This window comes from Bifidobacterium parmae (genome assembly GCF_002860365.1).
GTDB classification, from domain to species: domain Bacteria; phylum Actinomycetota; class Actinomycetes; order Actinomycetales; family Bifidobacteriaceae; genus Bifidobacterium; species Bifidobacterium parmae.
Map to the genome: position 1 here is coordinate 57,672 of NZ_NMWT01000003.1, position 57,457 is coordinate 115,128.

At 67.0% G+C, this 57,457-nt stretch carries 49 protein-coding genes and 1 tRNA gene (1 of these 50 running past the window's edge); 14 read left to right on the forward strand and 36 right to left on the reverse strand.

From position 1 onward, the window contains the following. Positions 1-514 precede the first annotated feature (514 nt). Positions 515-1,000: a 2-C-methyl-D-erythritol 2,4-cyclodiphosphate synthase gene (gene ispF, locus Uis4E_RS01700; RefSeq protein ID WP_101621547.1), complete on the reverse strand. Its 486-nt coding sequence runs from the start codon at positions 998-1,000 to the stop codon at positions 515-517. A gap of 201 nt (positions 1,001-1,201) precedes the next feature. Next, positions 1,202-1,798, reverse strand: coding sequence for a CarD family transcriptional regulator (locus tag Uis4E_RS01705; protein ID WP_034526438.1), 597 nt, complete (start codon positions 1,796-1,798; stop codon positions 1,202-1,204). A gap of 140 nt (positions 1,799-1,938) precedes the next feature. Between Uis4E_RS01705 and glgB the strand changes: the two genes are divergently transcribed. The 3 genes from glgB to Uis4E_RS01720 are packed head-to-tail and all read left to right on the forward strand — an operon-like array spanning position 1,939 to position 6,039. Beyond that, a complete protein-coding gene (gene glgB / locus Uis4E_RS01710; protein WP_101621548.1) occupies positions 1,939-4,170 on the forward strand; it encodes a 1,4-alpha-glucan branching protein GlgB in 2,232 nt (743 codons plus the stop codon). A gap of 50 nt (positions 4,171-4,220) precedes the next feature. Next, positions 4,221-4,946, forward strand: a complete 726-nt coding sequence (locus Uis4E_RS01715; protein WP_101621550.1) for a response regulator transcription factor — start codon at positions 4,221-4,223, stop codon at positions 4,944-4,946. A 25-nt stretch (positions 4,947-4,971) separates the two neighbouring features. Next, complete coding sequence (locus Uis4E_RS01720) at positions 4,972-6,039, forward strand: sensor histidine kinase (protein ID WP_101621674.1); 1,068 nt, start codon at positions 4,972-4,974, stop codon at positions 6,037-6,039. Here the strand turns inward: Uis4E_RS01720 and Uis4E_RS01725 are convergent. Next, entirely contained in the window at positions 6,008-6,739 is a 732-nt protein-coding gene (locus Uis4E_RS01725; RefSeq protein ID WP_243394268.1) for a ComF family protein, read from the reverse strand. The two genes, Uis4E_RS01720 and Uis4E_RS01725, sit on opposite strands and share 32 nt — an antisense overlap. A 6-nt stretch (positions 6,740-6,745) precedes the next feature. Beyond that, complete coding sequence (locus Uis4E_RS01730) at positions 6,746-7,558, reverse strand: HAD-IIB family hydrolase (RefSeq protein ID WP_101621552.1); 813 nt, start codon at positions 7,556-7,558, stop codon at positions 6,746-6,748. Positions 7,559-7,669: 111 nt separating this feature from the next. Between Uis4E_RS01730 and Uis4E_RS01735 the strand changes: the two genes are divergently transcribed. Next, complete coding sequence (locus tag Uis4E_RS01735; RefSeq protein WP_101621553.1) at positions 7,670-8,098, forward strand: metallopeptidase family protein; 429 nt, start codon at positions 7,670-7,672, stop codon at positions 8,096-8,098. Positions 8,099-8,122: 24 nt separating this feature from the next. Here the strand turns inward: Uis4E_RS01735 and Uis4E_RS01740 are convergent, their stop codons facing one another. The 3 genes from Uis4E_RS01740 to Uis4E_RS01750 are packed head-to-tail and all read right to left on the reverse strand — an operon-like array spanning position 8,123 to position 13,079. Further along, entirely contained in the window at positions 8,123-9,634 is a 1,512-nt protein-coding gene (locus Uis4E_RS01740; protein WP_133125374.1) for a DUF5719 family protein, read from the reverse strand. Further along, positions 9,631-12,753: a glycosyltransferase family 2 protein gene (locus Uis4E_RS01745; protein ID WP_101621557.1), complete on the reverse strand. Its 3,123-nt coding sequence runs from the start codon at positions 12,751-12,753 to the stop codon at positions 9,631-9,633. The genes Uis4E_RS01740 and Uis4E_RS01745 overlap by 4 nt, the downstream gene beginning before the upstream one ends. A gap of 23 nt (positions 12,754-12,776) precedes the next feature. Next, positions 12,777-13,079, reverse strand: coding sequence for a WhiB family transcriptional regulator (locus Uis4E_RS01750; RefSeq protein ID WP_034526568.1), 303 nt, complete (start codon positions 13,077-13,079; stop codon positions 12,777-12,779). Between the two features lie 243 nt (positions 13,080-13,322). Here Uis4E_RS01750 and Uis4E_RS01755 point away from each other — a divergent pair, with 243 nt between their 5' ends. The 4 genes from Uis4E_RS01755 to Uis4E_RS01770 all read left to right on the forward strand — a co-directional run bounded on the left by Uis4E_RS01755 (position 13,323) and on the right by Uis4E_RS01770 (position 18,926). Further along, on the forward strand, positions 13,323-14,768 hold the full coding sequence (locus Uis4E_RS01755; protein ID WP_243394269.1) for an LCP family protein: 1,446 nt from the start codon (positions 13,323-13,325) through the stop codon (positions 14,766-14,768). A 284-nt stretch (positions 14,769-15,052) separates the two neighbouring features. Continuing rightward, the gene (locus Uis4E_RS01760; protein WP_423734902.1) at positions 15,053-16,489 is read left to right on the forward strand and encodes an LCP family protein; all 1,437 of its coding nucleotides are present in this window, start codon (positions 15,053-15,055) and stop codon (positions 16,487-16,489) included. 242 nt (positions 16,490-16,731) lie between these two features. Next, positions 16,732-18,510 carry an FtsK/SpoIIIE domain-containing protein gene (locus tag Uis4E_RS01765; RefSeq protein WP_101621563.1) on the forward strand — a complete coding sequence of 593 codons (1,779 nt, stop codon included), beginning with the start codon at positions 16,732-16,734 and terminating at the stop codon, positions 18,508-18,510. A gap of 137 nt (positions 18,511-18,647) precedes the next feature. Then, complete coding sequence (locus tag Uis4E_RS01770; RefSeq protein ID WP_034526413.1) at positions 18,648-18,926, forward strand: WhiB family transcriptional regulator; 279 nt, start codon at positions 18,648-18,650, stop codon at positions 18,924-18,926. Between the two features lie 182 nt (positions 18,927-19,108). On the opposite strand, the gene Uis4E_RS01775 is transcribed toward Uis4E_RS01770, so the two are convergent. Continuing rightward, positions 19,109-20,599, reverse strand: coding sequence for a sensor histidine kinase (locus tag Uis4E_RS01775; protein WP_101621565.1), 1,491 nt, complete (start codon positions 20,597-20,599; stop codon positions 19,109-19,111). Between the two features lie 37 nt (positions 20,600-20,636). After that, positions 20,637-22,040, reverse strand: a complete 1,404-nt coding sequence (locus Uis4E_RS01780) for a serine hydrolase (RefSeq protein WP_101621567.1) — start codon at positions 22,038-22,040, stop codon at positions 20,637-20,639. 214 nt (positions 22,041-22,254) lie between these two features. Here Uis4E_RS01780 and trhA point away from each other — a divergent pair, with 214 nt between their 5' ends. Beyond that, positions 22,255-23,151: a PAQR family membrane homeostasis protein TrhA gene (gene trhA, locus Uis4E_RS01785; protein ID WP_101621569.1), complete on the forward strand. Its 897-nt coding sequence runs from the start codon at positions 22,255-22,257 to the stop codon at positions 23,149-23,151. Between the two features lie 140 nt (positions 23,152-23,291). Here the strand turns inward: trhA and Uis4E_RS01790 are convergent, their stop codons facing one another. The 11 genes from Uis4E_RS01790 to eno all read right to left on the reverse strand — a co-directional run bounded on the left by Uis4E_RS01790 (position 23,292) and on the right by eno (position 32,019). After that, positions 23,292-23,774, reverse strand: a complete 483-nt coding sequence (locus Uis4E_RS01790; protein ID WP_034526396.1) for a GreA/GreB family elongation factor — start codon at positions 23,772-23,774, stop codon at positions 23,292-23,294. 150 nt (positions 23,775-23,924) lie between these two features. Continuing rightward, positions 23,925-24,329 carry an FKBP-type peptidyl-prolyl cis-trans isomerase gene (locus Uis4E_RS01795; RefSeq protein WP_101621570.1) on the reverse strand — a complete coding sequence of 135 codons (405 nt, stop codon included), beginning with the start codon at positions 24,327-24,329 and terminating at the stop codon, positions 23,925-23,927. Between the two features lie 145 nt (positions 24,330-24,474). Beyond that, positions 24,475-25,935 carry an L-serine ammonia-lyase gene (locus tag Uis4E_RS01800; RefSeq protein ID WP_101621572.1) on the reverse strand — a complete coding sequence of 487 codons (1,461 nt, stop codon included), beginning with the start codon at positions 25,933-25,935 and terminating at the stop codon, positions 24,475-24,477. Positions 25,936-25,981: 46 nt separating this feature from the next. After that, positions 25,982-26,551: a cadmium transporter gene (locus Uis4E_RS01805; protein WP_101621574.1), complete on the reverse strand. Its 570-nt coding sequence runs from the start codon at positions 26,549-26,551 to the stop codon at positions 25,982-25,984. Positions 26,552-26,674: 123 nt separating this feature from the next. After that, positions 26,675-26,754: transfer RNA gene (locus Uis4E_RS01810), tRNA-Leu, on the reverse strand. 120 nt (positions 26,755-26,874) lie between these two features. Then, positions 26,875-27,873, reverse strand: a complete 999-nt coding sequence (locus Uis4E_RS01815; protein ID WP_101621576.1) for a Ppx/GppA phosphatase family protein — start codon at positions 27,871-27,873, stop codon at positions 26,875-26,877. Between the two features lie 17 nt (positions 27,874-27,890). Next, a complete protein-coding gene (locus Uis4E_RS01820) occupies positions 27,891-28,451 on the reverse strand; it encodes a DUF501 domain-containing protein (RefSeq protein WP_243394271.1) in 561 nt (186 codons plus the stop codon). Then, complete coding sequence (locus tag Uis4E_RS01825; RefSeq protein WP_101621578.1) at positions 28,448-29,020, reverse strand: FtsB family cell division protein; 573 nt, start codon at positions 29,018-29,020, stop codon at positions 28,448-28,450. Before Uis4E_RS01825 ends, Uis4E_RS01820 begins: the two co-directional genes overlap by 4 nt. Before the next feature lie 74 nt (positions 29,021-29,094). Then, positions 29,095-29,910, reverse strand: coding sequence for a hypothetical protein (locus Uis4E_RS11625; protein WP_165784805.1), 816 nt, complete (start codon positions 29,908-29,910; stop codon positions 29,095-29,097). Next, entirely contained in the window at positions 29,858-30,346 is a 489-nt protein-coding gene (locus Uis4E_RS12385) for a papain-like cysteine protease family protein (protein ID WP_423734903.1), read from the reverse strand. Before Uis4E_RS12385 ends, Uis4E_RS11625 begins: the two co-directional genes overlap by 53 nt. Before the next feature lie 374 nt (positions 30,347-30,720). After that, positions 30,721-32,019, reverse strand: a complete 1,299-nt coding sequence (gene eno, locus Uis4E_RS01835) for a phosphopyruvate hydratase (protein WP_034526353.1) — start codon at positions 32,017-32,019, stop codon at positions 30,721-30,723. 205 nt (positions 32,020-32,224) lie between these two features. On the opposite strand from eno, the gene Uis4E_RS01840 reads away from it, so the two are divergent. Beyond that, positions 32,225-32,710 (forward strand): GNAT family N-acetyltransferase, encoded by a 486-nt coding sequence (locus Uis4E_RS01840; RefSeq protein ID WP_101621583.1) that lies wholly within the window; start codon positions 32,225-32,227, stop codon positions 32,708-32,710. A gap of 52 nt (positions 32,711-32,762) precedes the next feature. Here the strand turns inward: Uis4E_RS01840 and mfd are convergent, their stop codons facing one another. From mfd to Uis4E_RS01860, 4 genes are all read right to left on the reverse strand, one after another. Continuing rightward, positions 32,763-36,395 carry a transcription-repair coupling factor gene (mfd, locus tag Uis4E_RS01845; protein ID WP_101621585.1) on the reverse strand — a complete coding sequence of 1,211 codons (3,633 nt, stop codon included), beginning with the start codon at positions 36,393-36,395 and terminating at the stop codon, positions 32,763-32,765. Beyond that, positions 36,385-36,984, reverse strand: a complete 600-nt coding sequence (pth, locus tag Uis4E_RS01850) for an aminoacyl-tRNA hydrolase (RefSeq protein ID WP_101621587.1) — start codon at positions 36,982-36,984, stop codon at positions 36,385-36,387. Before pth ends, mfd begins: the two co-directional genes overlap by 11 nt. 101 nt (positions 36,985-37,085) lie before the next feature. After that, the gene (locus tag Uis4E_RS01855; protein WP_101621589.1) at positions 37,086-37,673 is read right to left on the reverse strand and encodes a GNAT family N-acetyltransferase; all 588 of its coding nucleotides are present in this window, start codon (positions 37,671-37,673) and stop codon (positions 37,086-37,088) included. 313 nt (positions 37,674-37,986) lie between these two features. Then, positions 37,987-41,316, reverse strand: coding sequence for a UPF0182 family membrane protein (locus tag Uis4E_RS01860; RefSeq protein ID WP_101621590.1), 3,330 nt, complete (start codon positions 41,314-41,316; stop codon positions 37,987-37,989). 110 nt (positions 41,317-41,426) lie between these two features. On the opposite strand from Uis4E_RS01860, the gene Uis4E_RS01865 reads away from it, so the two are divergent. Then, complete coding sequence (locus Uis4E_RS01865; protein ID WP_423734899.1) at positions 41,427-42,677, forward strand: glycoside hydrolase family 3 N-terminal domain-containing protein; 1,251 nt, start codon at positions 41,427-41,429, stop codon at positions 42,675-42,677. Between the two features lie 13 nt (positions 42,678-42,690). Here the strand turns inward: Uis4E_RS01865 and nadD are convergent, their stop codons facing one another. The 4 genes from nadD to glyA all read right to left on the reverse strand — a co-directional run bounded on the left by nadD (position 42,691) and on the right by glyA (position 46,911). Then, positions 42,691-43,458 (reverse strand): nicotinate-nucleotide adenylyltransferase, encoded by a 768-nt coding sequence (gene nadD, locus Uis4E_RS01870; protein ID WP_101621677.1) that lies wholly within the window; start codon positions 43,456-43,458, stop codon positions 42,691-42,693. Between the two features lie 38 nt (positions 43,459-43,496). Then, complete coding sequence (locus Uis4E_RS01875) at positions 43,497-44,066, reverse strand: phosphoribosylglycinamide synthetase (protein ID WP_101621678.1); 570 nt, start codon at positions 44,064-44,066, stop codon at positions 43,497-43,499. A 44-nt stretch (positions 44,067-44,110) separates the two neighbouring features. Further along, positions 44,111-45,427, reverse strand: a complete 1,317-nt coding sequence (locus Uis4E_RS01880; protein ID WP_101621592.1) for a glutamate-5-semialdehyde dehydrogenase — start codon at positions 45,425-45,427, stop codon at positions 44,111-44,113. Positions 45,428-45,603: 176 nt separating this feature from the next. Then, complete coding sequence (gene glyA / locus Uis4E_RS01885) at positions 45,604-46,911, reverse strand: serine hydroxymethyltransferase (protein WP_101621593.1); 1,308 nt, start codon at positions 46,909-46,911, stop codon at positions 45,604-45,606. Between the two features lie 334 nt (positions 46,912-47,245). Here glyA and thrC point away from each other — a divergent pair, with 334 nt between their 5' ends. Further along, complete coding sequence (thrC, locus tag Uis4E_RS01890) at positions 47,246-48,736, forward strand: threonine synthase (RefSeq protein ID WP_207764528.1); 1,491 nt, start codon at positions 47,246-47,248, stop codon at positions 48,734-48,736. A 60-nt stretch (positions 48,737-48,796) separates the two neighbouring features. Here the strand turns inward: thrC and Uis4E_RS01895 are convergent, their stop codons facing one another. Then, the gene (locus Uis4E_RS01895; RefSeq protein ID WP_101621595.1) at positions 48,797-49,978 is read right to left on the reverse strand and encodes a DUF1648 domain-containing protein; all 1,182 of its coding nucleotides are present in this window, start codon (positions 49,976-49,978) and stop codon (positions 48,797-48,799) included. Positions 49,979-50,089: 111 nt separating this feature from the next. Further along, on the reverse strand, positions 50,090-50,473 hold the full coding sequence (locus Uis4E_RS01900) for a GntR family transcriptional regulator (RefSeq protein WP_101621596.1): 384 nt from the start codon (positions 50,471-50,473) through the stop codon (positions 50,090-50,092). Positions 50,474-50,663: 190 nt separating this feature from the next. Between Uis4E_RS01900 and Uis4E_RS01905 the strand changes: the two genes are divergently transcribed. After that, positions 50,664-52,472, forward strand: a complete 1,809-nt coding sequence (locus Uis4E_RS01905; protein ID WP_101621597.1) for an ATP-binding protein — start codon at positions 50,664-50,666, stop codon at positions 52,470-52,472. 27 nt (positions 52,473-52,499) lie between these two features. On the opposite strand, the gene Uis4E_RS01910 is transcribed toward Uis4E_RS01905, so the two are convergent. The 4 genes from Uis4E_RS01910 to Uis4E_RS01925 are packed head-to-tail and all read right to left on the reverse strand — an operon-like array spanning position 52,500 to position 55,349. Beyond that, entirely contained in the window at positions 52,500-53,261 is a 762-nt protein-coding gene (locus Uis4E_RS01910) for an ABC-2 transporter permease (protein WP_101621598.1), read from the reverse strand. Next, complete coding sequence (locus tag Uis4E_RS01915) at positions 53,261-54,043, reverse strand: ABC-2 transporter permease (RefSeq protein ID WP_101621599.1); 783 nt, start codon at positions 54,041-54,043, stop codon at positions 53,261-53,263. The genes Uis4E_RS01910 and Uis4E_RS01915 overlap by 1 nt, the downstream gene beginning before the upstream one ends. Continuing rightward, the gene (locus tag Uis4E_RS01920; protein WP_101621600.1) at positions 54,040-54,954 is read right to left on the reverse strand and encodes an ABC transporter ATP-binding protein; all 915 of its coding nucleotides are present in this window, start codon (positions 54,952-54,954) and stop codon (positions 54,040-54,042) included. The genes Uis4E_RS01915 and Uis4E_RS01920 overlap by 4 nt, the downstream gene beginning before the upstream one ends. After that, entirely contained in the window at positions 54,951-55,349 is a 399-nt protein-coding gene (locus Uis4E_RS01925; protein WP_101621601.1) for a GntR family transcriptional regulator, read from the reverse strand. Before Uis4E_RS01925 ends, Uis4E_RS01920 begins: the two co-directional genes overlap by 4 nt. 217 nt (positions 55,350-55,566) lie before the next feature. Between Uis4E_RS01925 and Uis4E_RS01930 the strand changes: the two genes are divergently transcribed. Next, positions 55,567-56,190 carry a GNAT family N-acetyltransferase gene (locus Uis4E_RS01930; RefSeq protein WP_101621602.1) on the forward strand — a complete coding sequence of 208 codons (624 nt, stop codon included), beginning with the start codon at positions 55,567-55,569 and terminating at the stop codon, positions 56,188-56,190. Positions 56,191-56,284: 94 nt separating this feature from the next. Here the strand turns inward: Uis4E_RS01930 and Uis4E_RS01935 are convergent, their stop codons facing one another. Beyond that, complete coding sequence (locus Uis4E_RS01935) at positions 56,285-56,938, reverse strand: HAD family hydrolase (protein WP_101621603.1); 654 nt, start codon at positions 56,936-56,938, stop codon at positions 56,285-56,287. 72 nt (positions 56,939-57,010) lie between these two features. Beyond that, on the reverse strand, positions 57,011-57,457 hold the 3' portion of the coding sequence (locus Uis4E_RS01940; protein WP_101621604.1) for a DNA repair protein RecN. Its footprint extends 1,428 nt past the window's final position; 447 of the gene's 1,875 nt are visible here — the last part of the coding sequence; the start codon falls outside the window, past its right edge — the gene reads right to left on this strand; its stop codon occupies positions 57,011-57,013.

Genomic DNA, 57,457 nt, shown 5'->3' on the forward strand with positions numbered 1-57,457 from the left:
AAGGATTCCCACATGCGCAGTCGCCTCCGTGCAAGGACATGCCCCGAAGCACGGTTCGCCCACCGTATTTGGCGGCCTTCCGCGCGCCGCACACGAACACGGCGCGACTTATGATAACGGCCGCATCGTCCGGGATAAGTCGCGCTGAGATTGCGTCAGTGCAAACAGACCCGGGAATGGCCCGCATCGTCCGGGAAACATCGCGCTGAGTCCCGGTCAGCGCAACAAAACCCGGACGAATGGGATGATATCCGGGAAACATCGCGCCGAAGAAGTGCTCCACCACAGGGCAGGGAACATCCGGCCGGCCGACGGACCATTACATGACGTCACGGGGCATTACGGACCATTACACGACGTCACGGGGCATTACGGGGCATCACACGACGTCACGAGACATTACGAGGCATCACACGACATCACGAGACATCACGCGACGTCACGGAGATGCTCGTATGCCGGCACCATCCGCGGCCGTGGACGACACCGCTCCCGGCGGCGCCACTGACGGAAGTCAGCGCCCGGTCTCCTCGACCAGGGCGGTGGCGATGGCGGCGAGGCCTTCGCCGCGGCCGGTGAAGCCCATATGATCGGTGGTGGTGGCGGTGACGGACACCGGGCATCCGACGGCCTCGGTGAGCGCGGCCACGGCCTCGCCGCGACGGCGTCCGATCTTCGGACGGTTGCCGACGATGGCGACCGATGCCGACGTCGGCGTGAAACCGTGCCCCCGGAGATGCGCGACGGTCTCGCGCAGCATGTCCGCGCCGTGCATGCCGGCGCCATGCGCGTCCGAGCCGACGCCGAACAGGGCGCCGATGTCGCCGAGTCCGGCGGCCGCCAGCAGCGCGTCGATCAGCGCGTGCGCGGCCACATCGCCGTCGGAGTCGCCTTCGATGCCGTTGCCCTCGCCATCCCAGCGCAATCCCGCGAGCCACAATTCGCGGGGGGCGTCCTCCGACGCGAAACGATGGGCGTCGAACCCCTGACCGATGCGCATGATGGAACTCCTTGCGGTATGTGGATCGAATATTATGAACAGGCAGGTGAACGGATACGCGAAGACCCCCACGACGGGGGTCTTCATCACGGCATCCGGACCGGCTGCCGAGCCGGGTCCCAAGCCGGGCCAAGTCAGGTAATAGTAATCAAGCGGCCCGGATGGATGCCGACATGGACGCATCCGGGCCGGCGTCCCGGCTCAGCGCTTGCGGCTCTTCTTCTTCTCGGCGTCGAGGCGGGCCATCGTGTCGGAGGCGGCCTCCTCGGGCGCCTCGGTGTGGTGCTTCTCGTCGCCGGGCTTCGGCTCGCTGTAGCCGAGGTTCACGTCGAGCAGGCGCTGCGCCTCCTCCTCGTCGATCTTCTCGGACAGGGCGATCTCCGAGGTGAGGATGGAACGCGCCTTGGTGAGCATGCGCTTCTCGCCGGCGGACAGGCCGTGCTCGTCGACGTCGCGCTGGGCGAGGTCGCGCACGACCTCGGCGATCTTGTTGACGTCGCCGGTCGCGATCTTCTCGACGTTCAGCTTGTAACGCCGCGACCAGTTCATCTCCTTCTCGACGATCGGGGTGCGCAGGATCTCGAACACCTTCGCCACCTCGTTCGCGTCGACGATGTCGCGCACGCCGACCTTCTTCGCGTTGTCGACCGGGACGTTGATCACCAGGCCGTCGGAGGACAGCACCGACAGCTGCAGGTACTCGCGGGTGACCCCCCTCACGGTCCGCTCGGTGACCGCCTCGACCCTCGCCGCGCCGTGGCGCGGATAGACGACCATATCGCCGACCTTGTAACCCATGAAACCTCCGCTGAAAGCAGACCCACAAAAAACCTGAACAAGTATGCCACCAACCCCGGACACGCCGGCACGTCGCCTTCCGCGGCTCGCGCGACGCGCCAAAGCGCCGATGATAACGTTTGTAGCCGTACACTATGCACATGGCTACAAACACGAACATCAATGAAGATACCGTCGCCGTGCCCGTCAACCAGGGCGACCTCAACAAAGTCAGCAACGCGGAGTTCTACAACCCGCACGCCATCCTCGGCGCGCATATGGCGAACTATCCGCATGCCGACCAGACCACGATCCGCGTCCTGCGCCCGATGGCGAAGACCGTCGCCATCCTCACCCAGGACGGGGAATACCCGGCCGAGCATGAATACAATGGCGTGTTCATCGCGGTGGTGCCCTCCGCCCGCACCGAGCACGGCTACAGCGTGCCCGACTACCGTGTGAAGGTCTCCTACGAGGGCGGCGAGCCGTTCGTCGAGGACGACCCGTACCGCTACCTGCCCACTGTCGGCGAGATGGACACCTACCTGTTCGGCGAGGGCCGCCACGAACGCCTGTGGGAGGCCTTGGGCGCGCACGTGCGCCACTACTCCGATCCAATGGGCGACGTGTCCGGCGTCTCCTTCGCCGTGTGGGCGCCGAACGCGCACGCGGTGCGCGTGATCGGCAACTTCAACTCGTGGGACGGCCGCCGCCACGCGATGCGCGCGCTCGGCTCCTCCGGCGTGTGGGAGATCTTCATCCCGGGCATCGGCGCCGGCGAGGTGTACAAGTACCAGATCCTCAACGCCAACTACGAGTGGGTCGACAAGGCCGATCCGATGGAGCGCTCCCATGAGGTGCCGCCGGCCACCGGCTCGATCGTCGTCGACTCGACGCACGAGTGGCAGGACGACGCGTGGATGGAGAACCGCGCCAAGACCGACCCGATGAACAAGCCGGTCGCCATCTACGAGATGAACGCGCTCAGCTGGCGCAAGGACGTGAGCAACTACCGCGAGCTGGCCGACAAGCTCGTGCCGTACATCGAGAAGATGGGCTTCACGCACGTCGAGTTCATGCCGCTCGCCGAATACCCGTTCACCGGCTCCTGGGGCTATCAGGTCACCGGCTACTACGCGGTCGACTCGCGTCTCGGCGGCCCGGACGACTTCAAGTACCTCGTCGACCGCCTGCACGAGGCCGGCATCGGCGTGATCATGGACTGGGTGCCCGCGCACTTCCCGAAGGACGCGTTCGCGCTCGGCCGCTTCGACGGCACCCCGCTGTACGAGGATCCGGACCCGACCCGCGGCGAGCACCCGGATTGGGGCACCTACATCTTCAACTTCGGCCGCCACGAGGTGCGCAACTTCCTCGTCGCCAACGCCTGCTTCTGGCTCGGCGAATACCACATCGACGGCCTGCGCGTCGACGCGGTCAGCTCGATGCTGTACCTCGACTACAGCCGCGAGCCCGGCCAGTGGCATCCGAACATCTACGGCGGACGCGAGAACCTGGAGGCCATCGACTTCCTCAAGGAGGCGAACGCCACCGCGTACAAGAACAACCCGGGCATTCTGATGATCGCCGAGGAGTCCACCGCCTACGCGGGCATCACCGCCCCCACCGACCAGGGCGGCGTCGGCTTCGGCCTCAAGTGGAACATGGGCTGGATGCACGACACGCTCGAGTACCTGCACGAGGAGCCCATCAACCGCAAGTGGCACCACAACGAGATCACCTTCTCGATGGTGTACGCCTACTCGGAGCACTACGTGCTGCCGCTGAGCCACGACGAGGTCGTGTACGGCAAGGGCTCCCTGTACGGCAAGATGCCGGGCGACGGCTGGCAGAAGTACGCCGGCGTGCGCGCCCTGTTCGCCTACCAGTGGGCGCATCCGGGCAAGAAGCTCACGTTCATGGGCAACGAGCTCGCGCAGTGGGGCGAATGGGACCACAACAACTCGATCGATTGGGCGTGCCTCGACTGGGAGGACCACCGCGAGGTGCAGTCCATGGTCGCCGACCTCAACAAGCTGTACAAGGACACGCCGGCCATCTGGAGCCAGGACTTCACGCCCGACGGCTTCCAGTGGCTCACCAGCGACGACGCCGACCACAACACGCTGAGCTTCATGCGCGTCGGCTCCAAGGGCGAGACCGTCGTCGTGGTCGTGAACTTCTCCGGCGAGGCCTGGTCCGACTACCAGGTGCCGCTGCCGAAGGGCGGCAAGTGGACCGAGGTGTTCACCACCGACGCGAAGAAGTACGGCGGCTCCGACATCAAGAACGGCACGTTCGAGGCGGACGCCGGCGAGTACCATTCGCGCCCGGCCTCGGCGAAACTCACCATTCCGGCGCTCGGCGCTGTATTCTTGAAGCCGGAAGAGTGACGAAAGGCGAACACCCACTGATCACCGGCTGAAAGGCGGCAAGAACAACCATGCTCAATACCACGGCACGCCAACAGACCACGCCCCGCACGGTGCTGGTCGTGGAGGACGAACCGACGCTGGCCACGGCCATCGCGCAGCGCATCACCGCCGAAGGGTGGACGGCGCGCGTGGCCGGCGACGGCGCCAGCGCCGTGCAGGCCGCGGCGCAGCTGAGGCCCGATCTGGTGATCATGGACATCATGCTGCCGGTGATGGACGGCCTCGAGGCGACGAAACGCATCGTGGCCGCCCGTCCGGTGCCGGTGCTCATCCTCACCGCCCGCGACGACGAGGCGGACAAGGTGATCGGTCTGGGGGCCGGTGCGGACGACTACATGACCAAGCCGTTCTCGATGCGCGAGCTCATCGCACGCTGCAAGGCGCTGCTGCGTCGCGTCGAACGCGCGAAGGTCATCGCCAAGAACGCCGAGAACGAGAAGATCCTCGACTTCGGCTCGCTGGTCATCGACCCGGCGCAGCGCACGGTGAGCGTGAACGGCGAATACGTGCATCTCACCCCCACCGAGTTCGACCTGCTCGCCACGCTGGCGCGAAAGCCCAAGTCGGTGCTCACCCGCGAGAAGCTCCTCGAGGAGGTGTGGGACTGGGTGGACGCGTCCGGCACCCGCACGGTCGACAGCCATGTGAAGGCACTGCGTCACAAGCTCGGTCCGAACATGATCCGCACGGTGCATGGCGTCGGCTATGCGTTCGAGCCTCCGTCGGCCGAGTGACGGCGCACGGGAACGGATGACGCCGATGCCGAAACCCGTCGACTCCCGCCGGGCGGGCGCACGCCGCGAACGCGTGCGCCCGCTCGGCGTATTCTCCTCGCTCAAACTCGAATTGTGCGCGCTGCTCGTGTTCGCCACGGCGATCGCGTTCACGATGTGCTGGTTCCTGCTGAAATTCGGCTGGAGCGGATGGCTCGCCATGCCGGTCACCCTCGTGGTGGCGCTCGGCATCACGTATCTATTCTCGCGCGGTCTCACCGCGCGCCTGCGGCAGTTGCGCGACGCCGCCGAGGCGATGGCCGACGGCGACTACACGGTGCGCGTGCCGATGGACGAGTCCAGCCATGACGAGGTGGGCCAGCTCGCCCGTTCGTTCAACGAGATGGCCGCCGAGCTCCAGCACGCCGACCAGATGCGCCGCGACATGATCGCCAACGTGAGCCATGAGCTGCGCACGCCGGTCTCCGCGCTGCAGGCGCAGGTGGAGAACATGGCGGACGGCGTCACCGAACCGACGCCCGCGAATCTGGAGGGCATCCTCGACCAGACGCAGCGGCTGAGCGACCTCATCGCGTTCCTGCTCGATCTGAGCCGCATGGAGGCGGGCGCGGCGAGCCTCGAGATCGAACGGTTCGATTTCGGCGAGTTCCTCGACGACACGATCGAGCCGTTGGAGATCGCCGACGGCGGCCACGCGCACGACATCCGCATGCAGGTCGCCCCCGGCATCATGATGGAGGGCGATCAGGATCGTCTGCGCCAGCTGTTCACCAACATCATCGGCAACGCGTTGAAGCACTCCCCCGACGGCACGAGCGTGCTCGTCGAGGTCCATGAGGACGAGACGCACGGCACGGTGGTGACGAACGTCGTGAACTTCGGCTCGCAGATCGCCCCCGAGGCGCGTTCGGACATCTTCCGGCGCTTCGTCAAGGGCAAGTCCGGTCCGGGCACCGAATCGGGCGGCACGGGCCTCGGCCTGTCGATCGCGCGTTGGGCGGCCCAGCTGCACGGCGGCGACGTGCGCGTCGTCGACGACATGCGCGGCGCCGATTTCGAAATCACGTTGCCGAAGCGTCATACCGCGGCGTAGCCGCGAGCGCGAGACAGGCGACGACCCGCGCGCCAGCCGTCCGCAGCGCGGCCGCGCAGGCGCGCATCGTCGCGCCGGAGGTGACGATGTCGTCGACGAGTATGACGCGTCGACCCCGTACCAGCGATGGCCGCGTCACGACGATGCCGCTGCCTCCCACACGGGCGGCGCGGCCGGCGCGCCCCTTCATCTCCACGGATCTGCCACCCGTGGTGTGCGACGCCAGCGCCTCCTCCGCGCGCGCTGGCACGCCCCGCGCACGGCATGCCGCGGCGATGGCGCGTGCCAGCGGCCGCATGTGCCTGCGCCCGCGACGCCGTGACGACCGTTGCGACGACGGCGCCGGAACGATGAGCGTCACGTCCCGGTCTCCGATGCGGCGGGCGTCGCCTTCCCCGCCGATGACGCCCTCCACCGGCATCCGGTCCGCGAGCGCGCATAGCGCCTGGGAGAACGGGCGGTCACATTCCTCGTCGCCATGATCCTTCCACGCGAGGATGGCCCGTCTGACCGCACCGCGATAGGTCGCGCATGCGACCACGGGCACGCCCGGCACGCATGACGGCACGATCACCGTGTCATCGAACAGGCTGCGGCATGCCGGGCAGAGCACGTCGTCCGGCATGCCGCAGCCTGCGCAACCGCGCGGCAGCACGAGTCCCATCATGGCGGGGAGCAGCGTGCCGGCGCGCATCGTCATCAGCTCCTACCGCGTGATGCCCGCGGGGAGGGGCAGGCGTTCCAGCAACCCGTCGATCAGCCGCATCGTGTCGGACGGGTCGGAGACCGATATGCCCATGGCGCCCGCCTGTGCCGCGGGATAGTCGTTGCCGCCGGGCTGCATGCGGTCGCCGACGAACGCGATGCTCCCGACGTCGATGCCGAGTTGCCGGGCGAGCTCGCGCACGGCGAACGCCTTGTCGATGCCGCGTTGCGCCACGTCGATGCTCGTGTAGCCGCCCGCATGCACCTTGAGGTCGGGCAGGTCGGCGGCGACCGCCTCGGCGAGCCGCGCCTTCACCTCGTTGGTCGGGTCGAACGCCTGCTTGGCCTCCAATGGCGCCTGCTGGCCGAGCACGGACAGGGTGATCTGGGATCCGCGGTCCTCGATGCGTTCGCCCCACACCTTCTCGAACCAGACGCCCTGCTCGCGGGCCCGGCGTTCCAGGCTTTCGCGGGCGCGTGAACGCTGGTCGTCGTCGAGATCGTGGCTGAACACCTTGGTCCATGCGCCGTCTTCCCAACGACGGTAGCAGGTGCCGGACGTGGGCATGAGGTGGAGGCGGGCGAGATCGGCGCCGGGGTCGAGTACGTCGAGGATCTGGCTGACGACGAGTCCGTAGCGTCCTCCGGTGATGACGGCCACGTCGATGCGGCGGGTGAGTTCGCTGAACCGGTGCGCCATCGCGGGGACCATGGGTTTCTTCGAGTTGGCGAGCGTGTTGTCCAGATCGAAGCCGATCAATCGCATGCGGGCGCAGAGCATGTCGAGATCCCAGTCGTCCCACGGTCTGATCATCGTCGTCTCCTGTCCGTCGCATGCGGCGATCGCATGCGCACTATCCTAGCCGCCATGCCTGTGCCGGCCGCGTCCTCGCGGTTGCCGCCGGCATGGCCTACAGTGGGTGCCATGCTTGAAGCCCCTTGGAATGAACGAGTATACCGCAATCGTCATGGACGTGGCATGCGTACGCCGATGTTCGGCACACGTCTGCCACGGTACCGCACCCGTTCGGGCATGTTCGACGATCTGGTGGCCGCGCATATCCGCCGTCTGGCCGAGGCGTGGCCCCAACTGGTCAAGCCGGTGCAGTTCGCGGTGGAGGACGTGCCGCCTTCCGACCCGGCGCCGTGGGAGGCGGAGCCGAGCGTCAACTCACGCCTGTTCCCGCCCGAGCATGGCATGCCGGCGCGCATCGTGCTCTACCGCATGCCGTTGCAGTCGCATACGCGCGGCCGGGACGATCTCCAGTGGGCGATCCGCGACGAACTCGTCATCCGTCTGGGCGAACTGTACGGCCGTCGGCCGGAGGAGCTCGACCCGGACTTCGAATGGTGAGGCCCGGTCGGCCCTATCCCTCCGTCAGCGCACGATCGACGAATCGGGAACGGCCCTGACGATCTCCTCGCGCACCGCGAGCGTGGTGGGCGCGACCGCGGACAGGCCCGCGGTCTTCGACGCGTCGAGACCGCCGCCGGTGATGCGCGCACCCCAGGAGACCGTCTTGTTCTCGTCGGATACGACGGCCGCGACGCCCTCGCCCTTCACGGTGGTCGCGTCATGCGCGTTGACGGTCACGTCGCGCTCGTCGCCGGCCTTGCCGGACCCGTCCATGAACGTGAGCTTCACGGTCGCATCCTCGTCGCCGGCGTTGATGAACGTGAGCGTCGTGTCGACGCCGTCGGCGATCGCCATGCCGGAGGAGACCGCGGGCTGCGCGGCCTGCAGCAGCGCGAAGTCCTCCTGGCCGCCGGAGCCGGAGCGCGTCGCCTTGGCGGAGGCCACGAAGGCGTGGTCGCCGCCGGAGACGATGACGCCGCGCGCGCCCTTGGGAGCCTTGCCCAGATCGATGACGGCGACGCGGTCGGCCTTCACCTGCTCCTTGCGGATGTCCTTCGTGCCGTTGTCGGTGGCCCAGGAGAGGGACGCCTCCCCAGCCTGCCCGCCGTACAGGTAGAGTCTGACGGCGTCGCCTTCGGCGACGCCGGGAATGACGTTCGTCACGGTGGCGTCGCCCGTCGGCATCGCGAAGTCGGATCCCTTGGGCGTCAGTCCGCTGCTCGACGTGGTGCGCACGACGGCGCCCACCGGCGCGGCTCCGCTGTCGACGGTGACGTAGAGGCCGTCCTGCCCGGATGCCGCGGCGGACAGGTCGACGACGGTTTCGCTTTCGGCGGCGACGGTGGCGCTGCCCGCGGTGGACAGGCTCATCCTGCCGGCGTCCTTGCTGCCGACCACGGTGACGGACACGGTAGTCGCCTTCGACGAGGGGTTGGCGAGCACCAGCTGCTGGCGGGTGCCGGTCGCCGTGGAGGTCAGCAGGAACGACTGGCTCATCGCCGGGGTGACGCAGGTGGCGGCGGCGATGCCCCGCAGGTCGCCGTCGGAGGCGTGCGACACGGTGACGCCGGCATGTCCGGAACCGTCGCCCGCCTTGAGCAGGTTCGTGTCGAGCAGCCGGGAGTAGTCGCCGTCGTCCCGAAGCACCATGGCGTCACGGCTGACCGCATCGGTCGGGGCCTTGAGCGCCGCGGTCTTCGCGCCGCCGGTCAGATCCAGCGGCGAGGACGCGGAGGCGTAGACGGATCCGAACGCGGCGAGCGCCGTGGACGTGGCGATGTCGCCGTCGGAGGCACGGTATTCGCTGTCGCCCCAGTCGGTGGAGTCGGGCAGCTGCATGCGGGCCGGGCAGTAGGCTTCGAGCTTCTCCTGCACGATGCGGTGCGAGGATCCGAGCGTGCCGGATGCGCCGTCGACCATCAGATCGGGCATGCGAACGACCGCCAGCAGCGCGAACGCCGCGAGAAGCAGCACACTGGTGACGACCGCGACGATGATGCGCAGCACGCGCATCGGGGTTCCCTGCCGGTTCATGCCTTCACGACCTCCTGTCCGGATTCGGCCTGTGCGCCCTGCTCGTCCTCTTCGAGCCGTTCTCCCCGACGCCGCCGAGGTATGGCGACCAGTACGTACAGCAGGCTCGTCACACCGAGCGCGGCCAGCCACGCGTAGCGCCACGGGCTGTGCTCCATGGCCTGTTCCCCCTTGGCGTCGACGCCGATGCCCGTGCCTTCGGCCGCGGTCAGGCGATAGTAGGTGCCGTCGTTCGAGGTGACGACCGACTGGGTGCCGTCGGATGCGGTGATGTTCGTGGCGAGCTGGTCGGAACCGGACTGGCCGGAAACGACGAACACGCCGCCGAATCCGAGCCTGACGAGTTCGGCGATGGCCGCGTCGTCGCTGTTCGACAGGAGCCTCGCGGACAGTCCGCCGATGGCGGTGTCCGTGGCGTTCTCCTGTCCGGCCGCCTGACGCGCCCGCCATGCGGGCGACGAATCGACCAGGTCGCCGGTCGAGGTGTCCATCACCGCGTAGGAGACGTTGGAGCGTGATTCCGCGTCGAGCGCGAGAATGCGCTGGCCGGGCTGTCCCTCAAGCATGTCCATGGCGACCATCGGCAGACCGGAGCCGGCGACGCGTACCGAGCCGGCGACGTGACGGGCCGTGGAGAACCCGGTCCATGCGACGACGCCGACGGACAGGGCGACGCACAGGAACACGCGTCCGACGGCGATCGCGACGCGGCGTCCCGACGGATGTTCCCCGCCGGCGGCACCGGGAGCGCGCAACGCGATGAACCGGCGCACCGCGCCTCCCGCCATCAGGCACACGCACGACAGGGCGCCGAGCATCGCGAACACGAGACCGGGCAGCACGGAGCCTCCGACGGCGCCGTCGGCATCCAGCGCGACGGCGACGCGGGCCGAGCCGAGGCTCAACGCGCCGCCGGCCACGATCGTCACCCACATCATGCGGGAGGCGCGCAGGGCGAACGGCAGGACCAGCGAGACGACGGCGAGCACGGTCACGGCGAGCAGCATGCACAGCGTGGCGATGCCGAAGCCCGAGGTCCAGAACCGGCCGAAGCCTGCGGATTCGTCGAAGCCGAACGCCCGGACGACCACCTCGGTGAGGTTGAGCGCCGCGGGCCTGCCGTCGACGGCCGACGACGGGACCGTCATGTCGCCGAACAGCTGACGCCATTCGCCGCGCGAGGCGTAGCGCACGCACGCGACGAGCGTGGGCGCGGCGAGCAGCGCCGCGGGCAACGGCATGAGCAGCAGCATCGCGCGGTGACGCGGCACGAACAGCAGGAACACGAGGAACGTGACGACGAGCGGCAGCAGCAGCTGCGGTTCGGCGGCGACCACCGGCATATAGCACAGGGCCGCCGCGGCCGAGGACTGCACCGAGGGGCGGGGGCGGATCGGATCCTCCGTATGGTAGAGCCCCACGGCGCGGAACGTGAACGCGAACGCCGCCGGAAGGAACACCATCACGGTGAGCATCGGCAGATCGGCCGCCGAATACAGTCCGAGCGCGAGTCCGAGCGACGCCCACAGCAGGCCGGAGATCACACGCACCGCGTCGGAACGGGTGAATACGCCGGCCAACGCCCAGAAGGAGAGCGCGGCGAGCGGCGCGGCGAGGAAGAACATGACGCTCGTCGCGGCGGCCACATGCCCGCCGGTGAGCAACGAGACGAGCAGCAGGACCCACAGCCATGGGGCGGGCGGGGCGGCGACGCCGACGCCCCACGTCCACTGGGTGGTGGCCGCGACGGCCAGTTGGGCGAGCGAGGCGTTGGTCGGCAGCCACTGCGCGGAGGTCAGCGACGAGCCGGACATGGCCGCGCGGAACAGCGACCAGTCGAGCGCCAGCACCGCGACGAAGGCCGCCACAGCCATCGCGGCCGCGAGCCCCCAACGCCGGAGCGCACGCATGCGCAGATGGGAACGGACCAGAGGACCGAGCAGTACGGTGCCCCGCTGGTCGGCGAGGGCGCGGCACCGTTCGCGCCACTGTGCGAGCTGCTCGCGCGAGGCGGTGAGCAGGGCGAGACGCCGCTTGTCCACCTTCGTCTGGCGCGCGACGGTCCTGCGGGCGCGCATCGCCCCCGGCAGGGAGGCGAGCGCACGCCATGGCATGCACAGTTCGCACCACGCCTCATACGGCTGCTTGGCGACGAGACGCGCCAGCGCGAGGCCGACGGCGGCGACCAGCGACCACAGCCACACGAGCGGCCAGCGGAGCATGGCGATGTCCGTGTACCGGTAGTGCCGCCACGCGGACAGCACGCGCATGGCGGGATTGACGGCGTCCTCCTCGTCGACGCCCTCGCCCTCCCGGGTGCGCACGCCCTCGAAACGGGCGCGGCGATGGGCGATGCCGGCTCGCGGCACGACGACCACGCGGCCGCCACCCCGGCAGATCCTGCGGCACAGGTCGACGCCTTCGGCGTAGGTGGTGAACCATCCGTTCAGGCCGCCGAACGCGCGGTACGTCTCCATCGGGACGAGCGCGCCCGCCATCGACACGGCGAAGACGTCGGCGCGGGAATCGTACTGCTCCTGATCGGGTTCGCCGTCGACGACCAGCGTGTTGACGGCGTGGCCGGCCGCATAAGCGCCGACGCCGTGCAGACGCGTCCCCTCCCAGTCGAGCTGCTTGCCTCCGAGCAGGGAGGCTCCCGGCGAGTTGCGCCACGCCTCGACGAGATGCTCCAGGCAACGCTCGTCGGCGGGGCGGGAGTCGTCGTGCAGCAGCCACAGGGCGCGTGTGGTCGCGTCCAGCCGCGCATAGTCCAGCGCCTTGGCGACGGCGTCGCCGAACGACGACGCGCCTTGCGCGCGGACGAGACGCACGTCGACGGACACCTTGCGCGGCTCGTGGCCCAGCATCGGGTCGGATGGCGTCACCGTCACATCGAACGAGGTCCGCAGCGGCTGCGCCGTGCCGCCGGTGCAGTCGGCGATGACGATGACGCCGGGCAGCACGGTCTGTCCGAACAGGGCGGCGAGCGTGGCGGGGAGGAAACGGAGATCCTCCTCGACGGCCACGACCGCGGCGATGCCGGATTCGACGGCCCTCGCGTGCGAATACGGACGGGCGGCCAATGCGTCGGCCAGAACCCGGCGCACGCCGCCCGTCATGGTGGAAGTTCGTTCGTTGTCAGTCACGCCTGCTCCTTGCGTGTTTTCTTGTACCGTCGGCGTTCCCTCTCGCTCATGCCGCCCCAGATGCCGAACCGTTCGTCATGGTCGATGGCCCATTCCAGACATTGCTGGCGCACCTCGCATTGCGCGCATACGCGCTTGGCGTCACGCGTCGAGCCGCCCTTCTCCGGGAAGAACGCCTCGGGGTCGGTCTGCGAGCACAGCGCCTTGCGCTGCCATGACACGTCGCCGTCCGGCGAGAACAACCCCCACAGCAGTTCCTCCAGCGGCTCGTCGGCGGAGTCCTCGGCAATGCCCCACATGCGCATGACCTCCCTTGCCTGACTCGAGCCTGTTCCTTCGTGTTAGATTACACACATGCGCTTCGTCTTTTGTCAAGTGGAGCCGTGTCAATGCCACACTTCGGACGCGGACTGTGGTATATGGAGCGTTTTCGCCGGATTCCGGCGGCCCGGATGCACTCCGCCATCGGCCTCCTGAGGTGTTTTCGTCCGCCTGCCGTACAATCGAAAGGATTTTTGTCTCCGACAGGAAGGTTTGCGTCCGTGAGCTCGAAGAGATCCGGTGCCGATGTCCCCAACGTCAACGGCTGGGGCGACTACTCCCCCCGCCACAGCGTGGCGTTCCGCGTACAGCACAGGCTGCGCAACACCGTGATCTGCGCGGTGGCGGCCGTGCTCGTGTTCGCCGGCACCGCGGCGGGGGCGACCCTGCTGGACATCAACGGCACGATCGCCGATCAGGCCGTCGACGTCATCCAGCAGAACGGCAAGTCCGCCTCCACGCAGGTCGTCGACCCGAACGCCGGCAAGTCGCTGGAGATCCTCATCCTCGGGCAGGACACGCGCGACGGCGACAACAGCGCCATCGGCGGCTCCGGCGACGATCTGGAAGGCACGCATAACGCGGACACGACGATGGTCATGCAGATCTCCGCGGACCGCAAGTACATCAACCTCGTCTCCATCCCCCGCGACTCGCTCGTAGACGCCCCGAGCTGCGAGACCTCGAACGGCACGGTGGGCGCCCAGTACAACGTGATGTTCAACTCGATCTTCGCCTCCGGCTACAGCCAGGGCGGCGACCTCGCCTCGGCGGCCAGCTGCACGATGAACGCGGTGAACTCGCTGACCGGGCTCAACATCCAGAACTTCATCGTCGTGGACTTCAACGGTCTGAAGAACATGATCGACGCGGTCAACGGCGTGGACCTGTGCATCCCCGCGGACATCTCCGACGACTACACCGGCACGTACCTGAACAAGGGCTGGCAGCATCTCGACGGCACCGCCGCCACCCAGTACGCCCGTCTGCGCCACGGCGCCGGCGACGGCTCCGACGTGCAGCGCACCACCCGCCAGCAGTATCTCGTCAAGCAGCTGCTCAACGAGGCGCTGCAGAAGAACCTGCTCACCCAGTCCGGACAGCTGTACCAGCTCGCCAAGGCCGCGCTCAAGTCGCTCAACATCTCCAAGGGATTGGCGAACACGACCACGCTCGCCGGCCTCGCCATGAGCCTCAAGGATCTCAACGTCTCGAACTTCTACACGCGCACCGTGCCGGTGGTCGCCGCGCCGAGCGACCCGAACCGCGTGGTGTGGGGCGATGACGCCGACACCCTGTGGGCGAAGATGCGCAACGGCGAGCCGTTCGTGGCGCAGTCCACGGATTCCGGTTCCACGGGCTCCAACCAGACCGGACAGTCCGATGCCACGCAGTCCGATCAGAACGGCGGCTCCGACCAGACCTCGACCGACCAGGGTGCCACGGACCAGTCCACGACCGGCCAGCAGGGCTCCGACCAGTCCCAGACCGGCAACACGAAGATCGCCGACGGCGTCGAACAGGACGCCTCCGGCCAGTACATCGACACGGCCACCGGCGGCGTGATTGACACGGAGACCGGCATCATCAAGGACGCGGCCAGCGGCCAGGTGATCGGCATCTCCGAAGCCTTCCTCAACAACGTGGCCTGCCCCGCCAAGCAGTAGGCCGCGGACGGACGCGACGGTTTCCGCTGGAAGGCCCGCGACGCGGATGCGCGTCACGGGCCTTCCGCATGTGCCGGAAATGAGAAAATAACGGGCACCCGTCCCGTCCCGACACCACGATGTGCAACAGTGACATAGGTTCAGACAACGTATCCGATCGACAGGCATGGGGAGGCGGCATGACGCAGGAAGACGAGGAATCACGCTCTCAGGGGATTCCTCCGAGCTTCATCCCCGCCGGATCCCGACGTCGTCCCGCGGCGGAAGCCGCTCCGGCCCGCACCATGCAGCCCACGCCGGCCGCATCGCCTGCGCCCGTGTCTTCGGCCGTACCGCCGAGCTTCACCCCGACCCCGTCACGCGCCGAGGCGCGTCACGCCCGTACGAGGCAGTCGTCGCAACCGGCCCCCGCCTCGTTCGCACCGCGTTCCGGTGCATCGTCCTCGGCTCCGCACATCTCGAGGTCCACGGCCGCATCAGCCCAGTCGGCCCGTTCCTCATCCGCGCCGCGATCGGCGTCATCGGCTTCGGCCGCCCCGCATGTCCGGAATGAGGCACCCCGCAGCTTCTCCCCCGCGCCGGCACGCGCCGCCCGACGGTCGACGGGTTCCAGCAACGTCGCAGGCCCGCATCGTCCCGACGACCGCATGGCACGCGCGACGAGGACGGATCGTCCGCACGGCGCCCCTGTCGCGAACACGCGACGCGATGCCGCCGCCCGCGACGGACTGCAGCATGCGGGGCGAGGGCATGCGCTGCGCACCCTGCGCCATCGCGCCCCGCACATCATCCTCGGCACGCTCGCCGTGCTGCTCGTCGCGCTCGTGCTCGCCGTGTTCGGCGCATGGCATTGGGTGGACTCCCGCCTCAACAAGGAGGGCGGCTGGCTCACCTCCGCCGCGAACACGTCGGCGGAGACATGGCTGATCCTCGGCTCCGACGAACGCGACGGAACGGCCGGAGGCAGCGCCGACGACACGCCCGGCTTCCGCACGGACACGATCCTCGTGCTCACCAAGCCGAAGAACGGCCCCAGCTCGCTCGTCTCCATCCCCCGCGATTCGCTCACCCAGGTGGACGGCACCTACATGAAGATCAACGCGGTCGCGCAGCTCAGCGGCAACCAGGCGCTCGTCGGCACCGTGGAGCAGATCACCGGGCAGAAAATCGACCACATCGCCAAGATCAAGTTCGGCGGGCTCACGACCGTGGTCGACGCGGCCGGAGGCGTGAACCTGTGCTACGACGATACGGTGCAGGACCCCTATTCCGGACTGGACTGGCAGGCCGGATGCCATGTGGCGGACGGCACGACGGCGCTCGCGTTCTCCCGCATGCGCTATTCGGACGCGAACGGCGACTTCGGCCGCGCCCAACGCCAACGTCAGGTGATCTCGGCGATCGTCTCGAAGGTCTCCTCCAAGGAGGTGCTGGGCAATCCGGCGAAGGCGATGAAGGTGGCGGACGCCGGTCTCGCGGCCGTGACCTTCGATTCGAAGACCTCCACCGCCACCCTGATCGACATGGCGCTGGCGTTCAAGGACGCCACCGGGTCCAAGGGCGTCACCGGCAGCGTCTACTGGTCCGACCCCGATTATCAGGTCGATGGCGTCGGCTCCTCGGTGCTGCTCGACGACACGAAGAACACGGAGCTGTTCTCCGAACTCGCTGCGGGCACGCACAAGGCGGGTACCGTCGGCACGCTCGCCGAGAACAGCTGATGTCCGGCGGTGCGGGACATGCCTTCGGCCGCCTCGCCCCGCCCGTACGACCGATCATCGGAGCCCTTCCGAATTGTGAAGATTCGTGAGGGCTCCGACCACATTCCCCACGCCGTTTGCGTCCGCATGCGCCGTCCGTCCACACTGGTCGCATGACACGCAGGTCACGATCATCAGCACGCCGACGCGGAAACGGCGACCGCCGCCGCGACGATCCGTCACGCCGCGAGGAACGGCTCACCATGGTGGCGACGGCGGCGCCGCTCGTCGCGCAGGCCATCATGCTCGCCGTGCTGCTCGCGATGCGGCGCTGGCTGTTCGCCATGATGCTCGTCCCCTCGATCATCGGCTGTCTCGCCATGATGCTCGCCTCCGCGGCGCGACGACGCGGCGGCCGCGCCGGTGACGACGACATCGCGCGGGACGAGGCGGCGCGCCGCGAGGCCATCGACGACGGCACACGGCTCGACCTGATCGACGCGACGCCGTTGGAGGGACTGTTGTCGCTGCGACCGAGCGACGACGACCTGCCGTGGCGCACGATCGCACGCCGGTGGCTGGAACCCGCCTCGCTGGACGTGCCGGTCGGCATGCATGCGGACGGCGTGTTCCGGCTCGACCTGAGGCGACAGGGGCCGCATGCACTGGTCGCGGGCACCACGGGATCGGGCAAATCGGTGCTGTTGCAGAGTTGGTGCCTCGCCCTGGCCTGCCGCAACGCGCCGGACGATCTGCGGTTCGTGTTCCTCGATTTCAAGGGAGGCACCGCGTTCCGTGCGTTGGAACGGCTCCCCCACTGCGTCGGCAACGTCTGCGATCTCGACCTGCGGCACGCCACGCGCGCCCTCAACGCCATCGAGGCCGAGCTGAAACGACGCGAACGGCTCATAGCCGACGCGCACGCACAGGACGTGACCGATCTGGGTGCCATGGCGCCTCCACGCCTCGTCATCGTGGTCGACGAATTCCACGCGCTGAAGGACCAGCTGCCGGACATGGTGGACCGGCTGGTGCGCATCGCCTCGCTCGGACGTGCGCTCGGCATGCATGTGATCGCCTGCACGCAGCATCCGGCGGGCCAGGTGTCGTCCGACATGAAGGCGAACATGTCGCTCGGCATATGCCTGCGCGTGCGCGACGGCGTGCAGTCGTCGGAGCTGCTCGGTTCGACGAAGGCGGCGTACATCCCGCCGTCGCTGCCCGGCGTCGCCTACTGCAACGACGGCGCGACGGTGACCTCATGGCGTTGCGCCGCCGCACGGGACATCCCCCGGCTCGTCGACGCCGTCGACGCCGCGGCACGGTTCCACGGCTGCATCCCGCCACCCGCCCTGTTCACGGCTCCCCTGCCCCGCCGTCTGGCGTCGCTCCCCGCCACGCCCGTCTCCGGCGGCGTGCCGTTCGCCCTGCGCGACGACGGCGTGACGCTCCACGTCGCCCAACTGCCGCTCGGCCGCGGCAACATCGGCGTCATCGGCCGGCATGGACGCGGCAAGACGAACCTGCTCGACGTGATACGACGGCATGTCGCGCGCGCGACGGGCGACGACGCGCCCGCGTTGCGCCTCACCGCGCGCGAGGGGGACGGATACGTGACGACACCGCACGGCGACAGACACGACGACGGACTCCATACCGACGCCGACGCCTTCCGGACGCCCCGCACGTCTCCCGCGCCGCCGCCCGAATCGCCGCGTCTCGTCTGGATCGTCGACGACGCCGACCCCCTGTTCGACCCGTTCGGCGACGACCCGCTCTGCGCCGAACTGCGCGAGGCGTTGGCGGACCATCGCGTCACCGTGGTGTTCGCCACCGAGACCAGCAGACATGTCCGCGTACCGGAGCATTGCGCGATCCGCGTGGTGTTCCCCACCGGCGACCGGGCCACCGACCAGATGAACGGCATCCCCGGCGAGATGTGGACGTCGTTCGACCATGACGACATGGTGCTGCCCGGACGCGCCGTGCTCATCGACCATGCCAGCGCCGCCGCGGTGCAATGCGTGTCGGCCTCGGGGTGACGGCCCCGCGCGCCGACGCGCCGGGCGTGCCGGCGCGTCCCTTCATCTCTTTGGCGAAAAGTCTTGAAAATGACGTGCGAACGTGCTTAGGTATATGGAGACAGGATGTAGAGGGCTCGGACAGGAGTGTAACGACGATGAGCAGTGCTTACGATTGGCGCGCCAAGGCCGCGTGCCGCGACAAGGATCCGGAGCTGTTCTTCCCGGTGGGCAACACCGGTGCAGCCTACCAGCAGATCGAGGAGGCGAAGGCCGTGTGCCGCACCTGCAAGGTGATCGACGCATGCCTCAAGTGCGCGCTTGACACGAACCAGGATTACGGCGTGTGGGGCGGTCTGAGCGAGGACGAGCGTCGTCAGCTCAAGCGCAAGGCGATGCGTCTGCGTCGCTCGCAGGCCATGCAGATGCAGATCTGAGATTCGCGTCTTCCCCACGGTCCGCGCGTCATGGCGGAATCGCGGTTTTCCGCTTGCATATTCGCATGGAGGAGGCCCGACCCCACAAGGGGTCGGGCCTCCTCCATGTTTCGGAAGAATCTCCCGATGCCGGGTGCCGTCGCGTCACCGCCGTCACGGCACCCGGCGCGTCGTCCGCCGCGTCACTCGGCCTGCGCGGCGCGCAGCTTCATGTCGAGCACGACGCGGGTGCCGCCGCCGCGGCGCGGCTCCCAGCGCACGGTGCCGCCGAAGTCGTTCGTGACGAACGTGTTGATGATCTGCGTGCCGAGACCGGAACCGGAGGACCGCGCCATGCCGCCCTGCGCCTCCGTGTCGATGCCGGTGCCGTCGTCCTCGACGATGACGCTCAGGTTCGAGCCGGAACGTCCCACCGAGATGGTGATGTGGCCTTCCTTGCGCCCCTCGAAGCCGTGCTCGACGGAGTTCGTGATCAGCTCGGTGAGCACGAGCGACAGCGGGGTCGCGTCCTGGGCGGGCATCATGCCGAACTTGCCGACGAAGTCGATGTCGATGTGCTGGTCGCGCATCGTGGCGACATCGACGGCCATCTTGAGCAGGCTGGCGATCACCTTGTCGAAGTCGACGACCTCGTCGACGGTCTGGCTCAGTCCCTCGTGCACCATGGCGATGGTCTGCACGCGGCGCTGCGCCTCCTTGAGCTCCTTCTTGACCTCCTCCGACTTGGTCTTGCGCGCCTGGAGGCGCAGCAGGGCCGAGACGGCCTGCAGGTTGTTCTTCACGCGGTGGTGGATCTCGGAGATCGCCGCGTCCTTGGTCTGCAGCTCCTGTTCGCGGCGGCGCAGTTCGGTGACGTCGCGGCACAGGACGATGCCGCCGGTGCGCCCGTTCATGTCGTACAGGGGCAGCGAGCGCACGGACACGGCGGAACGGTCCGTGGTGATCTCGGAGTCGACGGCGGCCTTGCCGCTGAGCACGAGCGGCAGCTGTTCGTCGACCTGCTCGTTCTGCTCGCGCAGCAGGTCGGCGCCGAGCTCGCTCAGGTAATGCCCCTGCATCGTGGTGAGCAGGCCGAGACGACGGAAGCAGCTGATCGCGTTCGGCGAGGCGTAGCGGACGATGCCGTCCATCGTGAGCACGATGAAGCCGTCGGCGACGCGGGCCATGTGACGCTGGCTCATCACCGAATCGGAGTACGGGAACTGGCCGCGCGGGATCATCTCGTACAGCTGCTTGCCGGCGTTGATGCTTTCGGATTCGTAGCGGCCGTTGGATTCGCGCGTGGCCATGTTGGTCTCGCGCACGACGAGGCCGAGCGTCTTGCCGTTGTGGCGCACGGGCGCGTACACGTTGCACACGGTGGATTTGCCGACGGTCCTCAGCACGGTGGACCGGAACACGACGGCCGACTGCATGGCGGCGTCGAGTTCGCCGGTCATCGCCTCGGGCATGATGTCGCCGACGACGTCGTCGGTGCGCAGCGTCATCACGGTGGAGGGACGGCATTGTTCGGCCACGACGTAGCGGCCGTCGCCGTTCTGCATGATGAGCAGGAGGTCGGCGAAGCTCAGGTCGGCGATCACCTGCCAGTCGGCGACGAGCTGGTGCAGCCATTCCCTGTCCCTGTCGTCGAGGTCCGGCCGCGTTGCGAGTATCTGGGAGAAATCTGCCATGGCTCCCATCATACGCAACGCGCCTACCGACGCGGGACTACTGCTTGAGGCTGGAGTCGACGGAGGAGAGCACCTGGCTCATGAGCCGGGCGGCCTGCTCCTTGCCCTGGTTCTGCGTGACGACCGAGACCGCGGCCTTGTGGCCGTGCGCCTCGACGATGGCGAAGTAGTTCCACGTGTTCTGGATGCCCATGCCGCGGTGCGCGTGCACGGTCATGCCGGAGGGGATGGAGACGCCCTCGGAGGCGATGTCGACGTTCATCAGGCCGGCTCCGCCCTTCTGTTCGACGGCGGCGAGCATGCGGGCGGTGTCGGCCGAGGAGCTCTGGTTGGTGTAGCCGGCGTTGCTGGCGGCCACGTCGCCGAAGTTGCGGTTGAACGAGGTGTCGTTGTAGCCGTTGGAGCTCAGCCACGAGTTGACCGCGCTCCAGCCGCCCATGGCGGCGACCGCGTTGTTGCCGGCGTTGTTGTCCATGCCGCTCATCATCGCGTTGGCCTGCGAGGCCGCGTCGCCGCCGTGGTCCTGCGCGGCGAGGTAGACGGGCAGGTAGAGGCCGGCCGCCTCGAAGCGGGTGTGGCCCTGTTCGGTGGATGACGGCGAGCCCGACTTGGAGGATCCGGACGACGAGCCGGAGCCGATGACCATCGCGGAGACGGCCACGTCGCTGGACGAGTACTGGTCGGCGATCTTCTTCAGCTGGTCGTCGGTGATCTTCGGCGTCTTCGTCGACTTGGTCGACCCCGAGTCGGACGAGTCGCCGTCGTCATCGGAGGAGGACGAGCCGGAACCGTCGGAGGACGTGGCGCGAGGCCCCCGCGATTCCAGTACGGTCACGGTCGACCGGGCTTTGAGCTTGGCGCCGGGGTCGATGCCTTTGACGCCGATGAACACGCCTTTCTTCTCGTTCGAATACTGCTGTTCGATGGTGGTCTCGAATCCGGCGTCGCGCAGACGCTGCGCCGCCTCGTCGGCGGTGATGCCCTCGCCGCCGGAGACCGTCCACGACGTGTAGTCGGGCACGGTGGCCGACCCCCATAATCCCATCTGGTGCGTGCCGAACGCGATGCAGCCGATCACGAGCGCGACCGCGGCGACGATGGCGACGATCACGGCGGGATTGAAGCCGCGCCGCGCACCGGCCGCCGCGCCGCCGTCGCCGGCACCGGGCACCGGTTGCGGCTGGCCGGGGAATACCGGCTGCCCGGCGGCTCCCGCGCCGGCGAACACGGGCTGTCCCGTGGTCTGCGTCTCCTGCTGCATCATGGGCTGCATGGGCTGGCCGGGCTGGGATGCGTACGCGTAGGCGTCGGCGGCGGGCTGCGCCATGCCGTCGATGACGGTGGCGTCGTTCTGCTGGGGCTGGCCGCCCAGAGGCGCGCCGCATTCGGTGCAGAACGAACCGGACTCCTCCTGATGGCCGCACACCGGGCATACGATCATGACTCTCTCTCCCTCATCCATGCGGCAGGCGTCGACCATGCCGCGTTCACCCGTGGCCCGCGTCCGCGACGCGGCCCGTGGAACAACGCTCCCCATGGTAGTCGCGGATATGGGATTATGCTCGATGATGCTTGACTTCGCCGTAACCTACGGTATCGTAGGTTACGGTAACGTAAGTTGAAGATATGTCAACAATCGAAAGGCCGGAGGCGGCATGGCATATAAGAGGGAGCTGACGGACGAGCAGCTCAAGGCGAAACGGCAGGCGGTCATCGACGCCCGCGAGCAGGCGTTGAAGGCGAAGGCGGACGCGGCACGCAGCAAGTCCGAGCTCAAGGCCCAGGAGATCCGGCTCAAGGCGGAGGCGAAGGCGAAACACGTCATCGCCAAGGGCGAGGCGAAGGCGTTGCGTCTGGAGGGCATCGCACCGGCCGAAGTGGAACGCAAGATCCGCCTCGACGTGCATGGACGCCCGAAGCCCGCCATGCGCGGCTGGATCCACGCGGTCGCCTCGCCGCTGTCGCTGGCCGCCGGCATCGTGCTCATCTGCCTCGCGCAGGGGGTGGGCCTCAAATGGGCGTGCGCCGTGTTCATGACCGCCTCGCTCGTGCTGTTCACGAACTCCGCCTGCTACCATCTGGGCGATTGGAGCCCGCACGTCACCGACGTGCTGCGCCGCATCGACCACGTGAACATCTTCCTGCTCATCGCCGGCACCTACACGCCGGTCTCGTTCGCCCTCCAGCCGTTCTGGCGCAACTTCATCATCATCTCGATGTGGGCGTGCACGGCCGTGGCGATGGTCATCCACGTGATCTGGATCTCCGCGCCACGCTGGCTCTACACGGTCGTGTACATCATCTTCGGCATCTACGGGCTCGCGTTCATGATGCTGTTCTGGCGCTCCCCCTACGCCGGCCCCGCGGTCGTGATCCTGCTGTGCGCGGGCGGCGCCTGCTACATCCTCGGCGCGATCGTCTACGCGCTGCGCAAGCCCGATCCGTGGCCCCGCGTGTTCGGCTTCCACGAGATCTTCCACTGCGGCACCGTCGCCGGATACGCCTGCCACATGGTCGCCATCTACATGGTGATCGTGGCGCTGTGGGTGTGATCCCGGCAGCCGGATGCACGACGGCGCGCGGCACGGACACGGCCGCCACATGCGCGAAGGCCCTCGGATCCCCCCGATCGATCGAATCGACGGGAATCCGAGGGCCTTCGCCGTATCGCGCGTCGCACGCGCCGCCACGCTCACACGAGCGGCTTGGACTCCTTGATGGTCACGGAGATCTCGCGGCCGTTCGGAGCCTTGTAGCTCACCGTGTCGCCGGCGTTCGCGCCGTTGATGGCGGCGCCGATCGGGGACTCGGGGCTGATGATGTCGTGATCGGTGGCGATCGACAGGTCGCGCGTGCCGAGCACGAACACCTTCTCGCGGCCCATGATGTCGAGCGTGACGAGGGAGCCGTCGCCCACCTTGCCGGCCGGCGGGGCGGTGAGGATCTTCGCGTGGCGCAGCTTCACGGTGAGCTCGTCGATGCGGCCCTGGTTGACGCGCTGCGCCTCGCGGGCGGCCTGGTAGCCGCCGTTCTCGCTCAGATCGCCCTCCGCGCGCGCGGCGGACACCTTGGCGAGGATCTCGTCGCGGTACTCGCCCTCGCGCCAGGCGAGCTCCTCCTTCATCTTGTCGTACGCCTCCTGCGTGAGCAGGATATCCTTGTCGTCTTCTGCCATGTCTGTTCCTTGTCCTCCCCTGCGATCCGCCGACGTGCCGATGGAGGCCGCCGCGACCGGTTCCTTGGGGATATGTGGTTGTCTGTCGTGGTATGCGAAAGCGCCGGCGGTTCTCCCCGGCGCTTCCTGAAGAATCCGCTGCCGCCGCGCTCAGCGCGTGGAGATGATGTCGATCACGAACACGAGCGTGTCGCCGCCGCCGATGCCGGCCTGCGGGACGCCGCGCGAGCCGTAGCCGTACTCCGGCGGGATGGAGACGATGAGGCGGGAGCCGACGTTGTGGCCCGGCACGGTCTGGTCCCAGCCCTTGATGACCTGGCCGACGCCGATGCCGAAGCTGGCCGGCTGGTGGCGGTCGAAGCTGGAGTCGAACGGCTCGCTCTTGCCCCACACGACGCCATGGTAGTTCACGGTGACGGTGTCGCCGCGACGGACCATCGGACCGTCGCCCTCCACGACCTCGACGACCTTGAGACCGGCCGGCGCCTCGGCGGTCGGGAACTCGATGACCGGCGTGGTGCCGAACTCGGCCTGCACGGTGGGCATATCAGCCATGGGCTGCCTCCTATCTCACTGGGCGCGCGCATGCAGCGGCGCACGCCCGTATACGGAACTCATCCGCAATCGGACACAATGCCGACCATACTAGCACCACCGACGCGCGGCGTCCCGCATTCGACCACGCCGGCGTTCGACCGCTTCAGCATTCGACCACGTTGACGGCGAGGCCGCCCTTCGAGGTCTCCTTGTACTTGGCCATCATGTCCTCGCCGGTCTCCTTCATCGTGCGGATCGCCTGGTCGAGGCTCACGATGTGCGAGCCGTCGCCGAGCATGGCCATGCGCACCGCGTTGATGGCGGTGTTCGCGGCCATCGCGTTGCGTTCGATGCAGGGGATCTGCACGAGGCCGCCGACCGGATCGCAGGTGAGTCCCAGATTGTGCTCGATGCCGATCTCGGCCGCGTTCTCCACCTGCTCGGGGGTGCCGCCCATCACGGCGGCGAGTCCGGCGGCGGCCATCGAGCAGGCTGATCCCACCTCGCCCTGGCAGCCGACCTCCGCGCCGGAGATCGACGCGTTGCGCTTGAACAGGTAGCCGATCGCGCCGGCGGTGAGCAGGAACGTGACGACGCCCTGCTCGTTCGCGTCGTCGACGAAATGCCAGTAGTAGTGGAGCACGGCGGGGATGATGCCGGCCGAACCGTTGGTGGGGGCGGTCACGATGCGTCCTCCTCCGGCGTTCTCCTCGGAGACGGCGAGCGCGAACAGGTCCACCCATGCGGCGTCGGAGCTTTCGAGCACGGCGTCGCGGCGCTGCCGGTCGCGGCGCAGCACGTCGGCGTTGGAGGCGAGTCGCGCGTACATCTTCGGCGCGCGGCGGGGTACGTCGAGACCGCCGGGCAGCACGGGTTCGGTGGACGAGCAGCCGTGGTTCACGCATTCGCGCATGACGCGCCACACGTTGTCGATGGCGGCGCGCACCTGCACGCCGGAGCGTGTGGCGGTCTCGTTGGCCCACACGAGTTCGGCGATGCTCAGATGGTGTTCGCGGCACAGGTCGACGAGTTCGGAGCAGGAGGAGAACGGGTAGGGCGCGTCCGGGCCGAAGTCGGTGGACGCGGATTCGTCCTCGTCGGCGAACGAGGTGCCTTCCGGCGGCCGCTCGTGGATGCCGATCATGAGGTCGTCGGGTTTGCCCTGGCGGATGAAGCCGCCGCCGATCGAATACCAGACCTGTTCGTCGACGAGGCTGCCGGCCGCGTCGAACGCCTGGAACCGCATGCCGTTGGGGTGGGCGGCCATGCGCTTCCACTGTTCGAAGACCATGTCCTTGTCGTAGTGGAATCCGATGCGTTTGACGCCGGCGAGGTTGAGCGTGTCGTCGAGCGCGCAGGTCTCGCGGATGCGCAGCATGTGCTGCGTGTCGACGGTGGCGGGCACGTTGCCTTCGAGTCCGGCCATGACGGCGCGGTCGGTGCCGTGGCCGAGACCGGTGAGCGCGAGCGAGCCGTACAGGGTGACTTTGACGCGGTCCGTGCGTTCGACGAGGCCGTCGTCGCGCATCGAGGCGACGAACGCGTGCGCGGCGGACATCGGTCCGACGGTGTGCGACGAGCTGGGGCCGACGCCGATGGAGAACATGTCGAGGACGCTGAACATGGGGGTTCCTCCTTATCTGCCTTGTCTGGCTGCCTGACCCGCCCGGCTACCTGCCGAGCGCGGAGAACATCATCACCGCGCAGACGAGTCCGAGCGCGGCGAGCGCGATCTGCGCGACGAGCAGGCCAATCGCGGTCTTGCGTCTGGCGGCAAGTTTCGGCGCGTGCGCCTGGCCGAGCATGGTGGCGATGAATCCGAACGCCGCATAGTTGACGGCGATGGCGGCCACGTCGCCGTTGGCGAGCACGACGCCGTTGAGCGGCTGGTCGAGCGAGTTCATCACCGAGGTCATCACGAACAGGCCCCACACGCCGTAGCCAATCGCGCCGACGACGCCGTAGGCGATGGGCTTGAACTTGTCGCGCATGCGCAGGGTGAACGATTCGACGCACCACAGGAGCGCGAAGCCGACGACGTATGTGTAGGCGACGGCGACGAACGTGACGACGAGCGCCCACGGCACGAGGGAGGCGACGTTGCCGATCATCGCGAGGTAGAAGCCGGAGCAGGCGATCGCGCCGACGGTGAGCGCGGTGCCGACGATGATGTTCTGCGCGAGCATGATCGGCAGTCCGGTCGTGGTGTCCTTGTCGACGTGGGTCCAGCTGGACGGCATGGCGTTCCTCTCCTTCACGTGTTTGTGGCCGGGACGGGGAACGAGCCTAGCCGCCGTATGTTTCGGCGGTTTGTTTCCGGATGATGACGGGTGGTGACGGCTTGCGCCGCGAACGATGGGAAGTGCCCCCGGCGGGACTCGAACCCGCACGCCGAAGCGATCGATTTTAAGTCGACTGCGTCTACCGATTTCGCCACGGGGGCCTTGGCCGGTGGGAACCGACCGTGTCATTGTACTATGCGCCGCGCCCGCGTGTCGGGTCGCGGCGCACGGTCGTGTCCGGTCACGTCACGTGAAACCGGGTCGCGTCACGCGGAATCGCGTCACGCGGCGAGCAGACGACGTCCGTAATCGAGGACGATGCCGTCGAGCAGGCCGTGCTCGCTCGCCACGTACGAGTCGATGGCCTCGCCGTGGTCGATCCGCGCGGCCTCGCTCACCTTGGCGAGCACGCGGTTCCAGACGACGGCGCCGCCGCCCACCACGTCGATGCGCCCGGGATGGATCGTCTTGTAGGCGCGGCGCTGTTCGCGCGTCATGCGCAGGAACAGGTCGTCGATGCCGGTCGCGTCGGCGATGGACAGGCGGTGGCCGTCGACGATGGAGTGGTCGTACTCCTTCAGTCCGATGGCGAGCGCGGTCATCGTGGTCACGGTGCCGGACACGCCGATGATGGTGCGCGCCTTGCCGGCGGGCACGGTACGGAACGCCTCGTCGATGTGCGCGTCGATGTCGGCGACGGCCTCGGCGATCTCCTCCTCGGTGGGCGGGTCGGTCCTGAGGTGCCGTTCGGTCATGCGCACGGAGCCGATGTTCATCGAATACGCGGCCTGCACCTGCGTGGCGGGCGCGGTCTCGCCGTCGCCGCCGATGACGAGTTCGGTGGAGCCGCCGCCCAGGTCGACGACCAGATAGGGCGGCCTGAGGTCGGCGCGGTCGACGACCGACGTGGCGCCGAGGAAGCTCAGGTCGGCCTCCTCCGTGCCGGGGATGACCTCGGGGCGTACGCCGAGGATCGCCTCGATGCCGTCCTCGAACTCCTCGCGGTTCTCGGCGTCGCGCGTGGCGGAGGTGGCTACGAAGCGGATGCCGTCGACCGGATGCTCGGCGAGGATGCCGGCGAACTCGCGCGCCGCCTCGTAGGCGCGTTCCAGCGCCTCGTCGGCGAACCGGTGCGTCTTGTCGACGTCCTGGCCGAGTCGGATGACGCGCAGCTGGCGCGGCACGATCTCGGTCATGCCGTGTTCGTCGACGCGCGCGATCTTCAGTCGGATGGAGTTGGTGCCGCAGTCGATTCCCGCGACGGTCACCGCCTTGCCCATGATGCTTCCTTTCCTTGTCAGTCCAGCACGCTGCAGCGGCATACGGCCGGGTCGAACTCGTCCTTCACGCGGTCGAGCACCATGTCGCCGATCGGGTTGGCGCCGCGGCCCATGACGAGCGACTGGGCGATCAGCGCGTGCAGGCATTTGACGCGCACGGGCATGCCGCCGGCCGACGTGCCTTCGATATGTTCCTCGGTGTCGCCGAGCTTGGCGGCGATCTCGTGGCGGAACGCGAGGTACAGCTCGTGCGCGTGCGCGTAGGCGGCCTTCACGTCCTCGTCCTCGGCGACGAGTCTGCTGTATTCCTGCATCACGCCGTCGGCCTCCACGTGCGAGGCGGCTTTGACGGCCTCCGGGCTGGTCAGATAGCAGGTGGTGGGGAACGGCACGCCGCCGGGCAGCAGCGGACGGGTGACGACGGCGAGCGGACGGCCACACACGCAGCGCGCGCCGACGGCGGCCATGCCGCGCGGGTAGCGTCCGAGCTGGTGTTCGACGATGGCGATGTCGGCTTCGGTGGCCGGGTGGTCGAGGATCTGGTCGGCCAGTGCGGTCGGGTCGATGGTGGTGGTCACTGTTGGTCCTTCTTGGTCGTGGTCGTATCCGTCGAGGTGGAGCCGGAATCCTGCTGGTTCTTCTGTGTTCCGGTCGTCCCCTGCGTGCCCGTGGAGTTCTTGGGCAGCGGTTCGTCGGCCTTCTTGAACGCGTACGAGAGCTCACTGTACCAAGGCAGCTGCTTCGACGTGTCCGTGTCGTCGCCGGTCTTCTTGCCGGTGCCGCTGCCGTCGCCGGTCACGGCCTGCGGGTTCTGCACGCGGACCGGCGTCTCGCCGGGGAAGACGAAGCCGAGGCGTTCGCGCGCCTGCGCGGCCACGTAGTTCTTGTCGTCCCAGCGGGAGATGTCGTTCTCCAGCTCCTGCTTCTGGGCGACGAGCGCCGCCTCCTCGCGCTTGAGGCTGTTGAGGTGGGCGAGGTCGGCCGCGTACGTGTTGAACGTGGAGACGAGCTGGATGGTGCCGACCGCGATGATGAACAGGGAGACGAAGAAGGCGATCGGGCCGGAGTTGCCGGAACGACGGTTCCTCTTCGCTTTCGCGGCGGACTTGGCGTCCCCCGCGCGTGGTATCCGGTTCCGTGTGGTCATGGGCAACAAAATACCCGTCGCGTTCGACGGAACACGACGGGCATTCTGCTGCTGCGCTATGGCCGCCCTCATGCTTACCTGGAACGTTCAGCTCTTTTTCGCAACCACTTGCGTATCATTATCACGCCTAAAGCTGCACCAGATACGGCAGGTATCGCCAATGCCAGCGGAATCGTAAAGGAATCATCGGTCTGCTGCTTGTTCGTGTTCACAGGAGCTCCGCCACTCTCTGTAGATGAAGCAGATAATAGTTTCCGCTCCTGTATTTCCCGCAGTGCCTCATCAACCGGCCGCTCCCCATCCGACAGTTTTTGCGCATTGTCATTCATCGGCGACAACCGATTCCCCTGCAACGAGAACATTGCATACGATGGAACATCGAAGATGATTTCACTATTCGATGAGGAACTATCTATGCACTGGGCCAGAGTCATGTCAGGATAGAACGTCGCCATGGAGGGACCTTCATCCGATTCCTCCACGGTTGCCACGCCAACAATTTCTCCGTGAATCGCAATGGAAACCCCCCATCGATGTTGAGTCGCACTTCCCAGGTACGACTCGGAAATGTCATCCGTTGACTGCCATACCTCGCGAAGACGCCTGATTTCATTGAATTCAATCGTGTCCGCATTGACATCCGAAGCATCACGACCGTTCGCCTCCAAACCGGTAGAAACCAGCATCGCCGTTGCCTCTCGCGTCTTTGTCTGTTGAAGATACGCACGAATCGTATCGTCATGTCCGATTCCTATGGCATATGGAATCGGCATGGCAACCAACGCAACCAGTAATACAACGGAAAGATAGCATTTGCATATAAGTGCCCTCATGGCGCTAGCCTCCCATCCCATATCGGCTATGAGTCCATACATGCCTTTGATCTTCAACCACGTTCTCGTAAAGGGCCGATGTCATATAGGGTAATAACGGATCCATATATGCAACAACAAAAAAATTCGGGTCATACTGATATCCGCTGATAACCATCATATGACCGCCAGTGAAACCACCGGATTCTTCCGAACTTGTCGAGGTTTTCCATCCCCATCGCATCAGCATGGGACTATTATGTCTGATGCCGTTCATTATTTCGTCTTGTGTCAAGGCGCGCTGCACTATGGTGCCCCGATTTACGACGCCACCACCTGCCATTGCCTTGCCGACATGATAGAAATCTCCTGTCTCATTGGGACAATCGCTTGACGTTTTCCCCCACCGATAGTATTGACATTGCGTATCATTCACACCGCCGAAATACAACGACAAACTCTTTGAAACAGCGACCCAACACCAATTACTTTTGGCTTGTTGAACTATCGGCACTGAGAGATACTTATTTTCGGATGCATAGGCGGATGGAGTTAAAGGAGATAATGTCAGTATAATCAAAAAAGCTACGAAAGATATAAAACTTCTTTTCAATCATCTATCCCTTTCAATGACATCATTGTCAATGACAAGTATAGCATCGCCACACGACATGCGTATCGCTAATAGCTTCATCCGCATTGATATCCAAAGATACGATTCACCTGTTCATTTCAATCACACGTTATGGAGGACTTGAGATATGGGACAAATCGACCGAAACAACAATGGGGCCATTGTATCTTCACAAGATACAATGGCCCCATATGTATCACACAGCCATTCTCCTCCGGAAAATCATGCAATCTCCGTGAGAGACTGACTCATGCTCACTTGTTGATGTACTTCTTGCAGGCCTTGAAGGCGCTGTAGCCGGCGTACTTCGCGGTGGAGCCGAGCTCCTCCTCGATCTCGAGCAGGCGGTTGTACTTGGCGACGCGCTCGCCACGGGCCGGGGCACCGGTCTTGATCTGGCGGGTGTTCTTGGCGACGGCCAGGTCGGAGATGGTGGTGTCCGGGGTCTCGCCGGAACGGTGGGAGACCATGGAGGTGTAGCCGTTGGCGGTGGCCAGCTCGATGGCGTCGAGGGTCTCGGTCACGGTGCCGATCTGGTTCAGCTTGACCAGCAGGGAGTTGGCGGCGCCGAGCTCGATGGCCTTGGCCAGACGGGCCGGGTTGGTCACGAGCAGGTCGTCACCGACGAACTGCAGGCGGTCGCCGAGCAGCTTGGTGATGGCGGTCCAGTCTTCCCAGCCCTCCTCGTTGAACGGATCCTCGATGGAGACGATCGGGTACTCCTCGATGAGCTGCTCGTAGAAGTCGAGCATGTACTGGGAGTCGCGCTCGTCGCCCTCGAAGTGGTACTTGCCGGTCTCCTTGTTGTAGAACTCGGAGGAGGCGACGTCGAGGGAGATGCCGATCTGCTTGCCCGGCTCGTAGCCGGCGGCGGAGATGGCGTCCATGATGTAGTTGAGGGAGTCCTTGTTGGACTTCATCTTCGGAGCGAAGCCGCCCTCGTCGCCGAGGCCCGTGTTCAGGCCTTCCTTCTTGAGGACGTTCTTCAGGGTGTGGTAGACCTCGACGCCGGCCTGCAGGGCCTCGGAGTAGGTGTCGAAGCCGTACGGGGAGATCATGTACTCCTGGATGTCGGTGGCGAAGTCCGCGTGGGCGCCGCCGTTCATGATGTTCATGTTCGGCACCGGCAGGATGTGGCCGTTGGTGCCGCCGATGTAGCGGTACAGCGGCTCGTCGGCGGACTCGGCGGCGGCGTACAGGGCGGCCAGGGAGACGCCGAGGATGGCGTTGGCGCCCAGACGGCCCTTGTTCGGGGTGCCGTCGAGCTCAATCATCAGGTCGTCGAGGGCGCGCTGGTCGGAGGCATCCATGCCGATGACCTTCGGAGCGATCTCCTCGTTGACGGCCTTGACCGCGTTCAGAACGCCCTTGCCGCCGTAGACGGACTTGTCGCCGTCGCGACGCTCCCAGGCCTCGGCCTCACCGGTGGAGGCACCGGACGGGACCAGACCCAGACCGCGGGCGCCGTCCTCAGTGTCCAGAACGACCTGGACGGTCGGGTTGCCGCGGGAATCGAGAATCTGACGCGCGTAGACGCTTTCAATTGCTGCCACAACTACTCCTTTAACGTTAGGTTGTGATGACATCGTCAAGAATAGTGTGATTGATGGACTACGCGCAAGGGTTCCGCATTGCGTGTTGTGAGCGTTCACATCCCAATGTTCACCGATATTTCAACGTTGTTTCACACCCCGTTCGACTCCCGTCGACGTTCCACGGTCCGGACATGCGCAACGGCCGCGGACTAGACTGGCCCGCATGAACGACATGCACATCCGCCGCGCCGAGAAGCGCGACATCCCCGAACTCCACCGGCTGCTGCGGCAGGTGGCGAACGTCCATCACGCCGGCCGCCCCGACCTGTTCAAGGCGAACGCGACGAAATACACCGACGACGAGCTCGAGGCGATTCTCGCCGACGACGAACGACCGGTCTTCGGCGCGTTCTCCGACGCCGACGACGCGACGCTCTACGGCTACGCGTTCTGCGTGTTCGAACGCCACCCCGGCAATCATGTCCTGACCGACGTCACGACACTCTACATCGACGACATCTGCGTCGACGAGGCGGCGCGGGGCCGCCACGTGGGCACCGCCGTCTACCGTCACGTGCTCGGTTTCGCCCGCGGCTCCGGCTGCTACAACGTGACGCTCAACGTGTGGTCGTGCAATCCGGGTGCGCAGGCGTTCTACGAGCGGATGGGTTTGAAGCCCTACAAGGTCGGCATGGAGACGATCCTGTAGGGCCTTGCAGAGTCCGAGCCCCGTCCCGCTCCCCGCCGCTCGGCTCACCGGCTCACCGGCGTTTTCCCGGCACGTAGGCCAGGTCGTTGAGCAGGTCGGACACCCAGTCCATCACCTGCTCGCCGGGCATCGGCCCCTTGCCGAGCGAACCGCCGAACGGCGTGGGGATGATCATCTGGTGGGTGACCGGCCGGTACTGGAACCCCTTGTAGATGCGCGACATGCGCATGAGCATCGACTCGGGCGGGTCGACGCGGCCGACGCGCAGACGGTTCGACTGGGCGAGAATCTCCGAGATGCCGAGCTCGCGCGCCCTGAACTTGAGGCGCGCCACGCCGAACAGCATCTCGAACTCCTCCGGCAGCGGGCCGTAACGATCGACGAGCTCCTCGGCGAGATCCTTCAGGTCGTTCTCGTCACGCGCGGCGGCCAGCTTGCGGTACGCCTCCAGACGCAGCTTGTCCGAGTCGATGTAGTCGACCGGAATCGACGCCTCGACCGGCAGGTCGATCGACACGTTCACCGGTTCGGCCGCCTTGTCCGGCTCCTTGTACTTTTCGACGGCCTCGGAGACCATGCGCACGTACAGGTCGAAGCCGACGCCCTCGATGTGCCCGGACTGCTGGTCGCCGAGCAGATTGCCGGTGCCCCTGAGCTCCAGATCCTTCATCGCCACGTCGAAGCCGGAGCCCAACGCCGTGTTCTGCGCGATCGTGGCGAGCCTGTCGTGCGACTGCTGGGTCATCGGCTTGGACGGGTCGTACAGGAAGTACGCGTACGCGCGTTCACGGCCGCGGCCGACGCGCCCGCGCAGCTGGTGGAGCTGCGAGAGGCCGAAACGGTCCGCATGGTCGACGATCAGCGTGTTCGCGTTCGAGATATCCAATCCGGTCTCGATGATCGTCGTGCATACGAGCACGTCGATGTCGCGGTGCCAGAAGTCGCGGATGATCTGGTCGAGCTGCTTCTCGCCCATCTTGCCGTGCGCGACGCCGACCTTCGCCTCCGGCACGAGCGTGTGGATCTTCTCGGCGATGCGCGCGATGTCCTCCACGCGGTTGTGCACGTAGAACACCTGCCCGCCGCGCAGCAGCTCGCGGCGCACCGCGGCCGTGACCTGCGCGTCCTCGTAGGCGCCCACGTAGGTGAGCACCGGCAGACGGTCCTCCGGCGGGGTGGCGAGCGTCGACATCTCGCGGATGCCGGTGACGGCCATCTCCAGCGTGCGTGGGATCGGCGTGGCGGACAGGGACAGCACGTCGACGTTGGTCCTCAGGGCCTTGAGCGTCTCCTTGTGCTCGACGCCGAACCGCTGCTCCTCGTCGATGATGACGAGGCCCAGATCCTTGAACCTGATCTTCGGGTTGAGCAGCTTGTGCGTGCCGATGACCACGTCCACGGTGCCGGCAGCCAGCCCCTCGATGGTCTCCTTGATCTCCTTGGGTTTCTGGAAGCGGCTCATCGCCGCCACGTTGACGGGGAAACCCTCGTATCGTTCGGTAAACGTCTCGTAGTGCTGCTGGACGAGCAGCGTGGTGGGCACGAGCACGGCCACCTGCTTGCCGTCCTGGATGGCCTTGAACGCGGCGCGCACCGCGATCTCGGTCTTGCCGAAGCCCACGTCGCCGCAGATGAGGCGGTCCATCGGACGCGGCTGCTCCATGTCGTGCTTGACCTCGTCGATGGTGGTGAGCTGGTCGGCGGTCTCCTGGTAGGGGAACGCGTCCTCCAGCTCCTTCTGCCACGGGGTGTCCGGGCTGAACGCGAAGCCGGGCGTGCGCTGGCGGGCCGAGTACAGCTTCACCAGGTCGTCGGCGATCTCCTTGACGTGCTTGCGGGCCTTCGCCTTGGTGGCCGCCCAGTCGGAGCCGCCCAGCTTGTTGAGCTTGGGCGCTTCGGCGCCGATGTACTTGCTCACCTGGTCGAGCTGGTCGGTGGGGATGAACAGCTTGTCCGCCGGGGCGCCGCGCTTGCTCGGCGCGTATTCGATGACGAGGTATTCGCGCGTGGTCCGGTTCGCGCCGGTGCCGATGGTGCGCTGGCGCATCTCGACGAACCGGCCGATGCCATGCTGCTCATGCACCACGTAGTCGCCGGCCTTGAGCTCCATCAGGTCGATGGCCTTGCGGCGGCGCTTCGGGGTCTTCGCCTGCGCCATCGCCGACGTGCGGCCGGTCAGGTCGCGTTCGGTGAGCAGGGCGGTCCTCGCCCGCCTGTCGACGAAGCCGTCGACGGCCTGCGAGCGGATCGTATCGAATCGGGTGATGCCGGTCGCGTTGACGGCGCGCTTGAGACGAGCGAGCGTGCCCTTGGCCGCCGCGGTGATGGTCACGTCGAACCCGGCGTCGATGAGTCCTTCGATGCCGGCGGCGGCCTTGGACTCGTCGCCGCGGTACTCCCCCGGGTTCGTCGCGTCGACCTGCACGCGCCCCGGGCGCGAACCGTCGACGGTGAAGCTGGTGAGGCGAATCACGTCGTGCTTCGAGTTCTCGAGCGCGGATACCGCCTCGTCGTAGTCGATGAAGCTCGCCTGATCGAAGGTGATGGGCGCGCCGGCGCCGTGGCCGGACGCGGCGACGTGCCAGCTGGCGGCGAGGAACTCGTTCGCCGTCTTGGCGAGGTCCTCGGCGGAGCGGCGCAGCTTCTCCGGGTCGCTCAGCAGGATGACGGCGTTCCCGGGCAGCAGACCAGTGACCGGCTCCATGTCGTCGATGAGCGCCGGCATCAGCGATTCCATGCCTTCGACGGGGACGGCGTTCGCGATGGATTCGAGCATGTCGTCGGCGTTCGGGATGGAGCCGATCAGCGATTTCGCGCGGGCGCGCACCCGGTCGGTGAGCTGCAGCTCGCGGCAGGGCGTCGCCCAGATGGTCGTGAGGCCGTCGCCATAGGTGCGCTGGTCGGAGGCGTGGAACTCCTTGATGCCGTCGATCTCGTCGCCGAAGAACTCGATGCGCACCGGATGCGGCGCGGTCGGCGGGAACACGTCGAGGATGCCGCCACGCACCGCGAACTCGCCGCGATCCATGACGAGCTCGACGCGCGTGTACGCGTTCTCGACGAGACGGGACGCCGCCTCGTCGAGCGGCAGGTCCTCGCCGCGCGTGAACACGAGCGGTTCGACGTCGGCGAGACCGGCGACTATCGGCTGGATGAGCGAGCGCACCGGCATGACGAGGATGCGGATGCGGCCGAACATCGGATCGACGTCGCTCGGATGCTTGAGACGCCGGAACACGGCCATGCGGCTGGCGACCGTGTCGGCGCGGGGGCTGAGCCGCTCGTGCGGCAGCGTCTCCCACGCCTCCAATTGGGCGATGTCGCCGGGGTTCCCGTCATACCAGGAGCGCAGCGCGCCGACGGTCTCCTCGGCCTCGCGCCCGGAGGCGACGACGAGGACGACCGGCTTGCCGGCCTTGCCCGTTTTATCTGTTTGGTCACCCGTTCCCTGCGCGATGGCGGCGGCAAGCGCCGGACGCAAGCCTTCGGGCATGCCGACGACGGTCGCGTCGTCGACGCCTTCCGGCGGCTCGACGTCGCCGGCCGCGACCTTGCGGAACGCGGGATCGCCGTCAGTGAGCCGTTCGAGCAGTCCGGCGAGCGAACCGTCGACGAAGTCGCGTCCGGTCGCGCCGGCCGCGGAGTCCGCGCCGGTCACGGGCGTCTTCTCGGCGTCAGCGGCCATTGAACTTCTCCTGGGTCTTGGCGAGTCCCTTGAAGATGATGTCCTCGGCGGCGTCCGCGCCGTCCATGAGGAATTCGGGCAGCTGCTTGCGCTGGTCGGGGCCGAAGCCGCCGAGCACCCAGTTGATGGTGTTGTCGTGCGCGTTGGCGCCGCGGCGCGCGTGGCCGACGCCCATGCGCACGCGCGCGTACTTCGGCGTGCCCAGCGACTTGTCGATGGATTTGATACCGTTGTGTCCTCCGGCGGAACCGCCCGCCTTGACCTTGATGCGGCCGAAGTCGAGGTCCATGTCGTCGTGGATGACGACGACATGGTCGGGCTGGATCTGGTAGTAGGAGCAGATCGAGGCGACCGCGTTGCCGGACTCGTTCATGTAGGTGAGCGGCTTGGCGAGGAAGAACTTGACGGCGCGGCCGTCGAGATGCATCGCGCCCTTGCCGAGCATGGCGAGCCCCTTGTGGTCGGCGAAGTTGACCGACCAGCGTTCCGCGAGCACGTCGGCGGTCATGAAGCCCATATTGTGCCGCGTATCCTCATACTTCTTGCCCGGGTTGCCCAGTCCCGCGATCAGCCAGAAATCCGATGCCATGTGCGTTGCTCCTTACTGCGCCTTACTCGTTTTCGACCGAACAGATTGTACCCACCGCCTCAGTCAAGGGCACGGACGTGTGACGGGGACGGACGTCCCGATCACAGGTCCAGGTACCAGTAGGACATGTCGTGCATGATGCCGGTCGCGTCGGTGGCGGCGGCGGGGAGGAGACCGAACCGGGTGAAGCCGAAGCGGCGCATCAGGGCGGTCGATCCGGCGTTGTCGGCGAAGATGATGCCGATGGCCTTGCACATGCGGCGGTCCCTCGCCTCGTCGAGCAGACGGTCGAGCAGGAACGTGCCGACGCCGCGATGCCGCCACTGCGGCGCGATGTAGTAGGCGAGGTCGGTGACGCCGTCGTAGCCGGCGCGGTCGTAGAACACGGACAGCGCGCCGAAGGCGACGACCTCACGTGCGCGGGCACCGTCGCTATCGCACTGGACGGTCGTCATGCCGTCGTTTGTGATCTCCCGGCCACCGCAGGAGACGCCGTCGTCACCGTCGTTCGTCGCCTCTACGACGAACACCCCGTAAGGGGGCTTATGCGATTCCACCCATGCGCGGCGCTGGGCGAGGGTGCGTGGCTCCAGATCGGCGGTGGCGCCGCCCTCGATGACGGACGCGTTGTAGATGTCGGTGATGGCCTGGATGTCGGATGCGGTCGCGGCCCGGAACAGATAGGACATGCCGACAGCCTAACACCCGGCGCAAGAAATCCCGGAGGAAACCGGCTCGGTCCGGGAAAAGTCGCGCTGGCGCGTCGCCGGCGCAAACAATCCCGGAGAATGTCCCCATCATCCGGGAATCCTTGCGCTGGAGACGACTCAGCGCCACTAATCCCGGAAATCGGCACCGTCGTCCGGGAAAAATCGCGCTGACGATGGGTCAATGCAAGAAATCCCGGAGAATCACGCCGATTCCCGGGATTTCTTGCGCCGTGCGGTGGTGCGGGGATGTATCGGGGGCGTCGAATACGGGGTTCGACGCCCCGCCCCGGAACTACTGCTCCAGTTCGATGGCCTTGTTCAACGCGTCCTCAAGGGCCTTCTGGGCTTCGCCGTAGGCGGTCCAGTCGCCGTTCCTCATGGCGTCCTGGCTGTCCTTCATCGCCTGGGCGGCGTCGTCGAGCGCCTGCTTGAGCTCGGGGCTGCGCGCCGTGGACGAACCCGACGAACCCGACGATGCCGAACCCGACGAACCGGAATCCTTGTCGTCGCCGGAACCGTTCTTCGACGTATCACCCGACGAACCGGACGAACCGGAGGCACCCGAACCCGACGAACCGGACGAACCCGAACCAGACCCGCCCGCGACGTTCGCCGCGTCGCCGGCGGACGCGCCGGAGTCGCCGCCGAACACCTGGTCGAGCGCCTCGTCGAGCGTGTCGGCGAACCCGACCTGGTCGCCGAACGCGACGAGCACCTTCTTGAGCAGCGGGAACGAGGTGGCGCCCGAGGACTTCACGTACACGGGCTGCACGTAGACGAGGCCGCCGCCCAACGGCAGGGTGAGCAGGTTGCCGCGCACCACGTTCGTGGAACCGGATTGCAGGAGGTTCAGCTCCTTGGACACGTCGGCGTCCGCGTTGAAGTTGTTCTGCGCCTGTCCGGGTCCGGGCACGTTGGAGTCCTTCGGCAGCTCCTGCAACCGCAAGGTGCCGTAGTTCGGCCCGATCTCGCCCTTCGTGGAGCCCGCGTCCGAGTCGACGGAGAGGAATCCGGTGAGGATCTCGCGCGTCGACGTGCCGGCGGGGATGTACGAGGAGGTCAGGGAGAACACCGGCTTCTTGGTGCCGCCGGTCTGGAGGGTCAGATAGTAGGGCGGCTGGAGGATGTCCTGGTCCTGCGCCTGCTGCGATTCGGTCGGGTCGACCGGCGTCTGCCAGAAGTCCTCGCCCGAATAGTACTGGCTGGCGGAGGTCACATGGTACTTGGCGAGCAGTTCGCGCTGCACCTTGAACAGGTTCTCCGGGTAGCGCATGTGGCTCATCAGGTCGCCGCTGATCTCGCTCAGCTGGTGGTATTGGCCGGGGAAGATCTGCTCCCACGCCTTGATGACCGGGTCGGACTTGTCCCACACGTACAGGTCGACGGAGCCGTCGTACGCGTCGACGGTGGCCTTCACCGAGTTGCGGATGTAGTTCGCCTGCTGCGTGCCGAGACCGGTCACGGTGGACGACGAGACCGTGGTGGAGTCCTTGGTCGCCGAGCCGAGGTCAGTCATCTGCGAGTACGGGTAGGCGTCGGACGTAGTGTAGCCGTCGACGATCCACTTGACGCGGCCGTCGACCACCGCCGGGTAGACGCGGCCGTCGAGCGTGAGGTACGGGGCGACCTTGGCGACGCGTTCGCGCGGCGACCGGTCGTAGAGGATCTGCGAGGCGGAGGTCACGCGGTCGGAGAAAAGGATCTGGTCGGAGCCGAAGCGGATCGCGTACAGGAGACGCGAGAACAGGTTGCCGACGGACGGGCCGCCGTTCCCCTTGAACGTGTTGGTCGCGCCCTTCGAACCGGTCGGATAATCGAACTCCCATGCGGCGGTGCCTTCGGGCGCGCCGACGATCGAGTATTCGCCCATGTTCGGCGAGAAGTAGATGCGCGGCTCGTACTTCTCGGATTCGGTGAGCTTGCCCTGCGTGGGGATGCCGGATTCGAAGAACTCGGGCTGGCCGTCGGCGGTCACCTTGTTGCCGTAGGCGGCGACGACGCCGTAGCCGTGCGTGTACACGGTGTGGTCGTTGACCCAGTTGCGGTTGTCGTTGCCGGCGAGGTCGAGCTCGCGGGCGGCGATCACCGTGTCCTGGCTCTTGCCGTCGATCTCGTACTTGTCGACGGCGAGCGTGTCGGCGAACGTGTAGTACTGCTTGGACTGCTGGAGCTGCTTGAACGTCGGCGAGACGACCTGCGGGTCGAGCAGGCGGATCTGCGCCGTGGTCTCGCCCTCCGAGCTCAGCGCGCCGGATTCGCCCTTCGTGGTGGCCTTGTAGTTCTCGGTCTTGAGCTTGTCGAGGCCGTAGGCGGCGCGCGTGGCGTCGATGTTGCGCTGGATGTACGTGGATTCCATCTCCTGCGCGTTCGGGTTGACGCGGAACCGCTGCAGCAGCGCCGGCCAGACGATGGTCAGGACCATGGAGACGACGACCACGACGGCGATCGCGACGACCGGCGTGCGCCACGCCTTGAGGGCGGCGGAGGCGCGCACGCCGAGCGGCTGCGCGCCCTCCAGCGCATGCGAGCGCATCAGCCACACGCCGAGCACGACGCCGAGGATCGCGATGAGCGCGGCCATGATGAACGTGACCGGGATGGTCGCGTTGACGGTCGTGTACGTGGCGCCGGTGATGCGCGAGCCCTGCTGGGTGAGGTGCGCGAACACGCCGAGCGCGGTGGAGGCGGCGAGCGCGAACATGTTGAGCATGAGCCACACGGCGATCTGGCGACGCGCGCGCTTCGTGATGGCGAACAGGCCGCGGCCGTTCACCGGCATGGTCAGGCGTATGCCGCCCATCATCACGTGGGTGGCGACGGAGAAGACGACGCCGACGAACAGCAGCATCGACACGGCGGACATGACGAGCCGCAGGCCGGGCAGCACGAACACGTAGAAGCCGTTGTCGAGTCCGAACTGCGGGTCCTTGACGCCGAAGCTCTGCGCGTGGAACATGAGCAGCACGTCGGCCCAGTTCGCGTTGAACTGCGCGCCGAACACGGCGCCCACAATCACGGAGATGATGGCGGCGACGCGTCGCGCGGTCTTCGAGCTGACGGTCTGCTTCACTTCGACCACGTCGCCGTCGACGCGCACGCGCGAGCCGTCGGCCGCGTCGGGGCGGGCGCGGATCGCGAGCCATGCGGACAGGAATCCGACGAGGCCCATGAGCAGCGCGTACGCGACCCACAGGCCGACCTTCACGCCGAGCTGCGTCCAGACGACGGATTGGAAGCCGAGCTGGCCGTACCACATGAGGTCGGTGATGAACCGGGAGAGGCCGAAGAACAGGCCGACGACGATGGCGAGCGCCGCCACCACGCCGATGAGGATCTTCGTGCCGCGGTCCACGCCGCGCGGGCCCTTGTTCGGCCGTGAGGGTTTGCGCGTGATGCGCGGGAATCCGGGGCCGAACGGGGGCCGGCCCGCTCCTCCGCCGCGTCGTGCGCCGGAGCCGGCGGCGTCCGCGCCGTCGTCGCCGTCCGTTTCGACGTTGATGATGATCGGATCGTCGTCGGAACGTTCGGCGCGTCCCTGCGATCCGTTCCGACCGGACCGCCCGCGGTTGCCGCGCGGGTCGAAATCGGGGTCGAACATACCGAATATATCTGCGAATGACATGATTCCAGCCTACAAATAGGTGGGGAATGTCAATCCGTGTGCGTTCGCCGGGAGCCGAGCCGTACCGGCGTGTATTCTCGTGCGCGGATGAGAGCTGGAGTCGAAAGGGGATGCCGGTGGCTGGAAGGAACCGTGGCGGCGGGCGCGTGACGCGTCGGGGCCGCATGCTGCCCGTGGTGGTGACGGCGGTCGCCGCGTTGCTGGCGGTCGCGCTGGTCGTCGTGTTCGTGGTGCTGCCGCGCGTGCGTGGGGATCGACGCCCGGCTTCGGCGCCTGCGGACGCGCGCATGTCGCGTTCCGCGGTGCCTGCTCCGGGCGACCCGGTGTCGATGCGGGCCCGTCGGATCGTCGACGGCATGGGATTGGAGGAGCGCGTCGGCCAGCTGGTGATGGCGCCGTTGTTCGCCGGCAGCGAGCCGTCCGCGTTGCAGGGCGCGATCGCGGACCGTCATGTCGGGTCGGTGCTGCTCATCGGCAACTGGCGTTCCGGCGTGTCCGGCGTGCGTGAGGCGGTCGACGGGCTGCAATCCTATGTGAAGGACGGTTCGCGGCTCATCGTCGCCACCGATCAGGAGGGCGGCCAGGTGCAGCATCTGACCGGTTCCGGGTTCGACGGGATGCCGAGCGCGGTCGAACAGGGCGCGATGACGACCGACCGGTTGCGCGCGTCGGCGGCCGGCTGGGGCGGCCAGTTGGCGGCGGCCGGCGTCAACGTCGATCTCGCGCCGGTCACGGACACGGTTCCCGGCGATCGCGGTCAGAACGATCCGATCGGCGCCCTGGACCGTGATTTCGGTCTTGACGCCGCCGGCAACGCGGCGCATGCGGCCGCGTTCGTCGCGGGGATGCGCGACGCGGGAGTGCAGTCGTCGATCAAGCATTATCCGGGATTGGGCGCGGTCAGGGGGAACACGGATTTCACGGCGGACGGCATCGTCGACACGACGACCACGGCGGACGGCGCGGAGATCGGCGCGTTCCATACGGTGATCGCGCAGGCGCGGCCGGCGATGGTGATGATGTCGCTCGCCACGTACCAGCGGATCGACGCGGAGAATCCGGCCGCGTTCTCCTCCACGATCGTGGACGGCGTGCTGCGCGGGCATCAAGGCTATGACGGCGTGGTCACGTCGGATTCGCTGTCGGCGGCCGCGGTGAGCGGCACGCCGACCGACCAGTTGGGCGTGCGGTTCGTCGAGGCGGGCGGCGACCTCGTGTGCATCGGGCAGAGCGCCTACGTCACGCCGATCCTCGATGGATTGACGGCGAAGGCGAAGGCGGATGACGCGTTCGCGGCCAAAGTGGCGCGTTCGGCGGAGCGCGTCGTGCGGCTCAAGCTCGAGATGGGATTGATGTCGTAGACAAGGGTGTGCGTCAGCGGTACAGGCCGTGCTTGCCGATGTATTGGACGACGCCGTCGGGCACGAGGTACCAGACGGGTTCGTCGTGTTCGGCGCGGCGGCGCACGTCGGTGGAGCTGATTGCCAACGCGGGGATCTCCAGCGTGTCCACCTTGCCTTCGGGCAGTCTCACGCCTTCGGGCGACGAGTAGCCGGGGCGGGTGACGGCGACGAAGTGGGCGAGGTCCCACATCTTCTCCGCGTCCTTCCACTGCATGATCTCGGCGACCGCGTCCGCGCCGGTGATGAAGAACAGTTCCGCGTCGGGGCGTTGCGCGCGGATGTCGCGCAGCGTGTCGATCGTGTAGGTGACGCCGGGCCGGTCGATGTCGACGCGGCTGACGGTGAACTTCGGGTTGGAGGCGGTGGCGATCACCGTCATCAGATAGCGGTCCTCGGCGTTGGTGACGTGCTTGTCGAGCTTGAACACGGGCCGGCCGGTGGGCACGAAGATCACCTCGTCGAGGTCGTACACCCACGCGACCTCGCTGGCGGCGACCAGGTGGCCGTTGTGGATCGGGTCGAACGTGCCGCCCATGATGCCGATGCGCGGCGTCGCATGCCAGTTGCCGCGCGCGGACCGGCGGACCGCCGACCCGTGGCGCGTGGCGGCGGGGCCGGATTCGGAGCCGCCGGTGCCGGGCGCGCCCGCGTTGGCCACGTTGGCGGCCGCCTCCACCGAGTCGACGGACAGGTCGGACATGCGCCGTTCGCCGGCGGCCGGATTCCCCGCGTTCCCCATGTTCCTGGCGTTCCCCGCGGCATTGGCGTCCGTCATGCTCACGCGCGTCCCTCCGTCTTGCGTTCGGAGGCCTCCTCGCGCAGCTCGGCGTGCTCGGCCTGCTCGGTCTCCTGTTCGATCTCCATGGCGGTGGGGCTACCGTCCTTCGGGTCGATCTTGCCCATGTCCTCGTCCCATTCGTCCTGCACGACGCGGCGGATCTCCGCGAACGTGGGCAGCGGGAAGTCGGGCTGGTAGAGGCGGCGCACCTCGGCGACGCGTTCGGTCACGCGGATGAGCGTGTCGGTCATGCCGTCCACGTCGCCTTCGCGTTCGAGCGTGGCGAACCGTGCGATGTAGCTTTCCATGAGGGTCATGTGCTCGCGCACCGCGTGCAGCTGCGCGTCGTCCAGGTCGACCACGTCCGGCGCGTGCTCGTCGGGCCAGCCGATGAGCACGGCGTCCGCGTATTCGAGCGAGGCACGCTGGGACGCGGAGGCGATGCCGTCCTCGATCTGCACGAGGAACACGTAGCGCACGATGCTCAAGCGTTCGGCGGCGATCTTGAGCCCGCAGCGCGGATCGTCCAGGTCGAGGTCGTCGCGCAGTTCGGTGATCGGCACGCTCATGCCGTCGTTCGCGGTCTTCTCGTCGGTCGTTTCGTTCTCGTCGCTCATGCGCGCACCTGTCCCCTGCCGTATCCGATCCATTTCGTGGTGGTCATCTCCCTCAGGCCCATCGGCCCGCGGGCGTGCATCTTCTGCGTGGAGATGCCGAGTTCGGCGCCGAAGCCGAACACGCCGCCGTCGGTAAACCGCGTGGACGCGTTGACCATGACGACGGCCGAGTCGATGCGCGCGGTGAACTCCTCGACGGCCGTGTAGTCCTCGGCGACAATCGCCTCGGTGTGCCCGGTGGAGTGCGCGTTGATGTGGTCGACGGCCTCGTCGAGCGAGTCGACGACCTTGACGCCCATTTCGAGCGCGAGGTATTCGGTGTCCCAGTCCTCGGCGGTCGCGTGCGTGAGCAGCCCGTCCGCCGCGGCCTGCGGCGCGGCGGCGTCGATGATCGCGTAGGCGCGTTCGTCCGCGTGGAGCGTCACGCCCGCGTCGAGCAGCGCGGCGGCCGCCACGGGAAGGAACGTCGCGGCGACACGTTCGTGCACGAGCAGCTTCTCGGCGGCGTTGCACACGCCGACGCGCTGCGTCTTCGCGTTGATGATGATGGGAATCGCCTTGGCGGGGTCGCCGGAGGCGTCCATGTAGATGTGCACGTTGCCGGCGCCCGTCTCGATGACCGGCACCTTCGAGTTCTCGACGACGGCGCGGATGAGTCCCTTGCCTCCGCGCGGCACGAGCAGGTCGACGTGCCCGCGCGCCTCCATCATCGCGGTCGCACCGTCGCGTCCGAAATCGTCGACGGTGGCGACGAGCGCCGGGTCGAAGCCTTCCGCGCGCAGCACGTCGCCGATCACGGCGAGCGTGGCGGCGTTCGTGCGTTCGGCCGCGTGGCCGCCGCGCAGGATCGCCGCGTTGCCGGATTTGAGGCACAGGGATGCGACGTCGACGGTGACGTTCGGACGCGCCTCGTAGATCATGCCGATGACGCCGATCGGCACGCGCGTCTGGGTCAGACGCATGCCATTGGGCAGGTTGTAGCCGCGCACGATCTCGCCGACCGGATCGGGCAGGGAGGCGACGTGGCGCACGCCTTCGGCGGCGGCGTGGACGCGCGGGGCATCGAAGAGCAGGCGGTCGAGCTTGCCGGCATCCATGCCGGCCTCGCGCGACGCGGCCATGTCGGCGGCGTTGGCCGTCTCAACCTCGCCGGCGCGGGCGTCGAGCGCGTCGGCGATGGCGTGCAGGAGACGGTTCTTGGCGTCCGTGTCCGCGCGCGCGAGCGCACGCTGCGCGCGTGCGGCGGCGTCGGCGCGGGCGCACACGGCTTCGAAGACGGCTCCCGCGACCGCGGTTTCCTCGTTGTTCGTCATAACCACCCACCTTACCGCAACACGTGCGCAAAGTCCGGAATACGAAAAAGGCTCCCGTCATCCGGGAGCCATCGCCGAAACCATCCGGAACGGCATCGGCTCCCGCCGGCGAGAGCCGTCGTCGAAGCCGACCGAGGGTGGTCGACGGGCCGCCGACCACCCTCAGCCATGTTCGATCAGTGAATCTGGTCGAGGTCCGGGTAGAGCGGGAAGTCCTCGACGAGCTTGTCGACGCGGGCCTTGAGGGATTCGACGTCGGCGGACGGGCCGGCGGCGAGCGCGGTGCCGATGATGTCGGCGACCTCCTCGTACTCCTTCGGTCCGAAGCCGCGGGTGGCGAGCGCGGAGGCGCCGATGCGAAGGCCGGAGGCGACGGAGGCGGGGCGCGGGTCGAACGGGACAGTGTTGCGGTTGATGGTGATGCCGCACTGGGCGAGCAGGTCCTCGCCCTGCTTGCCGTCCATCTCGCTGTTGCGCAGGTCGACCATCACCAGATGCACGTCGGTGCCGCCGGTGAGCACGCTGATGCCGTTCGCCTTGACATCATCGGCGAGGAGGCGCTCGGCGATGATCTTCGCGCCCTCGAGCGTGCGCTCCATGCGGTTCTTGAACTCCGGGGAGCCGGCGACCTTGAAGCTGACGGCCTTGCCGGCGACCACGTGCATGAGCGGGCCGCCCTGCTGGCCGGGGAACACGGAGGAGTTGAGCTTCTTGGCGTACTCCTGCTTGGCGAGGATGAAGCCGGAGCGCGGGCCGCCGAGCGTCTTGTGGGCGGTGGAGGAGACGACGTCCGCGTACGGGACGGGGCTCGGGTGCAGGCCGGCGGCGACGAGGCCGGCGAAGTGGGCCATGTCGACCCAGAACTTGGCGCCGACCTCGTCGGCGATCTCCTTGATGGCCTTGAAGTCCTCGATGCGCGGGTAGGCGGACCAGCCGCCGATGATCATGGCCGGGTGGGTCTCGAGGGCGCGCTGGCGGATGATCTCCGGGTCGATGCGGAAGGTCTCCGGGTTCACGCCGTAGGCTTCGGCGTGGTAGAACTTGCCGGAGAAGTTGATCTTCATGCCGTGGGTGAGGTGGCCGCCGTGGTCGAGGGCGAGGCCGAGCACGGTGTCGCCGGGCTTGACGAGCGCCTGGTAGACGGCGGCGTTGGCCTGGGCGCCGGAGTGGGGCTGGACGTTCACGTATTCGGCGCCGAACAGCTTCTTGGCGCGTTCGCGGGCGATGGTCTCGATCTGGTCGACGAACTCGCAGCCGCCGTAGTAGCGGCGTCCCGGGTAGCCTTCGGCGTACTTGTTGGTGAGCACGGAGCCCTGGCACTGCAGCACGGCGCGCGGCACGAAGTTCTCGGAGGCGATCATCTCGAGGCCGCCCTGCTGGCGGCGGAGTTCGGAGTCAAGCAGCTCGGCGATCTCCGGATCGGCGGCGCTGATGGGCGCGTTGAATGCGTCGGTGGCCTTCTGTGCAAGGGGTGAAGCGGTCATGTGTGCTCCTTAAACGGTGTGGGTAACGACTGGTTTGCCGTTCGGGCGCCGAGTGTACGGCCCGTTTGTGGCGAACCTGTTTCCGCCGTATGACGAATCTCACACCTCGGACGCGTCGCCTCCCGCCTCCCGTTCCTCTCCCGCCCCACTCCCTACCCCATTCATGCCCATGGTGCGGCAAACCCCTCATGGTGCGGTCGCCGGAAACGGCGTGATTCCGCCGTTGTGTGGATTGTGTGTGACCGCACCATGGGAGAGTCGCCGCACGATGGGAGGGTCGCCGGTAGACTGGTGGATGGTTTATTGTCCCCGTTTCGCGTATGAAGGATTCGCCGTGGCCACCACATTCCATTCCACCCGTTCCACCACCGATTCGCTGACCGCCAAGCAGGCGATCCGCAAGGGCATCGCCGACGACGGCGGCCTGTTCGTCTCCGACCAGCTGGGTTCCGTGAAGGTCGAGATCGGCAATCTGGCCGGCAGGTCCTATCAGGAGATCGCGCGCCGCGTGCTGGGCGCGCTGCTGCCCGACTTCACGGCCGAGGAGCTGGGAGCATGCATCGACGCCGCCTACGGCGACCAGTGGTCGGACGACCGCGTCACGCCGTTGAAGCCGCTCGGCGACGACTTCGTCCTCGAACTGTTCAACGGCCCGACCTCCGCGTTCAAGGACGTGGCCCTGCAGATCCTGCCCCGCTTCATGGCGCGCACCACGCCTGCCGGCGGCGACGCGGACGAGAAGATCATGATCCTCACCGCGACCTCCGGCGACACTGGCAAGGCGGCGCTGGCCGGCTTCGCCGACGCCCCGGGCACCGCGATCACCGTCTTCTACCCCGAAGGCAAGGTGAGCCAGGTGCAGGAGCTGCAGATGACCACGCAGACCGGCTCGAACGTGAACGTGGCCGCCGTGGAGGGCAACTTCGACGACGCGCAGTCCGCGGTCAAGCGCATCTTCGGCGACAAGGAGCTCGCCGCGAAGCTCGCCGGCGACGCGCACGTGGTGCTCTCCTCCGCGAACTCGATCAACGTGGGCCGTCTCGTGCCGCAGGTCGTCTACTATTTCTCCGCGTACGCGCAGCTGCTGGAGCGGCAGGTCATCAACGTGGGCGACGAGGTGGAGTTCGTCGTGCCGACCGGCAACTTCGGCGACATCCTCGCCGGCTACTACGCGAAGCTGCTCGGCCTGCCGGTCAAGCACCTCGTGGTCGCCTCCGACAAGAACAACGTGCTGTTCGACTTCCTCACGACCGGCACGTACAACCGCCAGCGCCCGTTCTTCCAGACGATCAGCCCGTCGATGGACATCCTCATCTCCTCGAATCTGGAGCGCATGCTCTACTACCTGTCCGAGGGCGACACGCGCCTGATCGCCATGCTGATGAACGACCTCAAGAACTGGGGCACGTACGAGATCCCGGAGCCGCTGCTCGCCAAGATCCGCCAGCTGTTCGGCTGCGGCTGGGCCGACGAGGACCAGGTGCGCGAGATGATCGCCGACTGCTGGGAGAAGAACCATTACGTCATCGACCCGCACACCGCGTGCGCGTACTTCGTCGCGCAACAGATGCCGCATGACCCGCTGACCCCGCGCGTGATCCTCGCGACCGCGAGCCCGTACAAGTTCCCGCGCGTCGTGAACGAGTCCCTCGGCTTCGACGCGACCGGCACCGATTTCGAATGCATGGACGTGCTCGCACGCGAGACCGGCACGACCGCCCCGGCCGCGCTGCGCGGACTCGAGACCGCCGATGTCCGTTTCGACACGGTCGTCCCGATCGACGGCATGGAGGCCTTCGTCGAGCAGGCCGCCAAGGCGCTGTAGTCGGCCCCCCATATCCTCGAAACCCCCTCGGTCGCCCTCCACGCGACCGAGGGGGTTTCTTTACGGCAGGGAGAACGCGACCGGCATGCCGGCGATGACGGCGAGCAGCGCGACGATCGCCGCCCATGCGCCCGGACGTGCGAAATTGCAGGTCCAGCCGATGCCGAATCGTTTCGGCACGATCACGGCCGGATCGTCGCGGTTCCAGTAGATCACGCCGCCGATCCAGTGACGGTCGTCGTCGCGGGGCATCGTCCCGTCGCCGTCGCCGTCGCCGTCATGCCCGCCGTCGCCGGTCACATCACCGCCGTCGCCGGTCACGTCACCATCGTCTCCGGCGAACACGCGCGCGCCGTTCTGCCCGTACCGCACGCCCACGCCGATGGCGCCGACGGCCGCGGCCACGGCGACGAGCGTCAGCAGCACGCCGACCGTCCCCGTGCCGACCACGCCGATGAGCGAAAGCTGGAAGCCCCATCCCATCGCGGCGGCGACGAGCAGTCCGACGACGACCAGATACACGCTCCACGCCCGCGCGTACACGCCGTAGGCGTAGGCGCTGGAGGCGGGCCGTTCCGGATCCGTCGGACGCCGCGAACGCAACAGCACCGCATGGCAGACGACCATCACCACGGCCATGAGCAATTGCGCGAGCACCGGATACCAGATCACGGACGGCGACTTCACCGCCCATGAATCGACACGCCCGGCGAGGTCCATGTGCATGGGCACACGGTCGGGCATGCTCTCGTAGCCGAGCACGCCGATGAGGATCGTGACGGCGAGCGCCACGGCCTGCAGCGACTCCCAGCCGAGGCCGAGCGGTTCGGGCGCGACGGTTTCGGCGACGGCGGCCGCGCGCCGGTCGCCGTCGGCCGTCCATCCGCGTTCCCGTTTGACCGCCATGACCTTGCGGCGGCACGCCTGTTGCGCGGCGACGGCGAGGACGGCGACGACGATGGTCGCCGCGCCGGCGGCCCATAATGCGCCGGTCGCGCCGGCGAGAAGCCAGGCCGCAAACGAACAGACGACGCACGCCGCGTCGGCCACGACGACGGCCCGCGTATACGCGGTCTTCAGCGTGCGGATGCGCGAGTCACGGTGCGCGGCGCGCGGCACGGTCACGCCGAAGACCTCGCGCCGGTCGGTCAGCCATGGCGTGAGCGCCATGGGGACGGCGACGAGCGATGGAAGGATGAGGACCGTCAGCGGCAGGGCGATGGTCGCGATGGTTTCGTTCATGATCTGTTACTCCGATTTCGGATGATTGGAATGACCGTCTTGTCTGGCCTGATGCCACCCTCCGGCGCTTCGCGCCACCTCCCTCCGGCGGGAGGAACGGGGAGATGGCCGTCATTCGCCGTATGTGCGGGCGAGTTGCGTGCGCACGAGATCGAGGAACGCCGCGGCGTCTCCCCCGCCCGCCTTGTGTTCGAGTATGAGCCGGTGGAGTTCGCCTTCGATGCGCGCGTCGCCGAGCGCGTGCGCGGCTCCGGCGTCTCGTTCGGCGACGACGGCGCCGGAGCCGCGTCGCATCGTGATGTAGCCGTCGTCGCGCAGGAGCGCGTACGCCTTGTTGACCGTGTGCAGGTTGACGCCGAGGTCGACGGCGAGCGCGCGCACGGACGGCAGGCGGTCGCCGGGCGCGAGTTCGTCGTTCGCGATGCCGGCGATGACGCCGCGTCGCAGCTGTTCGTAGATCGGCACGTCGCTGCGCGCGTCGATGTCGATGATCATCGACAGGCCCCTTTCTTTCAAATCGTTCTATCTGTTCCATATCAACTATAACACTTGCGGCGATTATGGCGCTGCATGAATTAAATGCGGTAAGACGGCGGCCGACAGCGCCGCCCGCGACACGGACATAACAAACATAGCAATCTTGCTGCTACGATGGCTGTTATGTAGGAACGGCGAAGGAGTCACCATGTGGTCGGAGGAAGAGATCGACGCGCTGCTCGAACCGCTGCGTCATGCCGACAGCGACGACCAGAACGTCGAGGTCAAGGAGGCCGTCGGAGGATTGCCGGCCTCACTGCCCGAAACCGTTTCGGCGTTCTCCAATGGAACCGGCGGCACCATCATCCTCGGCGTTTCCGAACGCCACGGGTTCTCCCCCATCGATGGATTCGACGCCAAATCGACCGCGGACGCGATGGCGCAGATGTGCCGGGAGAAACTGATGCCACCGGTTCGCCCGGTCATCGAGATCGCGGCGTATCGGGGCGCGCAGGTGGTCGTCTCGGCCATCGACGAGGCGGACCCTCTGGATAAGCCTTGCTATGTACGCAATAGGGGCCGCTACAGCGGCTCGTTCATCCGCGTGTGGGATGGCGACAGGAAGCTCAGCCAGTACGAGATCGACCGTCTGTTGGAGAACCGCGCACAGCCCACATACGACAGGAAGATCGTCGGCGAGGCGACGGTCGACGATCTGGATCCGGATACGGTTCAAGGCATTCTGCACCTATGCCGAAGACAGCGGCCACGCATCTTCGGAACGACACCGGACGATGATGCCCTGCATATGCTGGGCATCACGGGAACCGACGCCGACGGCGGCACCCACCCCACGCTCGCGGGGCTGCTCGTCGCCGGAAACTACCCGCAGCAGTTCCTCCCGCGCCTGAACATCACGTTCACCCGATATCAGGGGTACAGCAAGGTGTTCGCCGGCGGGGTGAAGTACATCGACAACCGGACCTTCGACGGCCCGATTCCCGAAATCCTCGAGGAGACGCTGCTCGCCACCCGCAGGAACATGCGCATCGGCGGCGTGCTGGATGGCCCCCTGCGCAAAGACACCTTCGAGTATCCCGAAGAAGCCATACGCGAGGCGGTGGTCAACGCCGTCATGCACCGCGATTATTCGCCGATGGCCCGTGGCGGCCAGATCCAGGTCAACATGTACGCGGACCGGCTGGAGATACTCAGCCCCGGAGGTTTGTACGGCGCCGTGACCACGGACACCATCGGCATGCCCGGCGCCACGTCCACCAGGAACCAGACGTTGGCCAAGCTGTTGGAGCTCACACCGTTCCGCGGCGGGACCGTCGCGGAGAACCGGGGCACGGGATTCGAACTCATCACGGCCACCCTCAACGAGAACGGCAACGGCGCACCCGAAATCGCCGACACCTTGACGGCGTTCCGCATGACCTTCCGGTCGGCCGACACCGCCCAGCTGCCGGACAGCCGCAGGGATCCACGCTACGCCGCACGCGGCGGACAGGCCGACATCGACTACAGCGCCTCCATGGGATTGGACCATGGCAAGGTGCCCGGACCCGCGCGCCCGAAGATCGTGCCGTTCCCCCACGGCGGCATCGACGTGCAGGACATCACCGACCGGGAGCTGTACGACCAGACCATCAAGGGCTCGCCGTGGCTGGAGGAACCATACGCCCGCTACATGGGCATCGAACGGAAACCCCTGGACGGCGATGAAGCCATGCCGACGACATCTCCCGCCATCGGAGCCGATGCACCCGACGGCGGCACCGGCTCCGGCACGATGCCGCCCCATGCGGATGCCGGGTACTCGCCCCTGGAGGAGGCGCTGCTGACGCTCATCGGCGAACACGGCACCATGGCGACGCCGCAACTGGTGGAGGCGACCGGCGCCCCGCGTTCGACCATCACCTACCAACTGCGCAAACTGCTGCGCTCGGGAGCCATCGAACGCACCCAGCCGGCCCGCAGCCCCAAACAGGAATACCGTCTCAAAGCCGCCTAAGTGATGGCTCCTAAGCCGTCCATCCCCTCACAGCTCCCGCGCGGACCACAACCTTACGGACAGGTGATGGGACACGGCGAGCGCGACCACGGCGACCAGCCAAAGAAGCGCCCACCCGGGGACCGGCATCGAGGGATGCATGCCGATCACACGCATCCGCAGCCCGTCCGGAATCAGGTGCAGCACGATGATCGCCGCGAAGAACAGCACCATACCGCCATAGACCATTCGATAGTATGCGGTCAGCCAGTTGTCGCTCGCATAGAACACGGGAAGCTGGACTGCCGTCAGCAGCGGGAACAGCACCGCCGCATACGGCACGACCCACAGCCCTTCCACGTCAAGACCGAACGCGGTCACGGCGATGGCCGCCTCGATGCCGATCTGCACGAGGCAGACGACGAACAGCATCATCGCCGACAGGTAGCGCGCATCGACCTGTACACGGCGGGAAACCGGCATGACGCCGATCATCCGGCTTTCGAGCGCACCACCGTTCCACCGGAAGAACATACCCACCAGCATGCCGCTGTACAGCATGGTCAGGAAGGCCATCATCGCGACCGCCATGGCGGACAGGGCTGGTGATTCGAGGTTCTGGCCGAACAGACACAACGGCAACGGCAGCAGGAACATGACGGCGGTCACCACCGCGGAATTGCCGCGGATCGCCGCGAAGTCCATGCGCAACGCCGTCATCATGGCCCGCCGCCGGGCGGCGTGGCGCAAGTCCGTCGAAAACCCCGCGGGCTTCACGGACGTCGCATGATGCATCACAGCCGATGCCATCACAGCTCCCTTCCTTCGTAGATGCGCACCGACAGACGGTACGAGACGGCGAGCGCGATCAGGGAGAACAAGACGAATGCGGTCGCCGATGCCGCCGGATGCCCCGCCAGCATGGCGACGACATCGTTGAAGGCGCCGACGAACCCGCCGAGCGCGTCGGACGACGTCGTGCGCATGGCGGCGGTGAACGACCCCATGCTTACGATGAAGCCGATCAGCGCGGACGCGGCGAACCAGAGGAGCGCCTTCCGCGTCGAGAACCGGTACAGCAGCGGGCAGAGGAAAGCCTGCGTGATGAGGTACTGGCCGGCCGTCACCGCCACGGACGGGGGAATCGACGCGACGTCGGCCATGCCGAACGCGACCTGCACGGCGGCGGCCAGCAGCCAGGAGACGGTCACGAGCGCAGTGCAGGTGAGCACGAGCAGATACCGCGCCGCGACCTGCCCGCGCCGGGTCACAGGCATCAGCCCGCCGAGCCGTGCGGATCCGCCCTGTTGCTCGTACATGAAGGCGTACATCGGAACGATCATGTACATCCATACGAACGCGGCGGACACGGCGGCGTAGGCGGCCCCGCCTCCATCGGAGCGGACATCGCCGCCCGCCACCGCGATGAGGAGGACGAACCCGGGCAGAAGCACCACGATGGAGGGGATGAACAGCCTTCCCGGCGACGAGATCCTGCACCAGTCCATGCGGTAGGCGCGGAGAATGGATTCCCATGACGTCTCCGACCGTGCGGCCACGGCCGGGTTCCGTACGAGCGTCCCGCCCATCATGCACCCCTTTCGTCATCCGCCGCGGCGACCGCACCGGGCGCGTTGGTCAGTCGGATGATGTCGTCGATGGACGCGGGTTCGACGTCGAGGCCGGGGACTCGCGCCGCATCCCTGGCATATACGAGCGCATCGAAACCGGTGGCGTAGCGGTGCAACCCCACTGCCACGGACGCGACGGCTGTCAGATCGTCCGGGCCGCCTTTGACGATGCGGAACGATTCGGTGAATTCGTCCTTCGGACCGGTGTAGTGAAGCCGCCCGCCGGTGATGTAGGTGATGAAGTCGGCGGCGCGTTCCAGGTCGGAGGTGATGTGCGTGGAGAACAGCACGCTGCGAGTCCCGTCCGCGATGTAGTCCTGCAGGAGGTCCATGAGGTCGTCTCGGGCGAGCACGTCGAGTCCGCTGGTGGGCTCGTCGAGGATGAGCAGCTTCGCGCCGTGGCTGAGTGCGACGGCGAGCATGAGCTTCATCTGCATGCCGCGCGACAGCTCCTTGACCAGCTGTTTGCGCGCAAGACCGAAACGTCTCAGATACGCGTCGAACGCGACATGGTCCCACGTGGGGTACATGGGTGCCATGGCATTCTCCACCGTGTCCACCGTCCAGGTCTCGATGAAGTAGCTGGAATCGAAGACCACGCCGATGCTCTCCTTGACGGCCTCCTCATCAATGAGGTTATCGAGACCGTACACGTGGATCTCGCCGGCGTCGCGGCGGATCATGTTGAGGATGAGCTTGATGAGCGTGGATTTGCCGGCACCGTTCGGGCCGATGAGGCCCATGATGTATCCGGCCGGTAGGTCGAAGGTCACGTCGTCGAGCGTGAAGCCGGACCCGTAGCGTTTGGTCACGCCGGTGACGGACAGCGCCGGCGGCACGGCGGCGTTCGTCGTGGATGATGCGAAGGTCATGATGATGCCCCCTTCCAGGACTGTTGCCTGCGGTATTCCTCCGCGAGCATTCCCCCCAGTTCGTCCTCCGAGAGTCCGGCGGCCCCGGCGGCGGAGACCGCCTCGGCGAGCGCGCCGCGGACCCGGGTTTCGAGTTGGCGTCGCATCAGCTCGTTGCCTTTGTCCATGACGAAGGTGCCCTTGCCTTGGATGTTCTGCACCACGCCCTCGTCGGCCAGTTCGTTGTACGCCCTGGTGACGGTGAGGACGGAGATGCGCAGCTCCTTGGCGAGTCTGCGCAGCGAGGGCAGCGCCTCGCCGGCCTTGAGGTCGCCGTCGAGCACGGCGGAACGAATCTGGGTCTTGATCTGCTCGTAGATGGGTTCGCCGGACACGGATGAGATGATCAGCTTCACCTATGCCCCTTTCCCGTGGTCGATGTCTTTTTTTTCATTTCAGCTGTTCAGCTGTTATACACAACAGTATAACTGTTGTCGCCAACTGTCAATGTCGTGAACATAACAGTCGAAGGACCCGGCCGCGGGAGAGACGACCAGCCATGTGAATAGCCGGTTAACACCGCCGCGCCGCCGCACGCGCCATGCCTACAATGGCGACACGAAGGGAGCAAATATGCCTGACAACAATGCTGTTACGTTGCGCAAGACCGAGCCGTCCGATTATCCGCTGTTCGCACGGTGGTGGAACAACCCGTCCGTCGCCGACGGCTGCCGGAAGACCCTGGACAAGACCACCGATGACGAGGCGGAACGTCTGTTCCACGAATGGAGCGACGCCGACGACGACACCCGCTTCGGGCGGACGGTGCTCGACCCGTTCGGCGCCCCCATCGGCTTCATCTCCGCCTGGGACGGCGGCGAGCCGGACCACGATCCCACGATGTCGGTGCTCATCGGCCCGTACTATCAGGACCGCGGTTTCGGCAACCAGGCCATGAAGCTCGGCATCACGCTCGCCGCCGAGCAGCTCGGGGCGAGGAGGATCACCGTCAAGGTGTGGTCGTTCAACCTGCGCGCCCGCCACATGGTCGAATCCCTCGGGTTCACCGAGGTCGACCGTCATGAGGGCGTCGTGGAACGCGGCGGGCGCACGTTCGACGAAGTGGTCTACCAGGCGCCGATCGCGCGCCTCACCGGCCGCATCACCGCCGAGGCCGTCGAGCGTGAGGAGGGCGAGAAGCTCGAGGCGCAGCGTTTCGCCGCCGCACGCCCCTCCGACCTCATGCCGGTGCGCTGAGCGCCGCCACAGGCCATAGGAAGAACCGGCGTGCCGCAATGCGGCGGCACGCCGGTTCGGATTCCAAGCGCCCTGCGGGCCTCTTCCCCGCGCCCTACAGGTCGCGGGGCGCGTCGTGGAAGTCGAAGAGGACGCCGTCGGCCTCGTCACAGATCGTGGCCCAGTCCGCATCGGACGAGTCGTCGTGCATGGCCCATACGCGCATGCCCGCGGATTTCGCGGAGCGCACGGCGACAAGCAGGTCCTCGAACACCGTGCAGTCGCATGGCTCCACGCCGAGGCGGGCGGCGGCGAGCAGGTAGACGTCCGGGCGGTCCTTGCCCACATCGTTCGCGTCGTCGACGGAGACGATCGTGTCGAACAGGTCGAACATGTCCACGTGCTTCAGCGCCGGTTCCCTGAGGCGCGGCGGCAGGGAGGTGGCGACGGCGAGCCGCACGCCCCGCGCCTTCAGGTCGCGCAGATAGTCGAGCGCGCCCGGTTTCGCCTCGACGGTGGTCGCGTAGGCGATGCGCGCCATCTCGTCCCATTCGTCCATCAGCGCCTCGGGCGTGTCCTTGAGACCGAACCGTGCGATCGTGTATTCGGCGATCTGCCGGAACTGCATCGGCGCGACCTTGACCATGTAGTCGTCGGGCACGGCGATGCCACGCTTGGCGAGGAAGTCGATGTCGACCTGATCCCACACGCCCATCGAGTCGAGGAGCGTGCCGTCGAGGTCGAAGATGGCGGCCTTGCGTGATGTCATGTCTGTCTCTCCCCTCAGTCAGCTTACGGTTGCCGGCTCCCCCGTCTCGGGGAGCCGGCACGGCTTCCACCCTCAGTCGGTTTCACCGACAGCTCCCGCCAGCGGGAGCCTGGATGAGGCGAGCAGTTCGCGGGCGTGGTCGAGGGATGCCTCCGACTCGCTGCCGGAAAGCATGCGCGCGACCTCGTGGACGCGCGCCGCGTCCCTCACTTCGGCCACGGTGGTGACGACGCCCAGATCGTCGTCGTCCGCGTCCGGCGGCTCCTTGGTGACGACGAACTGCGAGTCGGCCCAGCTGGCCACCTGCGCCAGGTGCGTGACGACGATGACCTGCGAGCTGCGTGCGAGACGGGCGAGACGCCGGCCGAGTTCGACCGCCGCCTTGCCGCCGACGCCCGCGTCGACCTCGTCGAAGATGAACGTCATGTCGGACGGCGCGGAACCGCGTTCCCCCGCGCCATCGCCGTCCGCATCCCCGCCGCCCGCATGCATGTCCGCGGCGGACAGTTCGAGGGCGAG

What these genes read in the sequence shown, in the direction of transcription:
- ispF (WP_101621547.1), bottom strand. Translation starts at nt 1,000, where the DNA reads ATGCGCATCGGTCAGGGGTTCGACGCCCATCGTTTCGCGTCGGAGGAC.
- Uis4E_RS01705 (WP_034526438.1), bottom strand. Translation starts at nt 1,798, where the DNA reads ATGGGTTACAAGGTCGGCGATATGGTCGTCTATCCGCGCCACGGCGCG.
- glgB (WP_101621548.1), top strand. Translation starts at nt 1,939, where the DNA reads ATGGCTACAAACACGAACATCAATGAAGATACCGTCGCCGTGCCCGTC.
- Uis4E_RS01715 (WP_101621550.1), top strand. Translation starts at nt 4,221, where the DNA reads ATGCTCAATACCACGGCACGCCAACAGACCACGCCCCGCACGGTGCTG.
- Uis4E_RS01720 (WP_101621674.1), top strand. Translation starts at nt 4,972, where the DNA reads ATGCCGAAACCCGTCGACTCCCGCCGGGCGGGCGCACGCCGCGAACGC.
- Uis4E_RS01725 (WP_243394268.1), bottom strand. Translation starts at nt 6,739, where the DNA reads ATGACGATGCGCGCCGGCACGCTGCTCCCCGCCATGATGGGACTCGTG.
- Uis4E_RS01730 (WP_101621552.1), bottom strand. Translation starts at nt 7,558, where the DNA reads ATGATCAGACCGTGGGACGACTGGGATCTCGACATGCTCTGCGCCCGC.
- Uis4E_RS01735 (WP_101621553.1), top strand. Translation starts at nt 7,670, where the DNA reads ATGCTTGAAGCCCCTTGGAATGAACGAGTATACCGCAATCGTCATGGA.
- Uis4E_RS01740 (WP_133125374.1), bottom strand. Translation starts at nt 9,634, where the DNA reads ATGAACCGGCAGGGAACCCCGATGCGCGTGCTGCGCATCATCGTCGCG.
- Uis4E_RS01745 (WP_101621557.1), bottom strand. Translation starts at nt 12,753, where the DNA reads ATGACGGGCGGCGTGCGCCGGGTTCTGGCCGACGCATTGGCCGCCCGT.
- Uis4E_RS01750 (WP_034526568.1), bottom strand. Translation starts at nt 13,079, where the DNA reads ATGTGGGGCATTGCCGAGGACTCCGCCGACGAGCCGCTGGAGGAACTG.
- Uis4E_RS01760 (WP_423734902.1), top strand. Translation starts at nt 15,053, where the DNA reads ATGCAGCCCACGCCGGCCGCATCGCCTGCGCCCGTGTCTTCGGCCGTA.
- Uis4E_RS01765 (WP_101621563.1), top strand. Translation starts at nt 16,732, where the DNA reads ATGGTGGCGACGGCGGCGCCGCTCGTCGCGCAGGCCATCATGCTCGCC.
- Uis4E_RS01770 (WP_034526413.1), top strand. Translation starts at nt 18,648, where the DNA reads ATGAGCAGTGCTTACGATTGGCGCGCCAAGGCCGCGTGCCGCGACAAG.
- Uis4E_RS01775 (WP_101621565.1), bottom strand. Translation starts at nt 20,599, where the DNA reads ATGGCAGATTTCTCCCAGATACTCGCAACGCGGCCGGACCTCGACGAC.
- Uis4E_RS01780 (WP_101621567.1), bottom strand. Translation starts at nt 22,040, where the DNA reads ATGATCGTATGCCCGGTGTGCGGCCATCAGGAGGAGTCCGGTTCGTTC.
- trhA (WP_101621569.1), top strand. Translation starts at nt 22,255, where the DNA reads ATGGCATATAAGAGGGAGCTGACGGACGAGCAGCTCAAGGCGAAACGG.
- Uis4E_RS01790 (WP_034526396.1), bottom strand. Translation starts at nt 23,774, where the DNA reads ATGGCAGAAGACGACAAGGATATCCTGCTCACGCAGGAGGCGTACGAC.
- Uis4E_RS01795 (WP_101621570.1), bottom strand. Translation starts at nt 24,329, where the DNA reads ATGGCTGATATGCCCACCGTGCAGGCCGAGTTCGGCACCACGCCGGTC.
- Uis4E_RS01800 (WP_101621572.1), bottom strand. Translation starts at nt 25,935, where the DNA reads ATGTTCAGCGTCCTCGACATGTTCTCCATCGGCGTCGGCCCCAGCTCG.
- Uis4E_RS01805 (WP_101621574.1), bottom strand. Translation starts at nt 26,551, where the DNA reads ATGCCGTCCAGCTGGACCCACGTCGACAAGGACACCACGACCGGACTG.
- Uis4E_RS01815 (WP_101621576.1), bottom strand. Translation starts at nt 27,873, where the DNA reads ATGGGCAAGGCGGTGACCGTCGCGGGAATCGACTGCGGCACCAACTCC.
- Uis4E_RS01825 (WP_101621578.1), bottom strand. Translation starts at nt 29,020, where the DNA reads ATGACCACACGGAACCGGATACCACGCGCGGGGGACGCCAAGTCCGCC.
- Uis4E_RS01840 (WP_101621583.1), top strand. Translation starts at nt 32,225, where the DNA reads ATGAACGACATGCACATCCGCCGCGCCGAGAAGCGCGACATCCCCGAA.
- mfd (WP_101621585.1), bottom strand. Translation starts at nt 36,395, where the DNA reads ATGGCCGCTGACGCCGAGAAGACGCCCGTGACCGGCGCGGACTCCGCG.
- pth (WP_101621587.1), bottom strand. Translation starts at nt 36,984, where the DNA reads ATGGCATCGGATTTCTGGCTGATCGCGGGACTGGGCAACCCGGGCAAG.
- Uis4E_RS01855 (WP_101621589.1), bottom strand. Translation starts at nt 37,673, where the DNA reads ATGTCCTATCTGTTCCGGGCCGCGACCGCATCCGACATCCAGGCCATC.
- Uis4E_RS01860 (WP_101621590.1), bottom strand. Translation starts at nt 41,316, where the DNA reads ATGTCATTCGCAGATATATTCGGTATGTTCGACCCCGATTTCGACCCG.
- Uis4E_RS01865 (WP_423734899.1), top strand. Translation starts at nt 41,427, where the DNA reads ATGCCGGTGGCTGGAAGGAACCGTGGCGGCGGGCGCGTGACGCGTCGG.
- nadD (WP_101621677.1), bottom strand. Translation starts at nt 43,458, where the DNA reads ATGGGGAACGCGGGGAATCCGGCCGCCGGCGAACGGCGCATGTCCGAC.
- Uis4E_RS01875 (WP_101621678.1), bottom strand. Translation starts at nt 44,066, where the DNA reads ATGAGCGTGCCGATCACCGAACTGCGCGACGACCTCGACCTGGACGAT.
- Uis4E_RS01880 (WP_101621592.1), bottom strand. Translation starts at nt 45,427, where the DNA reads ATGACGAACAACGAGGAAACCGCGGTCGCGGGAGCCGTCTTCGAAGCC.
- glyA (WP_101621593.1), bottom strand. Translation starts at nt 46,911, where the DNA reads ATGACCGCTTCACCCCTTGCACAGAAGGCCACCGACGCATTCAACGCG.
- Uis4E_RS01895 (WP_101621595.1), bottom strand. Translation starts at nt 49,978, where the DNA reads ATGAACGAAACCATCGCGACCATCGCCCTGCCGCTGACGGTCCTCATC.
- Uis4E_RS01900 (WP_101621596.1), bottom strand. Translation starts at nt 50,473, where the DNA reads ATGATCATCGACATCGACGCGCGCAGCGACGTGCCGATCTACGAACAG.
- Uis4E_RS01905 (WP_101621597.1), top strand. Translation starts at nt 50,664, where the DNA reads ATGTGGTCGGAGGAAGAGATCGACGCGCTGCTCGAACCGCTGCGTCAT.
- Uis4E_RS01910 (WP_101621598.1), bottom strand. Translation starts at nt 53,261, where the DNA reads ATGGCATCGGCTGTGATGCATCATGCGACGTCCGTGAAGCCCGCGGGG.
- Uis4E_RS01915 (WP_101621599.1), bottom strand. Translation starts at nt 54,043, where the DNA reads ATGATGGGCGGGACGCTCGTACGGAACCCGGCCGTGGCCGCACGGTCG.
- Uis4E_RS01920 (WP_101621600.1), bottom strand. Translation starts at nt 54,954, where the DNA reads ATGACCTTCGCATCATCCACGACGAACGCCGCCGTGCCGCCGGCGCTG.
- Uis4E_RS01930 (WP_101621602.1), top strand. Translation starts at nt 55,567, where the DNA reads ATGCCTGACAACAATGCTGTTACGTTGCGCAAGACCGAGCCGTCCGAT.
- Uis4E_RS01935 (WP_101621603.1), bottom strand. Translation starts at nt 56,938, where the DNA reads ATGACATCACGCAAGGCCGCCATCTTCGACCTCGACGGCACGCTCCTC.